53 protein-coding genes and 4 pseudogenes (1 of these 57 running past the window's edge) are annotated in these 56,788 nt (G+C 64.6%); 20 read left to right on the forward strand and 37 right to left on the reverse strand.

The annotated features are described in order from the left end of the window. Positions 1-185: 185 nt before the first annotated feature. The 4 genes and pseudogenes from Q7X29_RS13945 to Q7X29_RS13960 form a co-directional block, all read right to left on the reverse strand. A complete protein-coding gene (locus Q7X29_RS13945; protein ID WP_126405856.1) occupies positions 186-914 on the reverse strand; it encodes a hypothetical protein in 729 nt (242 codons plus the stop codon). 518 nt (positions 915-1,432) lie between these two features. Continuing rightward, positions 1,433-2,351: pseudogene (locus Q7X29_RS13950) on the reverse strand (IS5 family transposase). A gap of 381 nt (positions 2,352-2,732) precedes the next feature. Next, positions 2,733-4,028, reverse strand: coding sequence for a site-specific integrase (locus tag Q7X29_RS13955; RefSeq protein WP_232017248.1), 1,296 nt, complete (start codon positions 4,026-4,028; stop codon positions 2,733-2,735). An 834-nt stretch (positions 4,029-4,862) separates the two neighbouring features. Continuing rightward, on the reverse strand, positions 4,863-5,879 hold the full coding sequence (locus Q7X29_RS13960) for a hypothetical protein (RefSeq protein ID WP_280298183.1): 1,017 nt from the start codon (positions 5,877-5,879) through the stop codon (positions 4,863-4,865). A gap of 480 nt (positions 5,880-6,359) precedes the next feature. On the opposite strand from Q7X29_RS13960, the gene Q7X29_RS13965 reads away from it, so the two are divergent. After that, complete coding sequence (locus Q7X29_RS13965) at positions 6,360-7,328, forward strand: AAA family ATPase (protein WP_022566726.1); 969 nt, start codon at positions 6,360-6,362, stop codon at positions 7,326-7,328. After that, positions 7,321-9,873, forward strand: a complete 2,553-nt coding sequence (locus tag Q7X29_RS13970) for a S8 family peptidase (RefSeq protein WP_030203671.1) — start codon at positions 7,321-7,323, stop codon at positions 9,871-9,873. Before Q7X29_RS13965 ends, Q7X29_RS13970 begins: the two co-directional genes overlap by 8 nt. Before the next feature lie 310 nt (positions 9,874-10,183). Here Q7X29_RS13970 and Q7X29_RS13975 read toward each other — a convergent pair whose 3' ends face one another. After that, the gene (locus Q7X29_RS13975; RefSeq protein WP_019047704.1) at positions 10,184-10,690 is read right to left on the reverse strand and encodes a hypothetical protein; all 507 of its coding nucleotides are present in this window, start codon (positions 10,688-10,690) and stop codon (positions 10,184-10,186) included. Positions 10,691-11,791: 1,101 nt separating this feature from the next. Beyond that, a complete protein-coding gene (locus Q7X29_RS13980; protein WP_316574275.1) occupies positions 11,792-12,040 on the reverse strand; it encodes an Lsr2 family DNA-binding protein in 249 nt (82 codons plus the stop codon). Between the two features lie 96 nt (positions 12,041-12,136). Here Q7X29_RS13980 and Q7X29_RS13985 point away from each other — a divergent pair, with 96 nt between their 5' ends. Then, the gene (locus Q7X29_RS13985) at positions 12,137-12,766 is read left to right on the forward strand and encodes a hypothetical protein (RefSeq protein WP_316574276.1); all 630 of its coding nucleotides are present in this window, start codon (positions 12,137-12,139) and stop codon (positions 12,764-12,766) included. Positions 12,767-12,812: 46 nt separating this feature from the next. Here the strand turns inward: Q7X29_RS13985 and Q7X29_RS13990 are convergent, their stop codons facing one another. Genes Q7X29_RS13990 through Q7X29_RS14025 form a run of 8 tightly spaced genes read right to left on the reverse strand, consistent with a single transcriptional unit; the run spans position 12,813 to position 19,400 of the window. Continuing rightward, the gene (locus tag Q7X29_RS13990) at positions 12,813-13,370 is read right to left on the reverse strand and encodes a hypothetical protein (RefSeq protein ID WP_316574277.1); all 558 of its coding nucleotides are present in this window, start codon (positions 13,368-13,370) and stop codon (positions 12,813-12,815) included. Next, complete coding sequence (locus Q7X29_RS13995; protein ID WP_316574278.1) at positions 13,367-15,148, reverse strand: alpha/beta hydrolase; 1,782 nt, start codon at positions 15,146-15,148, stop codon at positions 13,367-13,369. Before Q7X29_RS13995 ends, Q7X29_RS13990 begins: the two co-directional genes overlap by 4 nt. Beyond that, positions 15,145-15,486, reverse strand: coding sequence for a hypothetical protein (locus Q7X29_RS14000; RefSeq protein WP_316574279.1), 342 nt, complete (start codon positions 15,484-15,486; stop codon positions 15,145-15,147). Before Q7X29_RS14000 ends, Q7X29_RS13995 begins: the two co-directional genes overlap by 4 nt. Positions 15,487-15,489: 3 nt before the next feature. Beyond that, complete coding sequence (locus tag Q7X29_RS14005; protein ID WP_316574280.1) at positions 15,490-15,930, reverse strand: YbaB/EbfC family nucleoid-associated protein; 441 nt, start codon at positions 15,928-15,930, stop codon at positions 15,490-15,492. Positions 15,931-15,951: 21 nt separating this feature from the next. Continuing rightward, positions 15,952-16,554: a DUF3558 family protein gene (locus Q7X29_RS14010; protein ID WP_316574281.1), complete on the reverse strand. Its 603-nt coding sequence runs from the start codon at positions 16,552-16,554 to the stop codon at positions 15,952-15,954. Further along, a complete protein-coding gene (locus Q7X29_RS14015; RefSeq protein ID WP_316574282.1) occupies positions 16,551-16,937 on the reverse strand; it encodes a hypothetical protein in 387 nt (128 codons plus the stop codon). Before Q7X29_RS14015 ends, Q7X29_RS14010 begins: the two co-directional genes overlap by 4 nt. Then, the gene (locus Q7X29_RS14020) at positions 16,930-17,721 is read right to left on the reverse strand and encodes a hypothetical protein (RefSeq protein ID WP_316574283.1); all 792 of its coding nucleotides are present in this window, start codon (positions 17,719-17,721) and stop codon (positions 16,930-16,932) included. The genes Q7X29_RS14015 and Q7X29_RS14020 overlap by 8 nt, the downstream gene beginning before the upstream one ends. Beyond that, entirely contained in the window at positions 17,718-19,400 is a 1,683-nt protein-coding gene (locus tag Q7X29_RS14025) for a hypothetical protein (RefSeq protein WP_316574284.1), read from the reverse strand. The genes Q7X29_RS14020 and Q7X29_RS14025 overlap by 4 nt, the downstream gene beginning before the upstream one ends. Before the next feature lie 738 nt (positions 19,401-20,138). Between Q7X29_RS14025 and Q7X29_RS14030 the strand changes: the two genes are divergently transcribed. The 6 genes and pseudogenes from Q7X29_RS14030 to Q7X29_RS14055 all read left to right on the forward strand — a co-directional run bounded on the left by Q7X29_RS14030 (position 20,139) and on the right by Q7X29_RS14055 (position 26,356). Further along, positions 20,139-20,735: a hypothetical protein gene (locus tag Q7X29_RS14030; RefSeq protein ID WP_316574285.1), complete on the forward strand. Its 597-nt coding sequence runs from the start codon at positions 20,139-20,141 to the stop codon at positions 20,733-20,735. Between the two features lie 454 nt (positions 20,736-21,189). Next, positions 21,190-21,729 (forward strand): NucA/NucB deoxyribonuclease domain-containing protein, encoded by a 540-nt coding sequence (locus Q7X29_RS14035; protein WP_316574286.1) that lies wholly within the window; start codon positions 21,190-21,192, stop codon positions 21,727-21,729. Between the two features lie 140 nt (positions 21,730-21,869). Continuing rightward, positions 21,870-23,034: pseudogene (locus tag Q7X29_RS14040) on the forward strand (IS3 family transposase). A 683-nt stretch (positions 23,035-23,717) separates the two neighbouring features. After that, on the forward strand, positions 23,718-24,071 hold the full coding sequence (locus Q7X29_RS14045) for a hypothetical protein (RefSeq protein WP_316574287.1): 354 nt from the start codon (positions 23,718-23,720) through the stop codon (positions 24,069-24,071). Between the two features lie 122 nt (positions 24,072-24,193). After that, positions 24,194-25,981, forward strand: a complete 1,788-nt coding sequence (locus Q7X29_RS14050; protein ID WP_316574288.1) for a hypothetical protein — start codon at positions 24,194-24,196, stop codon at positions 25,979-25,981. An 81-nt stretch (positions 25,982-26,062) separates the two neighbouring features. Then, positions 26,063-26,356 carry a hypothetical protein gene (locus Q7X29_RS14055; protein WP_316574289.1) on the forward strand — a complete coding sequence of 98 codons (294 nt, stop codon included), beginning with the start codon at positions 26,063-26,065 and terminating at the stop codon, positions 26,354-26,356. A gap of 452 nt (positions 26,357-26,808) precedes the next feature. Here the strand turns inward: Q7X29_RS14055 and Q7X29_RS14060 are convergent. Together Q7X29_RS14060 and Q7X29_RS14065 are read right to left on the reverse strand one after the other, a co-directional pair. Then, a pseudogene (locus Q7X29_RS14060) lies at positions 26,809-27,715 on the reverse strand (IS5 family transposase). Between the two features lie 106 nt (positions 27,716-27,821). Beyond that, a complete protein-coding gene (locus Q7X29_RS14065) occupies positions 27,822-28,742 on the reverse strand; it encodes a DAPG hydrolase family protein (RefSeq protein ID WP_316574291.1) in 921 nt (306 codons plus the stop codon). A 56-nt stretch (positions 28,743-28,798) separates the two neighbouring features. On the opposite strand from Q7X29_RS14065, the gene Q7X29_RS14070 reads away from it, so the two are divergent. Together Q7X29_RS14070 and Q7X29_RS14075 are read left to right on the forward strand one after the other, a co-directional pair. After that, positions 28,799-29,401, forward strand: a complete 603-nt coding sequence (locus Q7X29_RS14070) for a TetR/AcrR family transcriptional regulator (RefSeq protein WP_316574292.1) — start codon at positions 28,799-28,801, stop codon at positions 29,399-29,401. Between the two features lie 488 nt (positions 29,402-29,889). After that, positions 29,890-30,228 (forward strand): hypothetical protein, encoded by a 339-nt coding sequence (locus Q7X29_RS14075; protein WP_316574293.1) that lies wholly within the window; start codon positions 29,890-29,892, stop codon positions 30,226-30,228. Positions 30,229-30,661: 433 nt separating this feature from the next. On the opposite strand, the pseudogene Q7X29_RS33070 reads toward Q7X29_RS14075, so the two are convergent. Both Q7X29_RS33070 and Q7X29_RS14080 read right to left on the reverse strand, forming a co-directional pair. Next, positions 30,662-30,817: pseudogene (locus tag Q7X29_RS33070) on the reverse strand (transposase); the annotation flags it as partial. A gap of 171 nt (positions 30,818-30,988) precedes the next feature. Next, a complete protein-coding gene (locus Q7X29_RS14080) occupies positions 30,989-33,037 on the reverse strand; it encodes an alpha-amylase family protein (protein WP_316574294.1) in 2,049 nt (682 codons plus the stop codon). A 189-nt stretch (positions 33,038-33,226) separates the two neighbouring features. On the opposite strand from Q7X29_RS14080, the gene Q7X29_RS14085 reads away from it, so the two are divergent. The 4 genes from Q7X29_RS14085 to Q7X29_RS14100 all read left to right on the forward strand — a co-directional run bounded on the left by Q7X29_RS14085 (position 33,227) and on the right by Q7X29_RS14100 (position 37,157). Further along, a complete protein-coding gene (locus tag Q7X29_RS14085; RefSeq protein WP_316574295.1) occupies positions 33,227-34,243 on the forward strand; it encodes a D-2-hydroxyacid dehydrogenase in 1,017 nt (338 codons plus the stop codon). 63 nt (positions 34,244-34,306) lie between these two features. After that, on the forward strand, positions 34,307-35,140 hold the full coding sequence (locus Q7X29_RS14090; RefSeq protein ID WP_316574296.1) for an alpha/beta fold hydrolase: 834 nt from the start codon (positions 34,307-34,309) through the stop codon (positions 35,138-35,140). Continuing rightward, positions 35,137-36,000, forward strand: coding sequence for an NAD(P)-dependent oxidoreductase (locus Q7X29_RS14095; RefSeq protein WP_316574297.1), 864 nt, complete (start codon positions 35,137-35,139; stop codon positions 35,998-36,000). The genes Q7X29_RS14090 and Q7X29_RS14095 overlap by 4 nt, the downstream gene beginning before the upstream one ends. A 32-nt stretch (positions 36,001-36,032) precedes the next feature. Further along, positions 36,033-37,157, forward strand: a complete 1,125-nt coding sequence (locus Q7X29_RS14100; RefSeq protein ID WP_316575348.1) for a glycerate kinase — start codon at positions 36,033-36,035, stop codon at positions 37,155-37,157. A 36-nt stretch (positions 37,158-37,193) separates the two neighbouring features. Here Q7X29_RS14100 and Q7X29_RS14105 read toward each other — a convergent pair whose 3' ends face one another. The 15 genes from Q7X29_RS14105 to Q7X29_RS14175 form a co-directional block, all read right to left on the reverse strand. Beyond that, positions 37,194-38,234 (reverse strand): ferredoxin--NADP reductase, encoded by a 1,041-nt coding sequence (locus tag Q7X29_RS14105; protein WP_316574298.1) that lies wholly within the window; start codon positions 38,232-38,234, stop codon positions 37,194-37,196. A 39-nt stretch (positions 38,235-38,273) separates the two neighbouring features. Next, positions 38,274-38,564 (reverse strand): hypothetical protein, encoded by a 291-nt coding sequence (locus tag Q7X29_RS14110; RefSeq protein WP_316574299.1) that lies wholly within the window; start codon positions 38,562-38,564, stop codon positions 38,274-38,276. Between the two features lie 18 nt (positions 38,565-38,582). Further along, positions 38,583-39,383 (reverse strand): acyl-CoA dehydrogenase family protein, encoded by an 801-nt coding sequence (locus Q7X29_RS14115; protein ID WP_316574300.1) that lies wholly within the window; start codon positions 39,381-39,383, stop codon positions 38,583-38,585. A 4-nt stretch (positions 39,384-39,387) separates the two neighbouring features. Then, positions 39,388-40,476, reverse strand: a complete 1,089-nt coding sequence (locus Q7X29_RS14120; RefSeq protein ID WP_316574301.1) for an acyl-CoA dehydrogenase family protein — start codon at positions 40,474-40,476, stop codon at positions 39,388-39,390. A gap of 14 nt (positions 40,477-40,490) precedes the next feature. Then, positions 40,491-40,907, reverse strand: a complete 417-nt coding sequence (locus Q7X29_RS14125; protein ID WP_316574302.1) for a nuclear transport factor 2 family protein — start codon at positions 40,905-40,907, stop codon at positions 40,491-40,493. Then, positions 40,894-42,132 carry a metal-dependent hydrolase family protein gene (locus tag Q7X29_RS14130; protein ID WP_316574303.1) on the reverse strand — a complete coding sequence of 413 codons (1,239 nt, stop codon included), beginning with the start codon at positions 42,130-42,132 and terminating at the stop codon, positions 40,894-40,896. Before Q7X29_RS14130 ends, Q7X29_RS14125 begins: the two co-directional genes overlap by 14 nt. A gap of 106 nt (positions 42,133-42,238) precedes the next feature. Beyond that, positions 42,239-43,207, reverse strand: coding sequence for an LLM class flavin-dependent oxidoreductase (locus tag Q7X29_RS14135; RefSeq protein ID WP_316574304.1), 969 nt, complete (start codon positions 43,205-43,207; stop codon positions 42,239-42,241). Then, the gene (locus tag Q7X29_RS14140) at positions 43,204-43,527 is read right to left on the reverse strand and encodes a DUF1330 domain-containing protein (protein WP_316574305.1); all 324 of its coding nucleotides are present in this window, start codon (positions 43,525-43,527) and stop codon (positions 43,204-43,206) included. Before Q7X29_RS14140 ends, Q7X29_RS14135 begins: the two co-directional genes overlap by 4 nt. 30 nt (positions 43,528-43,557) lie before the next feature. Next, positions 43,558-43,902 (reverse strand): hypothetical protein, encoded by a 345-nt coding sequence (locus Q7X29_RS14145; RefSeq protein WP_316574306.1) that lies wholly within the window; start codon positions 43,900-43,902, stop codon positions 43,558-43,560. Next, positions 43,899-45,167: an aromatic ring-hydroxylating oxygenase subunit alpha gene (locus Q7X29_RS14150; protein ID WP_316574307.1), complete on the reverse strand. Its 1,269-nt coding sequence runs from the start codon at positions 45,165-45,167 to the stop codon at positions 43,899-43,901. The genes Q7X29_RS14145 and Q7X29_RS14150 overlap by 4 nt, the downstream gene beginning before the upstream one ends. 84 nt (positions 45,168-45,251) lie before the next feature. Beyond that, positions 45,252-45,581, reverse strand: a complete 330-nt coding sequence (locus Q7X29_RS14155; protein ID WP_316574308.1) for a hypothetical protein — start codon at positions 45,579-45,581, stop codon at positions 45,252-45,254. Next, entirely contained in the window at positions 45,562-46,833 is a 1,272-nt protein-coding gene (locus tag Q7X29_RS14160; protein ID WP_316574309.1) for an aromatic ring-hydroxylating oxygenase subunit alpha, read from the reverse strand. The genes Q7X29_RS14155 and Q7X29_RS14160 overlap by 20 nt, the downstream gene beginning before the upstream one ends. Before the next feature lie 4 nt (positions 46,834-46,837). Next, on the reverse strand, positions 46,838-47,368 hold the full coding sequence (locus tag Q7X29_RS14165; RefSeq protein ID WP_316574310.1) for a carboxymuconolactone decarboxylase family protein: 531 nt from the start codon (positions 47,366-47,368) through the stop codon (positions 46,838-46,840). Positions 47,369-47,530: 162 nt separating this feature from the next. After that, the gene (locus tag Q7X29_RS14170; RefSeq protein ID WP_316574311.1) at positions 47,531-48,337 is read right to left on the reverse strand and encodes a TauD/TfdA dioxygenase family protein; all 807 of its coding nucleotides are present in this window, start codon (positions 48,335-48,337) and stop codon (positions 47,531-47,533) included. A gap of 110 nt (positions 48,338-48,447) precedes the next feature. Continuing rightward, positions 48,448-49,410 (reverse strand): LysR family transcriptional regulator, encoded by a 963-nt coding sequence (locus Q7X29_RS14175; RefSeq protein ID WP_316574312.1) that lies wholly within the window; start codon positions 49,408-49,410, stop codon positions 48,448-48,450. Positions 49,411-49,536: 126 nt separating this feature from the next. On the opposite strand from Q7X29_RS14175, the gene Q7X29_RS14180 reads away from it, so the two are divergent. From Q7X29_RS14180 to Q7X29_RS14190, 3 genes are read left to right on the forward strand one after another with little or no spacing between them, the layout of a single operon-like run. Further along, entirely contained in the window at positions 49,537-50,694 is a 1,158-nt protein-coding gene (locus tag Q7X29_RS14180) for an acyl-CoA dehydrogenase family protein (RefSeq protein WP_316574313.1), read from the forward strand. Beyond that, a complete protein-coding gene (locus Q7X29_RS14185; protein WP_316574314.1) occupies positions 50,691-51,866 on the forward strand; it encodes a CaiB/BaiF CoA transferase family protein in 1,176 nt (391 codons plus the stop codon). The genes Q7X29_RS14180 and Q7X29_RS14185 overlap by 4 nt, the downstream gene beginning before the upstream one ends. After that, positions 51,863-52,693: an FAS1-like dehydratase domain-containing protein gene (locus tag Q7X29_RS14190; protein WP_316574315.1), complete on the forward strand. Its 831-nt coding sequence runs from the start codon at positions 51,863-51,865 to the stop codon at positions 52,691-52,693. The genes Q7X29_RS14185 and Q7X29_RS14190 overlap by 4 nt, the downstream gene beginning before the upstream one ends. Before the next feature lie 4 nt (positions 52,694-52,697). On the opposite strand, the gene Q7X29_RS14195 is transcribed toward Q7X29_RS14190, so the two are convergent. From Q7X29_RS14195 to Q7X29_RS14205, 3 genes are all read right to left on the reverse strand, one after another. Then, entirely contained in the window at positions 52,698-53,405 is a 708-nt protein-coding gene (locus Q7X29_RS14195) for a hypothetical protein (protein ID WP_316574316.1), read from the reverse strand. Between the two features lie 513 nt (positions 53,406-53,918). After that, on the reverse strand, positions 53,919-54,056 hold the full coding sequence (locus tag Q7X29_RS14200) for a hypothetical protein (protein ID WP_316574317.1): 138 nt from the start codon (positions 54,054-54,056) through the stop codon (positions 53,919-53,921). Beyond that, the gene (locus tag Q7X29_RS14205; protein WP_316574318.1) at positions 54,053-54,613 is read right to left on the reverse strand and encodes a nuclear transport factor 2 family protein; all 561 of its coding nucleotides are present in this window, start codon (positions 54,611-54,613) and stop codon (positions 54,053-54,055) included. Before Q7X29_RS14205 ends, Q7X29_RS14200 begins: the two co-directional genes overlap by 4 nt. A 103-nt stretch (positions 54,614-54,716) precedes the next feature. Here Q7X29_RS14205 and Q7X29_RS14210 point away from each other — a divergent pair, with 103 nt between their 5' ends. After that, the gene (locus Q7X29_RS14210; RefSeq protein WP_316575349.1) at positions 54,717-55,292 is read left to right on the forward strand and encodes a TetR/AcrR family transcriptional regulator; all 576 of its coding nucleotides are present in this window, start codon (positions 54,717-54,719) and stop codon (positions 55,290-55,292) included. Continuing rightward, complete coding sequence (locus Q7X29_RS14215; RefSeq protein ID WP_316574319.1) at positions 55,289-56,194, forward strand: NADP-dependent oxidoreductase; 906 nt, start codon at positions 55,289-55,291, stop codon at positions 56,192-56,194. Before Q7X29_RS14210 ends, Q7X29_RS14215 begins: the two co-directional genes overlap by 4 nt. Positions 56,195-56,204: 10 nt before the next feature. Here Q7X29_RS14215 and Q7X29_RS14220 read toward each other — a convergent pair whose 3' ends face one another. Next, positions 56,205-56,788: the 3' portion of an NAD(P)-dependent oxidoreductase gene (locus Q7X29_RS14220; RefSeq protein WP_316574320.1), read on the reverse strand. It continues 289 nt past the right edge of the window; the window shows 584 of its 873 coding nt (coding positions 290-873); the start codon falls outside the window, past its right edge; its stop codon occupies positions 56,205-56,207.

Below are 56,788 nucleotides of genomic sequence, written 5' to 3' on the forward strand. Positions count from 1 at the left end.
CTGGTTGTACGCCGCGCCCTGGGTGTCGTCGTCGCAAGAACGCGACGGATCGGACCGTACCGGGCACGATGTCCCGCGTAGGGACTGATGCTTCGCTCGCGAAGAGCAACCGAAGGCGCCCTCCAAGGGAGCCTTCGGCGTATTCAGGACTGTCCTTGACAGGCTCGGGAAGAGCACTGAGCTCGCTAGATGATCTGGGACCCGATGGCCAGCACCCTGTCCGCAAGTTCCTGGCCTGCCACGTCGGCAACCTGCACACCGAACGGGACCAGTGCTGCCTTCAACCAGTTGAGCCCGCGCTTGATCCCCTTCTCGGTCAACGTGTCGACATCTTCGAGAAGTTCCGCGCGGTCGACGTCATCGATGCCGGGGGCGTATTCGATGTCATTGCGCAGCTGGCTGATCGCCGTCAGGACGTCGTCGAGAGACGCCCCCTGTGTAATGGTGGCGTTCATGGTGTGCCCCTGCCCGCCGACAGCCTGGTTGCCGACGGTCATCGCCCCGTAGTTGTCGGCCGAGATGTTGGTGACCGGCGCGATGGGTGCAGAACCCCCATCGATCAGGTACGGATGGCGCGCGGCGGCCCGACCGTTGGGAGTGATTTCCACGTGGTAGAACTCTCCGTCTGCTCGTTCGGAGCCCTTACAAAGACCAATCTCAACCAGATAGTGTGTTGCTTCGCGGATCTCGCCGGCAGACAACGGCCCGCTGAAGTCGTCGGCAACATCTGAACCAGGGTTCGCAAGCCGTTCGAGAACGCGGCGCAGCGCGAGCTCGTGGCGGTACGTATCACGGGCGATGCGAGCCTGGACGCGTCCTTCGGTTGGCAGGTAGAAGTCGAAGCTGCCTTCGGGGTCGCCGCCAATGGACAGATTGTTGTGGATAGCGCCCTGCGAGACCAGTTCGTCGAACACAGCCCGCGAGTCCTCTGACGGTACGACCTCGATAGGCGCGGTCGATCTGGCTTGGCCCGCGAAGACCGAGGACACCGTGGATATCCGAATCGACTCCCCCACAATGAAGTTGCTAACCGTCGGCACCGCAGGCAAGGCCCGCTCGGGTCACTGCTGTGGGAAGTTTGGCAGGATTGCGCTCGCCTGCGTAGTCGAAGTCCTCACCACCCGAGACGGCGGTCGTTGCCGATGTCATGCCGAGAATATTCGCCGAGAACCCCGACATGTGACGAGGACTTTAGCGCATCTGGCCCCTTGCACACCTGGTCGCTGGACCATACGCCCAGCGCTGCCGACGGTGGCCATCAGGAAACGAGCGTTCCGTTCGTCCTCGGTGAGCGTTGCCAGGTCCCACGCGACCTCAGTGTTGCTGGCGGTAGGCGATCCATTCGCCGACGTGGGTTCCACGCAGCATCACCTCACGCTACTGGGTCGTCTGCGGGACCGGCTGGGGGGATGGTGATCCCACTATCTCACCACTAGGTCATGTCTCCCAGTAGCTTGAGCCATTCGACTGTCAAGGCCATGACGATCCCGGCCCGGTAGGTGCAGGCCAGCTTGTCGTAGCGGGTCGCGACCCCACGCCAGTGTTTGGCCTTGTTGAACGCCCGCTCGACCACGTTGCGGCCCTTGTAGGCATCGAAATCGAACTGGGGCGGGCGTCCGCCTGCGCGTCCGCGGCGTTTCCGGTTGGCGACCTGATCAGACCGTTGCGGGATAACCGCAGTGATCCGCCTGCCTCGCAACAGCTCTCGATTCGCCGCCGAGGAATACGCCTTGTCAGCGAGCACCCGATCGGGGTTGCGGCGCGGCGAGCCACCGGCCAGCCGCGGTACCCCGATCGCATCGAGAACTGCTGGCATCATCGGCGAATCTCCGGCTTGGCCTGCGGTGATCAACACCGCCAGACCACGACCCTTGCCGTCGGTGGCCAGATGGGCTTTGGTAGTCAACCCACCGCGAGACCGGCCTATCCCGTGATCAGCCGGCTCATAACTCACCGTCCGGGCCGGGCACCGCGCCGACACCTCGGCGGGTATTGGCACCGTGCTGATGCACCCGCACGATCGTCGAGTCGACCGAGACCACCCAGTCGAGATTCCCGGTCGCATCTGCCAACGCGGTCAACGCGACCAGCACCCGATCCCAGGTCCCGTCCTCGGCATAACGGCGGTGACGCTTCCATACCGTCTGCCACGGACCGAACACCTCGGGCAGGTCTCGCCACGGCAACCCGGTCCGCAACCGGTACAGCATCCCCTCCACGACCAGGCGATAGTTGGAGAAGTTGCGACCAACCCGACCATCCGACTTCGGTAGCAGCAGCTCGAGCAGTTCCCACTGGTTATCCGTCAGAACCTGATGCCGATCACCGACAGCCGCCGCCACATCGAACATGATGCCCGACCCGATCACCTACCAGGCGAAAACCGGGGAACACGATTGGGAGACATGACCTAATTCGGCTGGAGACGCCGTTGTGGAGAGTTGTCCAGCGTTTCCGATCGTTGTCGTGGCGAAGCGTGTTTGCCCAGGTGGGGGTGCTGTTCTGGTAGTCGACAGTTATCCAGCGTTGGCCATAGTTGCCTGTGCTGCGCGCTCGGAGAAGGTCAGGGGTTCGATTCCCTTAGCTCCACGTATGCGCAGGTCAGCCTATGTTTTTAGGCTGACCTGCGTTTGTTTTTGTCACCATTAACTCCCCACTAATTCTGTTGGCGGGCTTCCATGGGTTCGAGTTCGGGCGATCTTCTCGGGTTCCTGCTGCTGATGTACTGGCAACTATCGGGCAGTGTCGTTCGGTAGTTGTCCGGTGATCGCGTGGTTGAGTACATCGGCGGCGGCCTTGTGTGGGCGTCCGCGTGCCATGTAGTGGCGTTGGGTCATCGCGGGGTCGACGTGGCCGAGGACATCGGCAGTGACACGGGCCGACAGGCCGGCGTCGTCGAGGATGGTGGCCACGGCGTGGCGGAAACTGTGTGGGGTGATGTCCTCGGCGAACCCCAGGGCTTCACGGACACGCTGCCAGCCGTGTCCGACGTTTTGCGGGTCACGCAATGTCCCCACGGCCGAGGGGAACACCAGATCCAGGACCTCGATTCCGGGGTCCGGAGGAGAAGCCGGTCGCCGGTTCGCCACCGCGGCTTTGCGGCGTTTGAGCATTTCCACCGCGAACTCGGGCAGTGCGATGGTGCCGGTCCGGTTCTTCGGGTCATCTTTCCTGGTCACACGGACCAGTCCTTTGCCCGCGACGCGGACGAGTTTTCCGGTGGGACGCAGGGTCGCTGCGTCGAGGTCGATGTCGGTCCACAACAGTGCGAGCATCTGGGAGCGGCGCAGGCCGGTGGCGGCGTAGAGGGTGATTATGTCGGCGAGGTCGGCGCTTTCGCAGTAGGCGGCGACGGTGGGTGGGGTGTATGCCTTGACGGGTGTGCCGCGTTCTCGTTCGGCTTTGGCGAGTTGTCGCGGGCACAGGATCTGGGAGGTCCGGACGGCGGAGAGGATGTAGCGCAGTTCGTCGGTGGTGAGGTCGCCGGCGCCGCCGGTGCGGCCCTTGGCTTCGATGTTTTTCGGCATCTGGACTTCGCGGACGGGGTTGATCTCGAGGGGGCTGGTGCGGACTGCGTAGCGGAACATGCCCGAGAGCACGATGCGCCCGGTGCGCATGTTCGAAGGCCCCCTGGCTTTTCCGACGTCGGTGAGGAAGGTTTCGACCGCGGAAGTGGTGACTTCGAACAGGCGCCGGTCACCGAAGGCGGTGTTGAACATTTTGGCGACTTCGTCGTAGCGGGCGATGGTGGATTCGGTGCGGTCTTGTGCGATGAGGCTTGCCCGGTACCGGACCCACAGGTCGCGCACGGTCATGGATGTGGACAGTTCGCCGCTGAGGCCGACGGTGATGACGGCAGCAGCGGCCATGACGGCGTCGAGTGCTCGTTGGCCGGTGCGGTCGGGGATCGGGCGGTTGCGGGAGTCGAGTTTGGTAGGGGAGACACGGATGAGGTCGCGTCGTTTTCCGGAGGAGTCACGGACCCGGACACGCGCTTTCCAGTACCCGGGAGCGAGTTCGGTGAGCATCGGTTTGCCCGGGACACCAAGGGGCCGAGGTGGTCTCCCGCGTGTCATCGGTGCGCTGGCGTGGTTGGGGGTGGGGTCGGCTGTTTACGGTGGGGTGTGGCACGTGAATTCCTCTCCAAATCTGTGGATTTCGCGACGAGGCTGGCGGTGCTCGGCGCTCCGGTGCGGCGTTGATTCGCGAAGAGTCGATACGCGAATGTAGCCATCGATGGGGGCATTCGACGCTGGTAGCCGCGCCGGTGCGCGTGGTCGGCCTCCCCGGGAAGACATGGCGGGCCGAGGCGTTCAACGTGACTGATGTGGATGTGGCTTTGGAAACATGTGACGATGCCGGTCAGGCCATTAGCTGCCGGAGTTGTTCGACGACAAGAGATAACCATGTCCGCGACCGGATGGATGCCGACATGTGCCGCATCGAGGTCGCGGATCGTTATCCCGACAGCCACGACGGCACGGTTGCCCGCAACCGTGGCGAACAGGACGCCGACGGCGTCTGCAACAGCCAAGCTGCCCGGAGCAGGTCGACCATCGTCGACGACTCGATGCGTAAACTCCCCTGCCCGCGCAGCAGTAGCCGACTGTGCAGAAACCTCAGACACTTGCCGTGCGTGAATCCTCGGCGGTTCGGTCCCTCGTCGGGTCTTCACCCCCCCGACAACGTCGGTTCCCGCGGCGCCAGTAGCGGGATTGGTCTGGGCTGGTTCCTGATCTCTTCGGAAACGATCGTTCACCGAACACCGTGGCGGCGACCGACAGCCGACCTCGGACTCGCAGGATTGAGTGTTCGAGAACCCGTTCGGCGACATCGGCCCGAACGAACTCGGACTCCGGCCCCTACATGAGCACGGGATTGTCCGGGTCGATGCCGGCTTCCTCGAGGACCCTGCGGGTGGAGATGATCCGGTGGAGCTCGCCGGTGGGCAGCGGCTGCCAGATCTGGTCGACGTGGCCGCGGTCGACATCGTCGCACAGTTGTTGACACTCGGCTCCGAGACTGGTGTGGTCGCAGCGTGCGTGCTGGTCGACGTAGAGCCGACTAGTGCCGTTGGGTCCGTAGACGAGGATCGCACAGGCCAGACTGAACTCCCGGTAGGGCTCAGGGAGCAGATCTAGGAAGCTGACAGGAACTTCGGTCCAGGGCAACACTGTGCCGATTAAAGGTGGGAGTGGAGGCAAGGCGGCCCCGCGCTCCGGTGGGGCGAACTCGACCACGAGGCGCCCGCCGTCCTTGCCTGGTACGAGTTCCCAAGCGAATGGCTCGGTCGGAGCGAAACCCGGAATCTGGAGTGGGATCCGACTCGCCTCGCGCGCGTGTAGCGCGGGGACCAGCAGCGGGGGAATGTTGATCGGGAGATGGATGAGTGCGATCTTGCCGCCCGACGCCTGATCGAGCACGCCTGCCACCGTGAGACCGTCCAGCGAATCTGTAGCGGTGCCGAACGCGGCAATCACCGCAGTAGCCTGCCCCGGTGGAGCTGCGGGAATCTTGACGACCGAGGATGACAGCGAGCCGTCGGGTGTTTGCCGCAGTTCGGACTCTGGGAACCAAAGACATAGGGCCGCACGCCAATTGCCCACGATCGGAACCTGAGGGATCTCCCACCGGTCCGTGGTGTACTGGTCGCCCGGCCTCATCGCGGCACGGGCCTTCTCGATGTGGCCGAGCTGAGCGTAGTTGCTGCTGTGGAGGCTGAACTTGAACTCTCCGGCGCGCGCTCGAGGCGTCATATACAGCTCGTCGGTGACCTTTTTGCCGCTGCCGGTCCACACCCGCCACTCCGCCGATCGGCGACCGTCCGGCGCGACGACCACGAACCGCACGGTGTTCTGCGGCCGCTCAAGTTTAGTCATGCCGACACCAACGAACCTCGAGCCGGAGTCGTTCCGCAGCCAATCTGTGGCCGCCGCACTGGGGCACACGCAGAGTCGATTGCGCGCCGAGACGTAGGTGGAGCCTTGGCTGTACCTCTGTGTGCGTCAGGCCGACACGTGGTCATTAGGGTTCGGGCCGCTTGAGCACTTCGAACACCCGCATTACACCCTGGCCGCATGAGCGAACCGGTATTGCGCGAGCCTCCGCTGTTTGTAGTCGAGCACGCCCAGCAGCTGCTGATGCACCTGGACACGCTGCGGTATGGATCCACCGCGACTCGTTGCTCAAGCTGACGTCGTCGTCGCGGCCGAACACGTGTGATCAGCGCCTCTGGTGGTGGGGGCGTGCGAATACGTCCGACTCAACGTGGGAAGTTCCCTATCCGGCGAGGTATCGCCATCGCTCGCTGCGGAGGACCGTAGGATCGATGCCAACGGGTTCCGGCAGAAGGGAGGGCTATGGCTGGCCTAGGAGAACACATCACCGCGATGGTCCGCAACCACGCTGCCGGCGACGATGCTGCGTTTTATTCCGTCGCATTGCAGATCGCTGCGCGCGAGGCACGGCAGGGACACCACGTCCTTGCCACCAACATCAAGCAAGCTGTCGACGCGTCGCGTGAACGAGCGCCGCTGGCGAACGTCACAGCGCTTCCTCGAGCTCGTGGCGAGTTGGCGGAACTAGTCGAGGTATCGCATCCTCAAGTACACCTACGTGAGCTGGTGGCACCATCGGAACGAACTGCTCAGATCAAGCAGTTGCTTGCTGAGCAGCGTCAGCGAAAGAACCTACTTGAGCATGGGTTCGCACCATCGCATCGCTTGCTTCTAGTGGGCCCGCCGGGAACAGGAAAGACGATGACCGCATCGGTGATCGCCACCGAGCTGTCTCTTCCGATGTACACCGTTCGTCTCGACGGCTTGCTCAGCAAGTTCATGGGCGAGACCGCTGCGAAGCTACGCACCGTGTTCGACGCCGTCGCTGTAGAACGCGGCGTCTACCTCTTCGACGAGTTCGATGCGCTCGGCGCGGACCGCTCAGGGAACGACGTCGGTGAAGCCCGCCGGATACTAAACTCCTTCCTTGTATTCCTCGAGAAATCTAGCCCTGAGTCGATCGTGATCGCGGCAACGAACCACCGATCCATCCTCGACAAAGCACTGTTTCGACGTTTCGACGCGGTCCTGGACTACACACTGCCGGACTCTCGGCAGGCTATTGCGGTGATGCGCGCCCGCCTCGGCTCACTGGTCGAGAGGGCAAGCCTGAACAAACTTGGCGAGTACACAGATGGTCTCAGTCATGCAGATCTGGTAAAGGCTGCAGAATCGGCGGCCAAAGCGGTTCTCATGCGAGGCGAGGCGATGGTGGAGCGCGACGATCTCATCGCAGCACTCAATGCGCGGCGATCGGCCACCATTGGCTGACCGGGACCAGCCACTCGAGCATCTCTACGTCCAAGGACACGCGACAGCTGAGCGCTTCGACCGCTACTCCGGACACGGCGGTGGTGGCGGATTCAAGCGCCGACCGGTCGATCGCGGTGCTCACGGAGCTGCGCGAAAACAGGAACTAACCGATGCGTTCGATGAACTCGATGGCGAACGTGAGGACTTCGAGCTTTCCTACGATGAACTCGCGTCACAAGGAACGATCATCGTCCTCGAGGGTGAAGGCGCGTCCTACCCGCTGAAGCTCGAGTCTTTGAACCGAATGACTGGTCACCAGAAGACTCCCAAACAGCCTCGCTGGCTATTGCTTTCGGTAAGACCAGCAACACTGGATGCTCCCGAGCGGGCGACGGTTTGGGTGTCGGACGCGCATCGCGCCGCGTTTATGAAACTGTTCGAGGACTACCTCAACGGCGAACCTACCAGGACTGGGCAACCACCGAACCAAGACCTCGTCGCCAACATCTCGCGAATCCGCAAAGCGATTCTCGCCGATCTGTGGACCTCTGAGGGCGAACCACCGTTGAAAGGCCAGCATTGGTGGGAGCTTTGGCTCGACACCTCGAGTGGCGACATCGAAACTATCAACGGGTTCGTGAACGCTTACAACCTTCGGATGCTGCCTCGGTCGATCCAGTTACGCGACCGCTTCGTGGTGTGGGTAGAGGCTAGCTGGAGCCAACTCGAACCGCTGCCGTTTACGCTCGTTCCACTAGCGGAAATTCGCAAGCCCGAGTTCATCGAAGCAATCGAGGACCTACCCGTAGATGAGCAGGACGAATACGTTCATGACCTGGTCGAACGCCTAAGTACGGCCGACGGAAGCGCTCCGGCGGTGTGTCACCTGGACACCGGTGTGTTGCGTAGCCATGTGCTGATCGAAGCGTCGCTCGCATCGGAGGACCTGCACACCATCATCGGCCTGTCGGGAGCGGACATGGATCCGCGGGGGCATGGCACCTCGATGGCCGGCCTCGCGCTTTTCGGTGATCGGTTGGACGCGGCACTGCAGAGCAGCGACCCTGTTCAGCTTCGGCACCGCCTGGAGTCTGTGCGAATGAAACCGGGCCCAGACGAGGCGCAAATCGATCCGTTGGACTACGGAAGCGCCACGGTCCAAGCAGTCGCTCTCCCGGAAGTCACCGCTGGGAGGAGGCGTGTGTTCGCCCTCACACTGAGTACCAAGCCCGACAACCCCGGAGACCCGACGCTCTGGTCCGCGGCCGTCGATGCTCTCGCGGTCGGCACTGACACTGCACGAGACGGTGATCGTTTCCGCCTCATCTCGGAGCCGGATCCCGACCTTGCGCGTCTCATAGTCGTCGCTGCTGGCAACGTCGACTCCTATGCCAAGGAACATGATGTCAACTCCGACCTTGCTGCGATCGAGGATCCCGCGCAGGCATGGAACGCGTTGACGGTTGGTGCGTTCACCAACCTGACCGAAGCACCGCAACATCCTCAGTACGCAGGTTGGACGCCACTGGCGGAGGCTGGGGGGCTGTCACCCCATAGTCGAACGTCGATGTTGTTTCGACACCGTAGCGCACCCATCAAGCCTGACATCTGTATGGAGGGCGGCAACGTCCTGACCGACGGCGCCCAGATGTTCGAACCCAAACTCCCGGTTCTGTCCCTACCGTCCACCGGGACCACCAGCAACGTCGCTCTGGCCTCGGCGAACGCCACCAGCGCCGCAACGGCCCAAGCGGCGCGTCTCGCTGCTCTCGCGATGGAGCGCTACCCCGACTACTGGCCGGAGTCCATCAGAGGCCTCCTTACTCATGAGGCCGACTGGACGCCGACGATGGTTCGTAGGGTACAGGCCGATAGGCTCAAAAACACCCGCCTCGAACAACTACGGCGCTACGGCTGGGGGGTCCCGACAGAGGACTCGGTTCTCAACTCATCGCGGCGGGCGGTCACGCTGGTCACCCAGGACCAGTTCGTGCCATTCGATGGCACCAGCTACGCGATGCGGCGTTTTCGGCTACACACACTCCCGTGGCCGACTGAGGCCCTCGAAGAACTCGGGTCTGCGCCGGTCCGGCTCCGGATCACGCTGTCGTACTTCATCGAGCCGTCAGCATCGCGACGCGGATGGCGGCAGCGATACGCCTACCCGTCCCACACGCTTCGGTTCGACATGCAAGGAGAGCTGGAGACTCGTCAGCAGTTCGTCGATCGGATCAACCGCGATGCCCAATCCCAGGAAGATGGTAGGGCCGGCGCAGGAACAACCTCCGATAGGTGGTTCCTCGGGGAACGTCAGCGCCATCTCGGGTCGCTGCACCAAGATGAGTGGCACGGCACAGGAAGTCAGCTCGCGCGATGCAATTCAGTGGCCGTCTACCCTGCCGGCGGATGGTGGAAGAACAACAAGCGGAGCGACCGTATTGACATGCCAGTCCGCTACTCGCTGATCCTGTCCCTCAGGACGCCCGAACAAAGAATCGACTTGTACACGCCAATTGCGACCCAACTGCATGTTCCCATCGAGACCGAGATCGTCGTGGAGTGAGATCCCGTCCAGAACCCATCGAGAGGCATCGTTGCGGGCGTGATCTTGGCCCTCTCCGGCCTAGAGACCTTTCGCCCGTTGACTGCTTATGTCGTGCGGCATGGGGCTGAGGTGATTTCGCGGCAGGCCTGAGTCGAGGATCTCGATGTCGAAGCAGGCGCGGGGCAGTGCGTCCTGGCGCGCATCCGGGCGCCGGTATCCCGGACGATGCCAGTGTCGGGAACGGTTCAGCACCCCGGATATCGGCCCGTGTCAGTCTCGCCTCGGAGGTGTTCGCAGCTTTCCTGCCCGTCAACAACGAAATTGGTACCTACTCGGGCCAGATGACCTGCCCGAGCAGGTGGTCCGGGGCGATCACGACGACGGCCTTTTCTGCGAGATGCTTCGCAGTGTTTGTGCGGCGGCCGCGGAGGTATGAGCGCACCGCTTCAACTGGATCGGTATCGATTGGGCAGTCGAGGTCCTTGCCGAGGAAGTCGACGCGGCGTCCGGACTTCCCGATGTCTTCAGGGTGGCGTCCGAGCTCGGACAGCCCGAAATCTCCGGTCTTTCTCCGTCGTGGCGGGTACTTCTGCTCAGGATGCTTGGCGTAGAAGGTGAACACGTCGAGGTCCTTCACGCCGTTCTCGCCGTCGATCCAGTGCAGTGCGCCACCTTGGCACAGTGCGGTCAGGAGTACTCGATCTCGGAATACGCGCAGGTGGGGATAATGCCGCATCAGTTCGACGTGGTCCTCGTGCGCCAGCTCGGCCAGGCGGCGGAGGTGAGCTTCGGTCAGTGGTTCGTAGGAGCGCTCACTGACATCGTCGTAGGTCATGCCGCGACTGTAGGACGATCGCCGCAGGATGAATGGGTTCTCCGGCGCGGCGGGTGGAGGGCGGGGATCCCACTAAGTCACCACTAATTCGGCTGGACACGCCGTTGTCGATAGTTGTACAGAGTTGTCGATGGTTGTCGTAGAGGAGCCTGTTTACCCAGGTAGAGATGCTGATCTGGTAGTCGAGAGTTGTCCAGCGTTGCTCATAGTTGCCGGTTCTGCACGCTCCGAGAAGGTCGAGGGTTCGGGTCCGGCTCGCGTTGATCGCTGAGTGGGCCCCTGATGCCCAAGCCGCGAGTGTCTTTTTCGGGTGAACTTCGGGCGGGCTGCCAGTTCGGCTTGGTCCGGCGCTGGGACGGTGATTCGGCACACTGGTTCCGGTCGGCCCGCACCCTCGGGAGTTGTCGTGTCTCGATCACCACGCCTTGCATCGAGTATCGGCCGGGTGCGAGGTAGCTTCCGCGGGCACACAAGGGTTGGTGGCTGAGCAGCTCTCCGTCTAGGTGATGTGGAGTCCTTGTGCGCGAGCGCAGTCGAACCCTCGGAGGTGCGAATCTGACACGGAGGCCACAAATCTGGGCGCAGGAGGGGACTCGCATACAGATTCCGGATCAAAGCCTCGGAAATGTGTGATCGATTGCGATCGAATACATATCGCGAAGCTGGTGCGCACCAATCATATACGAGCTGCTGCTTCCGTACTGCGGCATCCAGCCGCGGCTTCCTGGCATCGCTGGTCGCAGGTTCGCGCCCTCGGCGGGACACGCAGAACATGGGCAACCAGAAAAGCCTGGTCATTGCTAGTTCGCATCCGATCTGACCCTAGTGGTTCTGCGGTATGGACCATTTCCTGGTACCTGCTTCGACGTGCCCACGACGGGGCGCGTCGGACATGGGACCCGGACAAGCAGCGACGTCATGCTGGCCGTCAAGTGATCGACGCCGACTACTTGTCGCAGGTGAGTGTCGACGGTGGTGTGTACCCAGGGGGTACTGACCAAAAGGCCAACCTGCTCCAACGCCGAAAACTGCTGGTCCTTGGCTGATCATGGTTCAGTGAACACTGATGGCCGGAGCTGAGAGTGACCCGTCTCGGCTGGACTACAGACGTAACCCGCCGAACATCGGGGGTCTGGCAGGGCTGATAGCCGGTTTCGTCAGGTCTCGGCGGCTGCGGCGGAAGGCGTCGGCGACTTCGGTCGGGATGCGGCCGCGAGTGGAGATTGCATGTCCGTTGTCCTTCACCCAGGACCGGATGGCTGCGACATCGGCGCGTCGGCTGCCAGCGTTCCGGGGCTGGGCGTTCCGGCTACGGGCGCCTTCCCGGCTCGCCGTGCGTGGGGTGTCCACTGTTCGAGGAAGCCGCGCAGTGCGCGGGCGTCGCCTCGGACAGATCGATCTCGTAGGCGATGCTGCCGAGCGAAGGCGACAGTTTCGGCGGGCGAGGTGCCATCGAAGTCGTCCGCGTTCGCCAGAGGGCAGATCATGTTGTCGCGGCCCGGTGCGCTGCCCGCCGCACTAGCCACCACGGCTGAGACCGCCGAGAAGATAGCCGCCGATGTGCGCACTGTGGGTGAGGTCGAAACGTTCGGGATGCTTCACCTGCAAGGTTCGATCGTCGCCGCGACATTGGGCGACGACCCCGAACCCCACCTGAGCGAAGCGGCCGAGCAAGCATCGCGGCTCGCGGGTGCTCGGTCCAGCACGTCGGTGGCGCGAAACGAGTCATTCGGCCCGGCGAATAATGTGACGCTGTGGCGGATGTCCGCGGCGATAGAGCGACGGGAGCCGGGCCAGGTGCTGGCTCTTGCGCCTACGTTGTCGCCAGCCGATCTGCCCAATGACGGCCGACGTGCTCAGTACTTCGTGGAGACTGGCCGCGCGTATGCGATGAAGAAGGACTACCGGGCCTCGTTGTATGCGTTGCTACGCGCCGAACACGCCGCTCCACAGCATGTGCGAACCATGGCCCCCGTTCGGGAGTTGGTCGGGCACATGATGCGGTCGGCACGGCGAGATCTCACCACCGGCGATCTCGGTAGCTTGGCACAGCGAGTCGGAGTTGTCCCGGGCTGACCGCCGCCTACTGTTCTGTGTGGCGGGCCAGCCCGGTTGCCTTTCGTTAGGGGTGCGGGATCGTGAACGGGTCGTCCTCCATGGCATCGATCGTCGATTCCGGCAGGCACGGGGAGAATCCGGTGAGGCTGAGCGAGCCGTCACCCTTGCCGGCGTCTTGGAGTTGGAGACCGAAACCGTCCGGGATCTTCGCTTTCGCCACATCCGAGACGTCGTTGGTCTCTGTCGCCCAGCCCTTGTTCTGCCAGATGGCGGGGATCCGCTCGAAATACTCGGCTGTCGAGCCAGCCGGGAGACCGGTGATCCAGTACCCGATGCTGAGGTAGCGAGGGCCGCTCGACTGAACGTTGCCCTCCCAACACGGGTTGGGAAGAGGCCGACGGTGCTTCGTGGTCGCGAGATCTGGGTTGTCGGGCTTCTTCGACAATGCTGCGCCAGCCGGGAGTTCGGCGAGTACTTCCGACATGTACGCGCGGATCTTGAACTGTGCATCTACCGCAGTAAGTGACTCGTGCACGTGTGGCCCTTCTGATGGCGATCCGCAACCTGCTGCAGCGAGCAGCAGGACAAACGCGATCGGGATCAATCGCTGGTATTTGCTCACTCGTAAGTCACCTTGCCTGGGTTGCCCGCAATGATGTGGCCCATGTTGACAAGAGATGTGCTTCCCGGCTCCCAGTATTCGCTGTGAGAATCGCCGCTGTACTCCACGACCGGCGTTCTTGTGCCGGGATCGGAGGTGAACACCTGCCCGCCGAATTCGATCTCGGTCGGGTCTTCGCCATGTCGGTCGACTCCGGGAATCCACCCGGGCAGGTTCTCGTAGAGCGGAGTCGGGTCGTTCTCCGCTCGGGTGGAGAATACATGCTGGTACTGCTGCCCGTCGGGGACACCAGTCAGGCTGAGATCGCGCGCAGAATCCACACCTGCGCCAGGACTGGCTACCAACACGACGGTATCGGCATCGAGCGTGCGTCCCTCGGCTGCCGACAATCCGACGACGGTCGTGCCGTAGCTGTGTCCGAGCACAGTGTTGCGGGATGGTTCACCTTCATGGGTTACCCGCAAGCCATCCTGGAACGCGTTCAACGCCGGAGCACCCGCCTGCGCGTAGTCACGCTGCGTCGCATCGCTGACCACCGCAGGCGGCGCGTCATAACCCATCCATGCGACAGTGACCGGCTTTGAAGCGCCAGCGTATTCAGCTTGCGCGGTCATTTGATCTACCCGAACCATGTCGCCTTCGAGCTTCGAGGGTTGCGAACCGGTACCTGGGACGTAGGTCGTCACATGAGATGCCGTATCGGGATTGCCGTCCGCGACGATCGCTTGGACCCGCTGACCTGACTTGTCATCCATTCCCAGCAGCATCCTCGGCTCACCGGAAGGAGACGCGGAGTCGGCAACCTTAGCCGTGGTGGTCAGATCGTCGAGATGGCGCGACTCCTCCATCTTCGCCAGCCACGTCTGATAGTCCGCGACGCTGTCCTCGGGCAGGGTCTGCGCATCGCCCATCCCGGTCGGTGCGACCGACAGGTCCCACTCGGGATGCTCAGCCTTCAGCCGGTCGGCTTCGGCGCGTGCGGTTTGGGCGGCGGTGAGTTGTTCATCGAGGGTGAGCCGGTTGTAGTGGTCGCGGTCGGTGGCCGGCATCCCGTCTCGGTTGCCCAGGTAGCGGTCCTGGTTCCAGAGGGCGTCTTTGTCCTCGTCGGACAGTGTGGTCCACAGATCGTGGAACTCCTGTGTGTCCTCGGGAAGTTTCGACTTGCCGTCGAGAATGTCTTGCACCTGTTGGCTACGTTCGCCGAGACTCACTTCAATCGTCTGGGCGACAGGTTTGATGGCGCCGACGTTCTCGAACGCTTTCTCGATGGCGACCGTCGTGTCCTCGATCGCCTGCCCCAGACTGAGCAGGGCAGCTTTGATCGGTGGCTCGTACACGTTCTTCGCGGTCGCGTCAAGCGCGGCTTGTGCGGCGGTGATGTCCTCGGCGTTCGCGTCGGGTAGTGACAGCCGAGCGTCGGGAGCGGTGACGGTGCCGTCCTGGGCGACGGTGAATTTTTCCTTCTCGGCCAGATCAATCGCCGCGGTCGCGGTGTTCTTGGCGGTGGTGATGGTTGTCTGGCCGTCGGTCCCCGCAGTGACTGCGCTGTTGAGCGCGGTAGTGATCTTACGTCCCTCGGTGACCGTGGTAGTTGTCGTTTCACGGGCACGATCACCCGCGTTCCCGACCCAATAGCTGGTCGATCCCGCGTAATCACGTTGTGCCAGATCAAGATTCGCGACGATCCGGTCGTGCAGGGAACGCCACTCGGCGACCTGAGCAGACAGGGCCCCCGGCTGGATTGCGTATGCCTGGTTTTTCGTCGCTGGAGCGGTCACGAGCCGGTCTTCCAAGTGGTCACGTTGTCGATCTGTAGCTTGGTGGCGTGGTCGGTGTGATGGAAGGCATCGACACACTTGACCGTGTTGTCACCGATTGCCTGCAGCGCATCACTCAAAGCGCTATTCGCCGAGGCAGTTTCGGAGGACTTGGTCGCACAGACGTCCGCCAGCCGGAAGTCGGCGAACCCGAATCGGACCGCGTTGGCCGCTGATCCAAAGGTACTCGGTGCCACAGTGCCGTAAGCGACGTCGGCCGCGTAGCCACGCATTCCTTGTGCGAGAACAAGCGCGTCGTCAGCGTTGATATTGAGCGAATCTGCAAGGCCGCTGCCCATGATCTATCTCCCCCAGCTGTTCCGGTGCGTGAACTCGCCTTCAGCCCGCGCTGGCCATCCTGGTTCCGACTGCGGTGGGTGCTCATCGCCGGATCGGTGGGAAGTGTTGTGCGGCAGTGGCTGCACTTGAAATGGTGTGTTCATTGCATCGACCGTATGCGCGACGGCCCCTGCAACCCGGGGGTCGGACCTGAACTCCGCCAGCGCGGCGTGTGCGTTCGTCCGTGCGGTGCGCAACGCGTGGGCGGCGAGCTCAGTGATCAGTTTGCTGAGTCCCGCACCACCGAGCACCAGGAGTTTGTCGTCGATATTGACGCTGATCTCACCATCGGCGCTGGCGTGGACCTGAATGAGTCCGTCGGCGGCAGTCGCTGTTGAGCGTACCGAGGTCAGTGCCGACACCAAAGTTGCTGTCTTCTGCGGAAGTGGATCCAGGGAGTTCATTATGTTCCTTGTCTGCTTCCGCTATTTCGGGATGAGAGGTTCGATCGCGCCGACAACCTCGTCGACATGGTCGCAGGCGTCCCAATCGGTGAATTCGGGAAAGCTTGATGCCTTGATCTGAACGACACCATCAGGACCCGGCAGTACAACCGTGCACGAGAATGCTGCGCGATCGCGAAAGAGTATGCCAGCGCGTCCGTTAGCGGTGAATTCCTCTTCCTTTTCGCGTTCGCGTATCTGTTGCATGCTCACATTGGCCGAGTCGATGAACAGGTTCCCCGTCGATCGAATCTGGCCGCGAACATCTTCCCTGCGGTCGAATTGGCACCCTATGAACGCGTAGTCGTAGTTGATGGCATCGGATCGCTTGCGAGTTGTCGGCTCGAAGCCAATTCCCGACAATGTCGAGTCGGGTACTTCCACGCAGGGGTCCCAGCCAACAGGGCTCTTCGTCCCTGCGCCTTGTCGGGGCGGGTCGCCGACCGGTGCGGCGATCGCGCGGGTTGTCGTAGGGGGGGTGTTCGATTGACTGCTGGGCGCATCTGTGGCTTGCGGTGTGCATGAGACCGGCACCAGGGCCACTGTCATTGCAGCAAGAACCAGGTATCGGCGTCGTGCGGTCACTGCTGCTCCTCAGCTGCTTGTGCTGCAAACCTGATGCGGCGAGCACTCAGGTCATCGGCATCTTCGATCAGGCCTGCAGCTCGCAGGAACCCTTCCTGGATTTGCATCGCCCCTTGGATCAGTTGAGTGATCGCGTCCCGGGCGGAGTGCGCTTTGTTTCGGAACCCCTGCTGAAGTTCGATGCCAGACGGAAGTGTGCCGAATCCGCTCACCTCCTCACCGCGCGACATCTGGGTGAGGGATTGTCGCAGCCCCTCGACATAGTCGCTGATCTGGTTGACCGCTGTTCGGGCCGCATCGGGTTCGAAACTGAATTCACCGGCACTTGCGCGTTGCGTGAAAGCAGTGATGTCCGCCTGCCCGTAGTTGATCTCCTCAGCCACCGAGACTCCTTTCGTTGGACGAGGCGGGTTCTCGGACGTGTGCGAGCAGTTCGCGAGGAAGCGTCGTCGGCGACACCGGAACAACCCGAGTGTCATGGTCGTCAACGGTGATCAAGTATCGTCCGCTCATCGGTCGGCCCGCGGCGACATCGATGAAGCTCGCATAGCGAGGGGGATGGGGGTGGGCAGTGTCGAGGCCGCGGAGAATGGCGAAGTGCCCTTCACCGGAACGGCGTTGGCGGACCAGGTTTCTGATCTGTTCCTCGACCGGTGCTTGCCCATCCGGCATCAACCCCCACCGGGACGGTGGTTCTTCGCCACGGACCCTGGGAGTAAAACCGAGCATTGCTTCTGCGGCACCCGCCGGAGTCGGTGGGAGAACGGTACACAGCTGCGAAGGAACGTTGGCTCGCCGAATCAGCGTGATCATGATCGGCGTCGATGGCTCGGACGCCGTTGCGTACTGGTGTGCCACGACACCGATAGCTCCTAACGCGGCACCGTGGGCACGGATTTCAAGTCCACCGGCGAGCTGTCCTGTGCAACGCAGCTGGGTGTCAGCGCCCGCCAGAACCGCAAACGCGGCGGACAGGCTTTGGTCGTGGCCGTGCGGGTATCGCGCGGGCATCGTGTCGGTGATGAAGCGCTGTTGTTCGCTGCGTGTCGAGAACGTCTCTCGGATCACGATCGGGCTGGGGTAGTCGAACGCGTCAAGGCTGGTTTCCCGCTGCCACAGCGCTGCGAACTCGTCCGGAGTCAGCGTCCACGTCACGGGTGCGGTCACCGGGGATCACCCGCTGGTGTACTCGTCTGTGCAGTCCCGGAAAGGCCATGCTGGGCGAGGAGGCTGGCGATTTCGGCGGACAGCGCCGGTGGCTCGGGTTGTGGTGCTTCGGCTTCGCTAGGCGGGGGAGCTGTGGGCCGAGCCGGGACATCCGGTTGAACGTAGGAGTCGGCAGCATTTGCAGGGACGGCCGGAGCGGACGGCACCGGGGCGGGGGCGAACTCGGGTTCGTGCCGTACCGCAGGAGTCGAGAACACGCGTGGAGGAACTGGGCTCGGGGCAGGCTGCGACGGTCCGGCAACCGGACGTGCGGATTCCGCGTCGGCGCCGAACACCGCAGGTGGAGCTTCTGTCCCGGCCAGCCAGTCGGGATGAACACCCCGCAGGTAGTCGGGTGCTCGATGTTCCGCCTCGTCGTCACCAGCCTTACCGCGGCCGCCGGCACCGCCGGAGCCCATCGGCCCCATTCCGGTCGGCGAACCAGCGACGCGAGCCGATCCTGACTGTCCGCCCAGGGCAGAGCGGGGCGCGACCGGCGTGGTGTTCGGAGCCGGAACGGCCTTGCCCGGCACAGCGGGTGCCTGCCTGCCCAGGACTGGTGAGCCCGAGCCGCCCAGCGAACCTGCGGAGTTGGGCGCACCCGGACTCGGGCTGGCGGACGACTGACCGCCAGGTTGCGCGAGCTGCGTACTCGGCGCGGCGGCGGTACTCGCTGCCGTCGTCGACCCGGCGTCATCTGTTGACGATGTTCCGTCGTCGGCCGTATTTCCTGTAGCGCCGGACGAGTCATCGGCGTCGGTGTACTCCGGGGTCGTACTTGCTGGTTCCTCGGATGTCGGCGCTACCGATTCCGGCACGCCCGACTCCGCCGGGCTGCCTTGATCGGGGGTGTTCGATCCGGGATCGCCTGGAGATGCCTGATCTGTGACCGGGCCGCCGTTCTCGCCGAATCGAGGCGCCTCACCAAAGGCCGGTACGGTGTCTCCCGTGGTAGGAAACGACGGGGCATACAGCGTGTTCATTGTCGCTCGTGCGGCATTTTCCGCTGCGGTCTGCGCGTCCTGATCCGCAGTCACCGTCGCAGGATTGAGTAGGCCGGGGATGATCATCGACGTCGGATCATCCGGGTTCGGCGCCGCAACCGCCGAGGATGTTGTCGGCGGCGGCACTGCGAGCCGAGTGGCCTCGGCCGCCCACGCGGCTGCGTCGAGCCGATCCGACACCGTGGAGAAGACATCCGCCGCTTGTCTTGTCGCCCCGCCCAGCGCGCCAACGGCGGTACGTGCGGCATCGCCGCTCTGACCTTTCCACGCCCCGTCATTCATCAACCCGAGAAGCGAGGTCTGCAATGACATCGACAGATCCGACAATCGCGTACATTCCGCCGACCACAGGGTATGGGCCGTATGCAGACCTTCGACGTTCATCGCCTGGGCGTGCTGGTAGATCTCGGCGTGAGAAAAGGAGCCGAAGTTCTCCTCGCTGGTGACAAAGTTGGCGTCGGTACCAGCGTTCTTGGCCAGCAACGCCTGGTCGGTGGCACTCGCACGAGATTGCGCTGCCGAGACCTTCTGTTGAGCGGCGACAGCGGCTACAGCCGCCGCATTGCCGCCGAGCTGTATTAGAGGAGCCGGAACTCCACCGAGCGAGGATGGAGTTCCTAGACCGTCCACCGTCATCGAGTCCCCCTCTGAACGTCAACAAACCATCGCGGCGCCTCCCCGCAATCCGCCGACGCATGCTATCACCTACCACAGACCGCGTGGCACCGACGTAGCTGGGTCAGTTCCAGGTCGCACACAACGCACGGTTGGGGCTGGAGCGCTCACGACTGCGCCGATCGCTAGCCTAGGAATCAGCAAGGATGACATACGAGCTGCCGCAACCCTAGGGGGCTCGCCACCCAATGCCGCGGTCTCGCGCCCCGCAATGTGCCGTGAACCGCTCACCCCGCCGAGTCGTGTCCCGTCTACACTCCCCTTGCTCGGAACTGCGAAAATCCGCGAAATGCGCTGGCCGCGAACCCGAATGTCGGAGTGGTCTGGCCATCAGCCACCGAGCCAATGTCGAGCACCGCCACTCCTTGAGCCGGTTGAGCTCGGTTCGATCACTCCCTTCCCTGGAAGCGCTGTCCGGTGCGCTTTCGCAGCACGACGAAGTTGCCGACCTTGGCGGAGTTCGGGCTCGCCCACGAGCTCCGAAGTCGACGTCACGATCGCTCACTGCTCGGCCACCGGCAGTGCCCGCACTGCCGACGATCGCCGCCGACACTGCAGAAGGTGAAGCTAGTCAACGCCGTAACTGACTGTCTACTAACATCTTTCGAAATCCCACTACTGCCGTACAACCCTCGCGATTCACCTGGTTGACTGCCCGAATCACGCATACAGTTCGTGTAGAGCCGGGGAGGGTATCCAGTGATCAGTGTTCTCATCGCAGCCGTGGGCATCTTCGGCACGGCAATCGGAGCCGCGCTGACTGCGGCCATAGCAGCGAAGTCGGACGGACGACGTCAAGCAGCGTTGGAACGCCAGCACGCTCGCGAGCAACAGGCGCACGCAGACGGGCAACTACGCGAGTTGCGGTCCGAGCATTTGCGATGGCGTCGCGAACGACGCCAAACCGCATACCTTGATCTACTTGAGGCTCTGAGCAGCGCAGATCGGGCCAACCAGCGATACTTCCGGGTTCTACGATCCGAGCCAGAACCAGTCGCCGTTGACGAAGCACGATTGGCTGAGATCCGCGAACTGTTCAAGGGCGCAGAACAGGCACACTACAAGGTCATCCTGGAAGGGCCTCACAGCGTCGCCCAGGCCACCCATGCACTCCTCAACGAACTCGGGGACCTGGTCTGTGCCGTGGAAGATTTCGTACAAGCGCATGCAACTACGGGTGATGTCACCGAATTCCGCCGCAAAGTCGACACAGCCGGTACGAACTTCATGTCCTCTCATCGCGCCTTCCTCGATGTTGCCCGCAATGCACTCGACGAGATCCTGGACGTGCCCTGAGCCCTGACAGCCTGCTGGCCAGACGAACAAATCCGAGGGGATGACATGTGAGGAACAGGTAGACGGGCTCGTTGGGGCGCGGCGTGTGCACTGTGTTCAGTCCAGGTTATGGATGAGAAGGGGTTGTTGGTAGGCAGTCCCGGCGAGTGGGCGGTGTTATGTGGGCGATGCGAGGACATGTGCCGCCGTTCCGGGCACAACTACCACCAGATCGATATACCGCCGCCGGCGGTCCGGATTGACAAACCGCCAAGCAACGCACACCACCGGATTTGGTTGCGCCTCTATGGCATCCGCGACCACTGCCATTCATGTAACGACGAGATCACCTTCGCAGCTGCCGTCTTCCCGGTCACCCCAGCTCGCAGCTTCAATCTCCTCGTCTTGTCCACGACCGACCCTGCATGCAGATTGGTCAAGCATCTCCTCGAACGTGCGCGAGTAGCAACAGAGCTTGTCGACGCTCTGCATCTTTCCCGAGATCCGGCCGGTCCTGACCTATTTCGAACCAGGACGCAACGGTGAGCTCGCCGGGCATATCGCGGCAGCCCAGAACTCCGGTGTCCCGGGCGGTCTCGGCGGCCAACCCCTGCACAAGGGCACCAAGGAGCTCGAAACCGAGAACCGCGACATCACCTGCAAGGACAATCCGCGGGTGCCCAGCCCGCGTCCCCAAGGCCGTGACTGTGACGAGTACCCGTTCGCGTCCAGCCGCGAAGGCGGCACCGAGCCCGCCGGGTCAGCCAGTGAGCTGTTCTTACCGGAGTTCATTCCTATCGCCGATCGTGACGGGGCCACCCTGTTCGTCGACACGCGCGGCGGAGATCTGTCGGGCTGCGTGAGCCCTTTCAGTGCCGAGGGCGCTGGTGAGGGCTGGATGTGGACATCGGTCACCGCGATGTTCGCAGCCCTGGCCGACAGCCTGGAAGAGGGCACGATCCTGCTGGGCGTACACCCTGTCGTCCGCGACAACTCATTGGTGTGGGAGAGGTAGCCTCCGCGCCACCCACAGCTGGGTAGAGGGGCAGGCTACTGCGCTCAACGCAGCCCGAGTCAGTTCTCATCGGGGGCTGCTGCAGGGGTAGGTGACAACCGAGATGGCTTGCCGAGGGGCAGGTCTGAGAGGATGTCGCAGTGCCCAAGCCGTATCCGAAAGTGTTCCGCGACGACGTCGTGCGGGTCGCCCGGAACCGAGACGACGGAGTGACGTTGGATCAGATCGCGGCCGATTTCGGGGTCCATCCGATGACGTTGTCGAAATGGATGCGCCAAGCCGAGATCGATGACGGGAACAAGCCCGGGACCACTCGCAGTGAGTCGGCCGAGCTGCGGGATGCTCGCCGCCGGATCCGGTTGCTCGAGCAGGAGAACGAGGTCCTGCGGCGCGCCGCGGCGTATCTGTCGCAGGCTCAGATCCCGGGAAAAGGCTCTACTCGCTCGTGAAAGAGGTTGCCGCCGAGGGGATCCCTGTGGCGGTGACGTGCCGGGTGCTGCAGCTCGCTCGCCAGCCCTACTACCGATGGCTGGCCGATCCGGTGACCACCGGCGAACTCACCGAAGCCCTCCGGGCCAACGCGTTGTTCGACGCGCACCACGACGACCCGGAATTCGGCTACCGGTTTCTCGCCGACGAAGCCCACGAAGCAGGTGAATCGATGAGCGAGCGGACCGCCTGGAGAATCTGTTCGAACAATCGGTGGTGGAGCGCGTTCGGCAAGCCGCGGCGCGGCAAGAACGGCAAACCGGGGCCGCCCGTCCATGACGATCTGGTACAGCACAACTTCCGCAGCGACGCACCAAATCAGCTGTGGCTCAGTGACATCACCGAACACCGGACCAGTGAAGGCAAGCTGTATTTGTGCGCGGTCAAAGACGTCTTCTCCAACCGGATCATCGGGTACTCGATCGATTCGCGGATGAAGTCTCGACTGGCGGTGACCGCGGTGAACAGTGCTGTTGCCCGGCGCGGTGACGTGTCCGGTTGCGTGATCCACACCGACCGCGGATCTCAATTTCCTCGCGCAGATTCGTCCACGCGCTCAACCGTCATCGCATGGTCGGATCGATGGGCCGTGTCGGCGCGGCCGGCGACGACGCCGCCATGGAAAGTCTCTTCAGCCTGCTTCAACGCAACGTCTTGGACCGACAGCGATGGGAGACCCGCGAGCAGCTCCGGATCGCGATCGTCACCTGGATCGAACGCACCTACCACCGGCGGCGGCGACAGGCCAGGCTCGGCCGGTTGACCCCAATCGAATTCGAAACCATCATGTCCCCAGCAGCCCGACAGGCTGCTTAACCGCTGTCACCCGATCCTGCAGCAGCCCCATCAGAACCTGTCTGCGCTTGTGAATCCTCAGGCTCCGCACTCTGTGACATCTACAAGGGGCGGTAGCGATGGCTAAAGAAGATCTCACCTTCTGCAGGATAGATGAACCGCCCCAAGAACGGCGGTCGAAGACCCCCCTCGGCCCGTTCGAGTCTGATGGAATCTCTGCCAACATAGAAGGGTGGGAGGGAAATCGGGAACCCGGGTGTTGGGCGCTGTGTGCGAAAAATGTGGCGCTCAGAATGTAGTCGGAGTCGCGATGGTGTGCGAAGAATCCAGGGTCAGCAGGCTTGCTTTTGGGAACCATGGTCCCGATTTGAGAGGACCTAATGCTCTATGTGCCTGATGGGGTTCGTGGTGGGATCGGGGCCCGCGAAACGCTGCATGCATATTCTGAAAAGGGGCCCTCAGATGACTTCTTCCATATCATTTGGTCCACCTCGTTGTGAAAGCGAGGTCGCCATCGATTCCCTGTTGCCGACGGTGCGGCGACTGCGGCACATCGCCAGAGCCCGATACCGCTGCGGTGTCGCCCGCCGGGCCTCTCGAGGTGTTGGTGACGCTATCTGCTGCGGGGCAACCTCGGACACCCGAGATGCCTCGGGTAGCGCCGAGACATTGTGGTTCATCGATGTGAGTTTCGGGCGTGAGCGATGACGGCACAAGTCGATCTCTACGTCATCGCCCGGCTGGACGTCGGAGATGTTGCTGTCGATGTCTACTTCTGCGAGGTCTTCGTTCACTCTGCCAACGGCTCCTTCGGCGGCCGAACCAGCGCAAGCTGGTCGAGGACCCTGCAACCGGCGCAAGATGTGTCGGCCGACCTGGACGGACTCGACCGGACGATGTCGGCTGCCGGGTACCGGCGTACTACCGGTTGGCGCGAGCGTGTCACCGCCAGTGGGGCGATGCGCTACTTCGCCGACGCGACAACCCGACTCGGGGCCACCGTCACCGGCCCCGTCGCTGCGGGCGGCCACATTCAAGCCCTCGAAATCAATCTGTAGCAATTCCTCGAATCCAGGGTGCGAGGGGGACTGTACGGACAGTTGACAGCGCTCATCGTGTCGGAGGCTCGTGGTTTGCTGGTGGTCGCTGACCGGAATGGCGAGAGGAACCGGATACACCTATGGCGCGCGTCGAGTGGACCCTGTTGTCTGGTGAACAGGTCGAAACGGTTGCTTCGATGCTGCTTTGCAGCGAGGTTCCCACAGCGCAGAGGCTTCGCCCTGGGCAAGGCGACGGCGGCATCGACATGTTCGTTCCAGGCCCTGAGGGAGTCCTGCGGTCTCGCACCGTCTACCAGGTGAAGAACTTCGCGACGAATCTGACGAACGGACAGAAGCGGCAGATCAAGCGATCGTTTACCCGAGTTCTTCGGACCAGCGAAGCCGAGGGGTGGTCGATCGACGAGTGGCATCTGGTTTGCCCGCTGCTGCCTACGCCCGCCAACCTGGCATGGTTCGCAGAGTTCACCGCGGATGCCGGCTTCCCGTGCCGCTGGATGGATCTGGACCGACTCAATCTGCTTGCCAGCTCGTATCCGAACGTAGTCGATTGGTATCTGCATGACGGCAGGCAGCGGCTGTCAGACGCCGTCGATTCGCTCGCGGCGATCTTGGCTGGTCGGCAGAATCGCCAGCCCGGTGCACCGCTGACGCCTTTCGATGTGCGATCGGATCTGGTGGGGATCTATCAAGCGATCAACGCGCACGATCCGCACTACCGGTATGCCGTTGAGGTCAGCCACCGGGCGCCATCGCACGAGTCTGCTGGCGATCGCGGGCTGACGGCGGTGTCGGCGGTGATGGTCGACGGTGATGTCTGGGTGATCACCAAGATCTACGCGCGAACGTGGGCCGCTCTCGAAGAGCGCCCGATCCCGATAAACCTCCGGCTGACAGCTCCAGCGGACCAGCCCGGATTGTGCGAGGACCTACAGCGGTTCATCGACTACGGGGCACCGTTGACGATGCCGCGCGGAGCCGCGAGCGGATCTTTCGATCTCCCCGCCGGGCTTGGCGGAGAGTTCCGAAATGGTGCCGTACGCATCGTGCCGATCACGATCGATGAGGCCGCTGTCACCACCGACCGAGGTCTCATGCTCTCGCTGCTGGATGCCGACACCGACAGCGTGCTGGCCGAGTTGAAGGTTCAGCGCACTGAACGCTCAGAAGGAGTCGTTGGCGTCCGCACGGTGTGGCGCGACTCCTCTGGGCTTGTTTTGGTGGAGACCGCGGGGCGGCGGGCCGACGACGGTGACGGTCTCAGCGTTGGAGTCGACATCGCGATGGCCAGCGAGATAGCTGGCCGACCTCCCGAAGACATCGTCGATGCGCTGCGATTCATCTCCGCCCTGCACCACCCCAATCGCGTCGCACTCTCGAATGTCTATGGGCCGCGCGCCTTCGACACCACAACCACGATGACCGGCGACCCCGATCCCGAACTGCAAGCGATGGCCAGATCCGCGGCGGCCCTGGTCACCGTCCAAGAGCACGTACATCGACGCCTATTGATGCCTGCCCAGCTCACCCGCGAGCAAGCGAGAGACCTTATCCAGGCTGCCAACCTGCTGAGCGGGCAACTCGTTCATTGCACTTGGGACCAACTCCCGATCGCCCTCGACGAGCCGTCCACCTTCGCCGTCGACGACGAGTTCGACTTCTGCCTGATCCGCGGTGTCGAGATCGAACTCGACACCGAGACCATCACCGTCGGCCGATCCGCATGCTTCATGCGCGGCCGGATCGTCGAAGCCGACGACGACCACATCAAGGTCACACCGACCCATCCACGCGCGGTTCTCGCACGGTACGTGGGGGAAGATTCCGACGGACACGTCCGCTACCGGAGTATCCAGACCGATCAACCGATAGAGGCAGCCGCTCTTGGGCAGCCTGCGATGATCCGCTAGTTCAGGTCGCGTATCGACTGCGGCCTGACCGGTTTCGAACCGAAGCCGGGACCAGACACACGACAATCGGAAGGAACTTTCATGGCCTGGAATTCCGCAGGCGACACCGTGTTCGGGCCGATCGCCGAGATTCTGCTCGACAGCGAACCATCGCCCGAATTCATCACCCCTATCCTGACCGCCGTCATTCGCGAACTCTTCCGAAACGACTGGGGCTATGACGGTGCGCTCAGCTCCCTCGCCGAGTTCGCGAAGTACCCCGCGGTCGTCGCTGCCTTCAGAGCCAATGACGTCCCCGATCCAGAAGACCCTGAGTACGCGGTCATCGTCGCCGACCTCGAACGTGCTGCAACACCGACAGAAGTAGAGGGCTGAGGGTTGTCGGCTTCCGATCGATCTCGAAGTGGAAGTCCCTCTTCGGGAATTCGACCACTCCAGGGGCCTACCGTTCGCGAGCTGTCGGACGATCCACGCCCGCATCCGTTTCCTGAATTCGGCATGCGTCGATGTGTACATGCTGCACGCATGGTGCGCCCTCCATCAGGCATAGCCGGGGTGGGCGTCGTCGGTTCGCCAGCACTCGTAAACCCGTTGCCGTTCAACACGATTCCTGCTGCGATAGGGGTGACTCTGAGGATAGGCATATTGCGCGGTGGGGTTTAGGCTACGCCATGCATAACCGTTTAGTGCCCGGGGTGAGCTCAGTCGACCCAGTACGTACGTCCGTTCCTGCATCGCGACAGCGCAGGCGGCAAGGGGATACACGCGACGACGAACGCATCTAGGCAGTGTTTTGAAAGTAGTTGAGGGCGACCGATCGACTGTCCTCAACCTTCTGCCAGCCACTGATTGATCGCGGCGATGTGGACCGAGGCCAGGTATCGAACAGACAGCTTGTCATACCTAGTGGCGACTGCTCGGTGCTGTTTTAGCTGGTTGATACCGCGTTCGACCGCGTTGCGGTCGCGGTAGACCTCATGGTCGAAACCAGGCGGGCGGCCACCGGCCGCACCGAGGCGACGCCGGTTCGCGACCTGGTCGGCGGGCATGGCAATGGTGGCCTTGATGCCACGGCTGCGCAGGTGTTCCCGGTTCGCGCGCGAGAAATCGGCTTTGTCGCCGAGCACCCTGTCAGGCCGTGTCCGAGGCCGTCCGGGACCGATCCGTGGCACCGAGATCGCCGCGAGCACGGCCGCGAACTGGGGATTGTCACCGGCCTGGCCTGGTGTGATCAGCATCGACAGCACCCGGCAGCCCTGTTCGCGGGCCAGGTGCAGCTTCGTCGACCACCCGCCTCGGGAACGGCCCAGCCCGTGGTCGGCCGCGTCGATTTCGCCGGGACCGGCCGGCGGCTGCCGTTGGGTGTGGCTGTCGCGGCGGGCGCCGGCGGCGTGGTGATGTGCCCGCAGGATCGTGGAGTCGACGCTGACCTGCCAAATAATCCGGCCCGCAGCGTCAGCGAAGGCTTGCAGCAGTTTCAGGATCACCTGCCAGCGTCCAGCGCGCTGCCAACGCCGGAACACGCCGTACACGGTCTGCCAGGGCCCATACTCGGCTGGCACGTCGCGCCACGGGCATCCGACCCTGGTCCGCCAGCGGATCCCGTCGATCAGCTGGGCGTCGGGTCCGTTTCGGTGGTCGTCCTGGCTTGATGCCGCGGGGCAGCAACGGTTCCAGCCGAGCCCACTGTGCATCGGTCAGGTCCTTGCGCCGCGCTGCCGCTACGCTGGCCACGAGGTCTCCGGTGGTTCAGTTGTATCTTGGTCGATACAACCAATTGCCGGAGACCTCGCGTATTTGCCAACGTGGACAACGTCTTTGATCACTTTAGAAACACTGCCTAGGTGCCGAACTCGTGATGCAGCTGCGGCAGGAACTGCGACAGGTGATGCATCTCCTGGCCGCAATGCAGCAGCAACTCACGTGCGAGGTCAGTGCCGACCCTCAGGTCCGCCGGATCGACGACCGCTCCTCGTCGGATCGCGCGGCCCGCCTGGGCGGAGTCGAGAGTGTGCAGGTCGTAGATGTTGAGGTAGAAGCGGCTGCGCATCTCGCACCCACCGTCGATCGGGCGAACCTGGTGGGCAAGCCACCCCAGATCGACCGGCGCCACCGCACTGCCGACCTGTCCCAGGATCACCGTCTGCCCGGCCGGGACCGCGAACCCGTGGATGAGTGGATCTTTGAAAGCGATGGCGAGCTGCTGCAGTTTCGGGCCGACATACTCATCGACATACGAGATGTTGCCAATGTACTTGTCCCGGTCCGAGATCGGCTGGGCCGAGCGGTCCGAGGCCAGGCTCGCAAACAGGTGCGCATCGGGATGCCACAGCTTGTAGCGCGCTGACTCGATCGAATGCCACCCGAACCACCAATCCCACATCGCCGCGGTGGCTCCCGGCATCGGCGTATGTACCGCAACCCATACAACTCCAGTTGTGGACTGCCCGTATCCCGTTTCCACTGCAGAGTAGCCATCGGCAGCCAGATCGTTTGTCAGCACAGAGAACTCCGGAATCCGATCCGGCGCTGTCGGCGGCCCGGCGTAGGCCGCCGACACCGACTCCAGAGGCGGATCAGTGCGTGCTGCCATGAATCGCGCATACGGTTGCGCGGCGTCCTCGGCGGAATACCCGTGATAGCGCACGTTGGACCCGTCATCGGAGGGAGCTGCCGCGGCCGGTGGCACGGCCAGCGCCGCTCCCGCTGCGGCAGCGAGCGAGAAGAAGCTGCGTCGCCTGATTTTCCTATCTCTCAACATCTGTTGAGAGTAGCCGGTGTTCCGGTGGAATCGGGCGGTTGGCTACATTCTGTGATGTGGCACCACAGCGCACGCCGCGGCGTGACTCCGAGCAACGGCGCAGGCAGATTGCCCAGGCTGCCTTGCAGGTACTGGGCGATGCTGGAGTTCGCGGGCTCACCCATCGCGCTGTCGACAGCGCAGCCGGCCTCACATCAGGGTCGGTCAACTACCATGCGCCGACCCGCCAGCGACTGCTCGAACTCGCCCTCGACGAACTCTTCGCCCAAGACATGGCGGTCGCACAGCAATACTTCCTCACAGGACAGACCTGGTCGGCCACCGACCTGACCGCGGCGTTCGTGGACTTCATCGCCGCAATGACCGCACCTACAGCTCGATTCCGCGTCATCGCACGCCATTACCTGCTCAGTGAGAGCCATTTCAACCGGGAATTGCGTGACCGATTCGAGCAGCAACGGGGAGCGTTCATCGAGTTGGTCCGATCCCGATTCGCCGCAGCGGGTCGCCCTGCCACCGTGGCGGCCGCCGAACACTACGTCATCCTCGTCGACGGTCTCATCCACCGGCAAGTCCACTTCGCGCGATCAGCCCTGGACCAGGCCGCCATCCGCTCCGTCATCGACATGGCCACCACAACCGCCCGCCAACATCGCTGACCAGGCCTCGGCTGAGTCTCCGCGGCGCGCCTCCGTGCAGTGGCGCGCCGAGCGCCGGGCGAGCTGGCGATTTCGATGCCCGCCACGCGGCATCGCCACATCTCGGGTGTTGGCTGCAATATCCCCGCACGGGACACGACTTCGAGTATCACTGAAGCCGACTTCGGAAACCGACACTTACGCCTCTCGGCGCGCGGCGCCTAGCGACGCGGCGCGGTCTCAGCGACTGGTGTTCGGAAAACGACCGTTTACCGGATACCCGCCGCTGGCCGGTCGCGGCGCGCGTCGTCGATGGCGCAGCGAGTCGCCGAGATGAGTCGCTGCGCCATACCGACTAAGCTCGCTCTCTTCGCTCTCGGGCGGAGTCCCAGGAGCGGTGAGCTATGAGCGACCACATCCAGATGTAACCCCCTGGCTACCACCGGTGTATCGACACCGTGTTCGCCTCGCCACTTGCCTGCCGGGAGCTGCTGCAACGTCTGTCGGAGATGACCGAGCACGACATCAACGCGCGATGGTCGGCGTGGAAAGGGCAGGAGCCCCCGCCCCACGGCCCTCGAGTCGGCGAACAGATTCCGATCGAGGTGCAGCTGGCGATGCTGCAAGCCGATTGCGACTCCTACCGCCAAATCGTCAATATTCAAGTTCGCGAGCTCGCCGCGGTAGTAGAGGTGCACCCGATGCAGCTGAGCTACGTCGAACTCATCGCCAGCGTGCGCAGGTCATTGAAGATCAGCGAAACCGGATCCTCGACCTGGAGGCTGACCGGCCGGGCAGCCGTTAGAGCTTTTGTCAGTCGTGCGGCTGCGCGGACTCGCGTTCGGTGAGGAAGGCGTCAAGCAGTTCGATCAGAACGGAGAGGACGCGTTCCTGCTGATCCGCACTGAGTGGCGTCGTGGCGTCCCAAGTCGCGCAGCGCGATCTGCTTGATCTGCGCCGACCAGACCAAGTTCGAGCCGACCCCGCGGTGGTGCTCCATCAGCCATTCGCGCCACCCGTCCAGGCACCGTCGGCCATTTCGGTGCGACGCCTTGTCGTAGCTGGCTCTGCTCGCCAATTCCGGTGTCACCCTGGTCGCGAATTCGGAAACCAGGCCGGCCGGTCGCGACCGATCTCTGATCGCGAATTTGAGCATCGCTCTGTCGGGGCGTTCGAGTGGTTCCTTTCCCGATGAGCATCGAGCCGCCGGACTACCATGTACGAAGTGACCTCCGTTTTGCTGCAGCGTGCCCTGACCGACCCCGGGTATGCGGGGCTCAGGTCGCTGCCAGAGCGCCAGTTGGCCAGGCAGCCTTCCGAGATCCTGAAATCCTTCGCGATCTGTGTCAACGGCGCCTGGCCCTTGCGGGCGACGGCGACGACGTCACGACGGAACTCTTCGGGGTAAGCCTTCGGCGCGGTGGTGCATCCTCTCATAGGGAAGACCGGACAGTCCCCTCAGGTCAAGAGTCAACCGAAGCCGGGGCAGTCCCCGTGATCCTGAAAGACGGGTTAGAATACCCATGCGGCGAGGCTATGAAAACCGGAACGTGGAGTCGTATGCTTCGGCTGTCGCTCAATAGATACTGTGCGCACACCAGTCTGCTTTCAGCACGGAGAGATTCGCACAACTTCGAACATGCCGAGGACCGGAAGTTCGATGATCTGTGTCGTTCCTTCGTTCCGGATATCCAGGTCATGGCCCGCGACAAGCGCAGTGGCCCGGCGGGACTCGTCGATGCCGTGGAGCACGAGTCGGCCGCCGGCGACCAGGACGTGCGGTCCGAAAGAGCGGCGTTGTGCTCCGGTTTGGTTGACCAGATGGATCACGTAGCCCTGTTCATCGCGGCCGAGGATCAGCTCGACACGGTCGGTGATTTCCGCGCTTAGCGTCACCTCGGCGAGTGGTTCGAGGACTCTCAGCAGGTGATCGCGTACCTCTGTTTTGCCGAATTCGCGATAGGTGCGGCCGATGGTCCAGGTGATCATGGTGGACACGCCTGCGCCGTACCGTAACGAGGCGACCGCCGGGTCACCGCTCGCGATGTGCCCGTAACTCACTTCCGGTGGACCCCATGGAGCTTGGGTGAGCAGAGTACCTGCTCGCTCGGCGGACGGTTTCCAGACGTAATGGGCATTGTTGCCGAATATCGGAACGACCGAGCCGTCGTAGCGGAATTCGTCAAGGTGATGCTGATTGTCGAGCGTGGCATAGGTGGACCACACGTCGTTGTCCGATAGTTCGGGACCGGAGCGCCGTAATGCCGGGCTGGATGCGAGCTCCACGGTTCCGTCCTCGGTGACCGCGCTGTCTCCGGTGGTGAGCAGGTGACCGCCGCGTGCGACGAACTCGTCGAGTGCATTGGCCGTGGCCCAGCCGACGGCTCCAACTGCGGGCAGGATGACGAGTCGGTAGCGATCCAGGCTGCCTGCAGTAGCCATGTCGGTCAGCTCGTCGTGGGGCAGAACGTCGAAGGGGAGATGGCGCTGCTGCAGCGCCACGTACACGCCACGGAATTCCTCGAGACTCTGCAGATAGGCGGCGTAACCGGACCGGCCGAGCCCCGGGCGTACCAGGCCGATCGTCGCGGCCGGCCGCAGCCGCGCGTAGAGGTCGTGATTGTCGCGGTGGAACCGGGTGACGTGTTGCGCGAGTGAGGAACTCGTCATGGGCAAGCGTCCTGGTGCGCCGAGGATGTAGGTGGAAGGATTTCCGCCGCGAGCGATCGCCTGGATGAGGTATTGCGCCAGATGTTCGGGCTGTTCGGCTCCCATCCGGTACTTCGAGTCGATATGGGCGGCCGCGTTCAGGACCAATGGCACCTCTGGCCGGGCGGAGACGTGGGCGCTCACGGCCTCCGCCGTCGCGTGCGGCCAGAAGTCCTTGCCCGGCATGTGCAGAAAAGCGTTGTTGCCCTCGTGGTAGACGATCGGGGCGCCCTTCCGTAGCACGAGGCCGAGGTCGCGGTCGCGGGGTGCGACATGGTCGGAGTACTTCTTTGCGAGTGCCGCGATCGTGGAGTTCGCGTAGTGGCGCCAGAGAGAGAAGTCGGCCGACCGCTGGTCCTCGGGGAGGGGACGGCCGCCACTGAATTGGGCGAATCGCGCTGTGCACGCTCTGCAGTGGCAGATTCCATGCACCACTTCGCTGTAGTCGCGCTCGTTGAAGTTGAACCAGTTGAAGAAGAACCCGTCGACGGGGTAGCGGTCAAGGATCTCGTCGAGGATCTCGACAGCGTGTTCCTGATAAAACGCACCTGACAGACACGTGCTGTACAGCCCGTTGTAGATCTGGGACGCACCGGTGCGAGAAACGAACAGCCAGTCGGGATGCTCGGCGGCGACCCGAGCCGGGACCTTCGACAGGTCCAGACGAGCGATCACCCGCAGTCCGCGTCGCTTCGCCGCCGTCACCGCGTCGTCGAGGAAGTCACCCGACGGACGATCGGCGAGAAAAGGATTGCGGGTGTGATATGGCAGGTCGGTCGGGTAGAACGCGGAAATCCCACCCGCGTTGACCAGCCAGGTGTCGGCACCGTGCCGCTCGATCACATCCAGAGCTGCCTCCACGTCCATCGTGGCATCGACTTCCTGAAGATTCGTCTGGAAGACGGTGAACGGCTCCTGCCATCGGCTGTGGGCGGTGTCAACGGACATGCGGTCAGTCAAGCATCGATCGGCCGTGGTGCGACAGCACGGCGGCAACCCCTGGCAACCGATTGACCGTGGGAAATCGACTGTGCGACGGTGAGCGTTGTGCCGGGCCGAGTGCCGCGCAACCCTGGAGCGAACTCGCGCCGCCGGGTCGTGCCGGTGTCCCCTGAATACTCGCGAGGAGCTGGAACCATGTCCTACGACCAACGACCGCGGGAAATCCGCCAGGTGCTGGCAACGGTTCTCTTCGAGCCGCACGAGATCGATCAATTGCGCGAGGCGTTCGCTCCGGCGGAGTTTTTGCACGTCCACCCTGCCGATGCGGCAGGGATCGCGCACGCCTTGGAGCACGCCGACGTCGCTGTGACCGCGGGCGACCTGGACGAACGGTTCATCGCCGCACCCGAGCTGGCATGGGTGCACTGTGGTCACGCCGGACTCACCCGATCGGCGGTGCCCGAGGTCTTCGAGCGCGGTCTGCTCGTCACCGGGTCCGCGGGCCGCTCCGCACCCGCGCTTGCCCAGCACGGCTTCTACTTCGCGCTCGCACTGACCTTCGACGCGCGGCGGATGTTCGAGCAACAGGACGCCCATATCTGGAACGGCATCGAGGGCTATGGGAACCGTTTCGCGCTGTGGGGCAAGACATTGGGGATAGTCGGGTTCGGTCATACTGCGAAGGAGATGGCCCGCCTAGGCAAAGCCTTCGGGATGCGTGTGCTCGTCTACCGGCGCGGTGCTGTGGAGCCGTCATCGGACGTAGACCTCATGCTATCGGCCGACGAAGGCGACTCTGTCGACCACCTGCTCGACGAAGCCGACGTCGTCATGCTGGCGGCCCCGCTCACCGATGCCACCCACCATATGATCTCCGCGGCGCAGTTCGCGAAGATGAAGAACACCGCGTATCTGATAAATATGGCGCGCGGTGCGCTGATCGATCAGGATGCGCTCATCGATGCACTGCAAAGCGGAAAGATCGCGGGCGCGGGGCTCGATGTCACCGATCCTGAACCGCTGCCCAGGGATTCGGCACTCTGGGACGCGCCGAATGTCGTCATTACTCCTCACACGACGCCGCGGCTGCCGGATCGAACCCAACGCACGATCGACATCATTGTCGAGAACATCCGCCGCTATCGCACCGGTGAACCCCTGCTGAACACGTTGACCGAACGCGACGTCTACACGCGCGATCAGCGGGTCTGAGCTCGTGTTAAGGAGCCCTCGGGTTGTGAAGCCGTACCGCAGTCGAAAGGTGTGCGGAAGCCGATGCCAGGTCATTCTGTTGCCGACAGCGCCGTGATCGAACGCGCGAACACGCCGGGAGGCGCGGTCGGAACCGTCGCGCTGGTGAACTCGCTCGGGACCACCCTGTCGATGTGGGACGAGGTCACCGCGGAACTGGTGCGCGAGTCGTTCGATGTCGTCCGTTTCGATCAGCGCGGGCACGGGAGTGCCGCCCGGACGGGAGGAGCCGCGACAATCGACGACTTGGTCGACGACTTCATAGCGGTCCTGGACCGGCTCGGCCTCGAGCGGGTGCACGTCGTAGGCGTGTCGATCGGGGGAATGGTCGCCATACGTGCCGCGAGTCGCAAGTCTGCCCGGATCCGCTCACTCGCCGTACTGTGCAGCGCGGCCGTATACGACGCGCACGGCTGGAACGAGCGCGCCGCAGCGGTCCGGAAGCACGGTCTGGAGCGGATGGTTCCGCTGGTCATGGATCGCTGGTTCACCCGCGAGTTCCAGCACCGTCGACCCGGGATTGTCCGGGAGTACGCGCGGATGCTCCGGGCTGTCCCTGCGGAAGGATATGCGGCCGGATGCGATGTCCTTGCCACTGCGGACGTCCGCGATGATCTCCCGATGGTTACCGTGCCGACCCTGGTCGTCGGTGGCGCAGAGGATCCGGCGACGCCGCCGCGCGAACAGCTTCGTATTGCCCGGTCCATCCCGCACGCCCGCTTCGAGATCCTGCCCGGCGTCGCACATCTCGCACCCGTCGCAGCGCCCGGCGAGATCGCGAAGCTGGTGGCGGAGAACGCCATGGACCAGCGGCAGTGGCGATCGGGTTCGCGAGCAACAGAGAGGTCGGGACATTGACGAAGATCGGTTTCCTCGGGTTGGGGATCATGGGCGGGCCGATGGCGGCGAACCTGGTCGAGGCCGGGTTCGAGGTCACTGGCTACAATCGCACACCCGCCAAGGTCGATAGGCTGGTCGCAATGGGCGGCAAGGGCGCCGACAGTGTCGCCGAGGCGGTCCGCGACGCCGACGTCGTGGTGACCATGCTGCCGGACTCGCCGGACGTGCGAGAGATCGTTCTCGGGGTCGACGGTGTGCTCGCCCATGCCGCCCCCGATATTCTGCTCATCGATTGCAGCACCATCCGGCCCGATGTCTCCCGTGAGATCGCTACGCGGACGAGAGCCTTGGACGCACCGGTGTCCGGCGGGGAGCAGGGTGCGATCGACGGCACGCTGTCGATCATGGTCGGTGGCGTGGCCGAGGACTTCGCCGCCGCCGAACCGATCCTGTACGCGATGGGCGGCACTGTCGTCCACGTCGGTGGGGCGGGCGCCGGGCAGACGGTGAAGGCGGCTAATCAGTTGATCGTCGCGGGCACCATCGAGCTGGTTGCCGAAGCCCTGGTCTTCCTCGAGGCCCACGAGGTCGACACGGCGGCCGCGATCCAGGTGTTGGCGGGGGGACTCGCGGGCAACAAGATTCTGGACCGTAAGGCCCAGGCGATGGTCGATCGCGCCTTCACTCCCGGATTCCGGGTCGAGTTGCACCATAAAGACCTCGGCATTGTGCAAGCCGCGGCGCGCGAGGCGGGGGTGACGATTCCGCTCGGCGCGGTTGTCGCTCAGCTCATGGGCGCACTCGTTGCCCAAGGAGATGGCGGGCTCGACCACGGTGCGCTGATCAAGCTGGTCGCGCGTCTGTCCGGACGCGAGTGACAGACGCATCGAGGGCGCGCGATCTCCGCCGGATCGTCCTCGCTCCGGACAAGTTCAAAGGCTCGCTCACAGCGGCGCAGGTCGCGGCGGCGCTTGCTCGTGGCATCGAACGCACCGCGCCGGACTCCGACATTCGGCAACTGCCGGTGGCCGACGGCGGTGAGGGTACGGTGGAGGCCTTCCTCGCTGCCGGGTGGCGCCGGGTGCCGTTGCGGGCGCCTGGCCCGACCGGGGTCCCGGTCGACACCGCGTACGCGGTATCGGGCAACGCGGCCGTCATCGAGCTCGCCGATGTCGTCGGATTGGCGAAAATTCCTGGAGCACAACGTGACCCTTTGCATGCTGGGACCGAAGGGCTGGGTGTGGTCATTGCGCACGCCCTCGATCGCGGTGCCCGCGACCTCGTAGTCGGTCTCGGCGGCAGCGCGGCCACCGACGGTGGCGCCGGAATGCTCCGTGGGCTCGGGCTCCGTATCCTCGACGCGATGGGTAACGAATTGCCTCGCGGGGGAGCGGCACTCGTCGACGCCAGGAGCATCGACCGCGCAAACATGCACCCGGGGCTCGCCCATGCCCGCATGACGCTCGCCAGTGACGTGGACAATCCGCTTCTCGGGCCGTCCGGCGCCGTGGAGACCTATGGACCGCAGAAGGGCGCAGGGCCATGCGAACGGTCTGTTCTCACAGCTGCGTTGGAGAATTGGGCCGGCCTGCTCCAACCTCGGCATTCCCCCGTCTACGCGGACCAGCCCGGTGCCGGTGCCGCCGGAGGCGCGGGATTCGGCGCGATCGCGGTGCTCGGCGCGACGTCCCGACCTGGCATCGACCTGGTGCTCGAGGTGATCGAATTCCCCACACGAATCGCCGACGCAGACATGGTGGTCACGGGGGAAGGGTCCCTCGATGCCCAGAGCCTGCACGGCAAGGCCCCGCTCGGGGTCCGTTCCGCCGCCGCGGCGGCGGAGGTGCCGGTCACAGTGGTCGCCGGGCGCATCCTGCTCGACGACTACCAACTGCGCGCTGCGGGTTTCGGCGCCGCGTACGCCTTGTCCGATCTCGAGCCCGATACCACCCGCTCTATGACCCATGCCGCCGACCTGCTGGAATCGATCGGTGCACGCATCGGCACCGTCGCGTCGGCAGAGCTCGGACGATAAGAGCCCCGCCGCCGCACCTGATGCGGGTGGACTCGGCTAGTCGTATCGCACGGTGACCGACGGGGTATCGGGGACCGCCTGGCACGTCAGGACGTAGCCCTCGGTGACCTCCTCCTCGGTCAGAGCTTCGTTGACGGCCATGGTCGCCGTGCCCTCGGTCAGCCGGGCCATGCAGGTCGCGCAGCTGCCCTGCTCGCAGGAGTACGGCGGGTTGAGCTTCGCCCGGCGAGCCGCCTGCAAAAGCGTCTCGCCCGCCCGATGAGGAACGGTGGCCTTCTTCCTCCCGACGAAAATAGTCACGATTCCCGGTGTTCCGGGCGAGGCCATCGAAGCCAGCGCCTCGACAGACGCGGCGGGCTCAGCGGACGCGGGCGGCGCGGTGACGAGAGGAGACGGTGCGCCGAAACGCTCACTGAACACCGAACTCGTCGAGGGAAGCGCGCGTTCGACCATTTCCATGAAGGCTTCCGGTCCACACACGTAGGAATCAGCGTGCGCGTCGCCGCCCACGAACGTGGTGATCGCGGCGGGAGTGAGCAGTCCACCCTCGTTGTCGAGGTGACGTACCACCTCGAGCCGCCCCGGATGCCGCGCCGAAAGTTCGGACAGCGTCGCTTCGAAGATCATCGACGAGTGATCTCGGTCGGCGCAGAGCAGTCGGACGCGCCGCTCTGTGGTCGCCAGCGCGGTCTTGGTCAGCGACAGAATTGGGGTAATGCCGCTGCCACCGCTGAAACCGAGCAATGGCGCGTCGGTCTCGCGGAGGCAGAACTTTCCCGACGCCCGCGAGATCTCGACCACGTCGCCTTCAGTGACGTTGTCGTGCAGCCAGTTCGAGACGACACCGCCGGAGACCCGCTTGACCGTGGTCATCAGCTCGTTGTCGACCTCCGGCGCGCTCGACATCGAATAGGAACGGTATATGTCCTTTCCGCCCACCCGGACCCGGAAAGCGCAGAATTGGCCCGCCCGGTAGGCGACAGGTTCGTCGTGCGGCGACAGCACGAAGGTGCGAGCGTCCGCGCTCTCCTTGATGATCCGGGTCACGGTCGCCGGCTGAAACATGGGTCGCGCCATGGTGCCCTCTCCTCCGCTGTCTGTGGTCTGCAATAGAGCTCAGTGCACCGTCGGCACGGTGATGACCGTGGCGATCCGGTGCAGCTGCTCGGGGTTCGAGTCGCCGAGATGGTCGATGGCCGGGATGAGGACCGCTTCGGCGTGTGCGCGTTCCGTCTGGGCAATGAGCCGTTCCATCGGGTTGTCGGTTCGTGCGCTGAAGGTGATGATCTTGGCGAGGTTGTAGCCGAGGCGTCCTGCCATGCTGCGCATCTGGATCTCGTCCCAGGCCTGCCGGACGCCGGAGACATCTGTGCGGATGTACCCGATCGCGGTCGGACGCAACGTCATCATCGGCTCCTGGCCGGGCTAGTGGAGTTGCGCCAGTCGCGGCGCGTGGCCGACGGTCCGGATATGGGTGCCGGCCGCGCGGGTGAGTTCGGTGGTGCTGCCGAGCAACCCGTCCAGCACTAGAGTGCGCCGGATGTGTCGATGCAGATCGTGTTCCGCGGTGAAGCCGACGCCGCCGAGCACCTGCTGACAGTTCCTGGCGGCGGTTCGCGCCGCCTGTCCGGCGCTCGCCTTGGCCAACAGCGCGCCGAGTTCGTCGTCGGCGACGCCGAGAGTTGCCTCGGCGCCCTCGATGGCCACCAGGGTTTCGGCGAGGCGATGGCGGACCGCTTGGAACGCGGCGATCGGCCGACCGAACTGCGTGCGGTCAAGGGCGTGTCGACGCGCCAGCGCGAGCATGGCACGACTGGACCCCACCAGCCACCACGCCAGTGCGCGTCGAGCGGCGGCCAGCGGGATCTCGGCTCCAGCCGGGCCGCCGTGCAGCGGGAGTTCGTCGTCTACCGTTGAGCCTGGGCGATCATCGCGTTCCCAGACCACCCACGCTCCGCCCGTGAACGGCAGCGCGATCGTGCCGCCCAGTGGCAGGCCCACGGACTGGGCGATGACGTCGTTGAGCAGCGGGGCGTGACTTCCCGTTTCGCCGAGTAGCCGGAACACCAGCGGTATCGCGATATCCGGCATGTCGGTGAGCATCTCGTGCCAGCCGAGATCGGTGAGCGCCCGGTCGAGCTCGCCGCCGGTAGCGGCTGCCATGGTCTTGCGCAGGCTCTGCTCGAGCAGTTCGAGCTCATCGCCCGCGGTGTCGATATCGGCCATGGCGTCAGTCCTTTCCGAGGTCGAGCAGGCGGCGCGCGATGATGTTGCGCTGGATCTCGGCGGTGCCGCCGTAGATCGTCGCGGCGCGCGAATACAGGTACTCGGTGCGCCATTCGTGATCGGTCAGTTCCAGAACGCCGGGTAGCAGATCGCGTGCGGTGTCGAACAGTCGCTGTTCGGCGGTCGCGAGCAGCACCTTGTCGATGGAGGTCTCCGCGCCCAGTGCCGCGCCGTCGGCCAGGCGTTGCTGGGTGGTGTGGGATCGGCAGCGCGCCGCGTGCAGCGCCAGATACGCCTCGCCGAGCGCGGTGTCGTCGCCGATCGTTGTCCGCGCCAGCACCCGGTCCAAACGGGTGAACAGGTAGGCGATCCGGTGCCAAAAGCAGGTGGACCGTTCGTGTGGCAGCAGATCCATGGCCACGCGCCAGCCGTCGCCCGGCCTGCCGAGCATGCGCTCGCCGGGGACCACCACGTCGTCGAAATAGACCTCGGCGAACTCGTCGACACCGTGCATGGTGCGCAGCGGCCGGACGGTTATGCCCGGGGTGTCCATGTCGACGAAGAAGGCGGTGATGCCGTCATGGCCGGGAGCGGTGCGGGTGAGCAGGACACATCGGGAGGCGAACTGCGCCAAGCTCGTCCACACCTTCTGGCCTTTGACCACCCAGTCGTCGCCACGGGCGACGGCCTTGGTGCTCAACGAAGCGAGGTCGCTGCCGGAGCCGGGCTCGGAGAAGCCCTGGCACCATTGCTCGCGTCCGGACAGCAGCAGCGGCACCATCCGCGCGGCCAGCTCGGGGCGCGCGTAGGAGATCATCGTCGGAGCCAGCACCTCGATCATCGAATAGATGCCGGGCTCGGCGAGATCGCGGGTCGCGACCTCCTCACCGAGGATGGCGCGCAGGACGGCAGGCCCGCCGAGGCCGCCCGTCTCGGCGGGCCAGCCATAGCGCATCCAGCCCGCGTCGTAGAGTGCGCGACGGACTCGGGCCAGTTGCGATACCTGCCCCTCCAGGCCGAGGCCGGGTTCAGGGGACAGGTCGTTCGTGTCGAGCCACTCGCGCAGGCCCGTTCGAAACTCGGTGACGTTCATCGGTGTCGCACCACTCAGGCCCGCGACTGCTCGAACGCGTGCGGGATGCCGGAGTCGTGCGCGCCACTGCGGCGGATGAAGGTCATCCGGCGGGTCTTGATCCGCCACCCGTCCTCGGTGCGCACCAGGGTGTCGGTGTAGTACCCGATGCGCATGTCATGAGTGCTGTGGTCGATGAAGCACAGCGGCTGGGTGCCCTCGGCGGTGTCGCCGTCGATCTCGAGAACCGGTGTGCCGGTGAGGAACAGGCCCTTCGGCGCGGCCGCGACGAGTTCGGGAAAGAGATCGAGAGTGTAGGTGTCGCCGAACGCGCTGTAGGAGCCGTCGGGGGTGAACACCGACAGCATGCCCTCGGTGTCGCCCTTGGTGATGGTGACCGCGTAGCGGGCGAGCACCTGCTGGATCTCCAGGAGATCCTCAATTCTGGACATAGACCTTTCCGCCTTTCATGACGAAGCGCACATTCTGGGTAACGGTGATGTCGCGCAACGGATCTCCTGGTACGCCGATGATGTCGGCGAGCAGTCCTTCCGCCAGCCGGCCGCGGTCGTCGGCGTCGATGAGTTCGGCCGCGTTGACGGTCGCCGCGCGCAGGGCGTCCAGCGGGGTTATCCCGCGCTGGACCAGCGCGACGATCTCGTCGGCATTGCGGCCGTGCGGAATGGCCGGTGCGTCGGTTCCGACGGCGATGCGAACGCCTGCCTCGTAGGCCGCGAGGACCGAGGTGCGCGCCTTCGGGAACATCTCGGCGGCTTTGGCCTGCAACGCGGGCGCGGCCTTGGAGACGTCCATGGCATCGGCGAGCCGGGTGGTCGGCACCAGCCAGGTGCCCGCCGCGACCATGAGCTTGATGGTCTCGTCGTCGATCAGGAAACCGTGTTCGATGCAATCGATCCCGGCATCGACAGCGTGCCTGACCGCCTCGGCGCCGTGGGTGTGCGCGGCCACCTTCAGGCCGCGCCGATGCGCCTCGTCGACGATGGCGCGCAACTCCTCGTCCGAATAGTGCTGTGCGCCAGGGGAACCCGTGAGCGACATGACCCCGCCGGACACGCAGATCTTGATCACCTGAGCGCCGTGCTTGATCTGGTAGCGCACCGCCTTGCGGACCTCGTCCACGCCGTTGGCGATGCCTTCCTCGAGGGTCAGCTTCAGCACGTCGGGCGCGAAGGCGGAGAACATCGTCGGGTCGAGATGCCCGCCCGTGGGGGTGATGGCGTGGCCTGCGGGAACGATCCGCGGCCCGTCGATCCAGCCCGCGTCGATCGCCTTGCCCAGCGCGACATCGAGCAGGTAGCCACCGGTTTTCACGAACAGGCCGAGATTGCGCACGGTGGTGAAGCCGGCACGCAGTGTGCGGCGGGAGTTGCCCACCGCCCGCAGCACGCGCAGCGGCGGATCGTCGGTGACGCTCGAGCTCAGGCCGGTCTCGCCGCGCCCGCCCATGAGGAGGTTGACCTCCATGTCCATCAGGCCGGGCAGCAGGATCAGATCGCCGAGGTCGAGCACCTCGCCAACGGGTTCGCCCCCGATACCGACGATTCTGTCGTTCTCGATCCGCACGATGCCGGGCCGGATGATTTCACCGGTGACGACATCGAGCAGGCCTGCGGCGCGCAAGGTGCGCGCGGGCGGGGTTCCCTTCGGTGGTGTCATTGCGACTCCGATTTCTCGACGATGCGAGGAGAATCATATTCTCCCAGGTAGGATATGAGGTTTCCATATGGGCGCGGCGACGTCAACGAGCTGCGCGCTCGGGCGGCTATCCGGGTCGGGCGGCGGCAAAACTGCGCAGCTCGCGCGCGATATCCGGCCCGGTCGGGGTGTACACGATTTCCCGGAACCCGGCCGCCGCCATGCGCCCCAATTGCCGTTGCACTCGTGCCGCGTCGCCGACCATCGTCTTGACGTCGATGTGGTCGAGCAGCGGCCGGTCCCGATCGGTCAGGTGGGTGACGTGACCCTCGAAGACCGAGAGGTGGCGTTCGTTCGCCGGGCCGAGTGCCGCGAGTTCGGTGCGCCACCGCCTGCCGCCCGGCAACGCGTCGACGGCGGCAGTGCCGCCGGTGGCGAAGGCATTGTGCCAGTCGACGACTCGCCACGGGCCGATTGCCTCGAGCACCCGCGCCGAGTTCGGCTCCTCGCCGGAGTCGAGCACGGTGCCGGACACGATCATCGCGCTGGGCAGCGTGGGATGAACCGGTCCGATGATGCCGTCGGCGATCTGGTCGGCCAGCTCGGCTCCGCGCGGGCCGAAGGCGCTGAGCCAGAGCGGAACGTCGATCGGCCGGTTCAGGGCGAGCCCGTCCGCGTGCAGCATGCGGACCGGTGCGTCGCCGATCGTGACCGGCTCACCGGCCAGCAGTGCGCGCACGGCCCGCACCTGGTCGCCGAGTGCGCGCAGGGTCAGCGGTCGCTGCCCGACGGACACGCGGGCGGTGAACCCGGTGCCGAAGCAGGCGCGGAACCGGCCGGGAGCGAGCCTGGCGATGGTGGCGATCGCGGTGGCCATCGCCATCACTGATCGCTGCTCCGGCACGAGAACCGCTGTGCTCAAACCGATTCGGGTAGTGCGCTGAGCGGCCAGCGCCAGGTGAACGAACGGGTCCTCCCACAGCGGCGCCGAATCGAAGATCCAGACCCGGTCGTAGCCGAGTTCCTCGGCAAGAACGGTCAGGTCGGCGAAATCGGGCCCGGGCGGCAGCCCACAGGACAGTTCGAGCTCGGTCATGAACCGGGCTTCGACCGCTGTCCCGGCATCTCGAAGCCGGCGAGCAGCACGGCCTGGCAGTCGGCCGCCGCCTGGCGCAGCGGTTTGGCCTGTGCGTACTCCTCGGAGTCGTACCATGCGTGGGCCGCCTCGACGGATTCGAATTCGACGAGCACGGTACGAGTTCCGTGCCAATCGCCTTCGAGGGTGGTCGGCGCGGTGTCGACGGCCAGGATTCGCGCACCTGCCGCGATCATGGTCGGTGCGGCTCTGCGCTCGTAGGCGGCGATGCCGGCTTCATCTTTGATCGCCTCGGTGACGATGACGTAACCCTTGGGCACTGTGGCTCCTCGAGGTCGAAGTGATATCGGTCAGTACTCTGGATCGCTGACACGGGTGATCACCGCGTCCGCGCCGTCCACTACTTCGGGCTGATGCCAGATCTCCACGCACATCGCCACCAAGATCAGCGAATGCACCAGATGCAGCAGCTGTCGCGCATCCTCTGGCAGATCGTCGAGTGGGAACTTGTCGCAGTAGGCGAGCGCGTCCACGATGAGTGGGAAACCGGCGTCATAGAACTCCTGCATGGCGGTCATGTCGCTGGCCATGCGCTGGTCCCACCGCTGCGATTCGGTTTCCAGGCACCAGGTTCGGGCGAAGGGTTCCAGAGTGCTGAACGGCTCGGGCAACTGGGCCTGCGTGGTCCGGGTCATCTGACTACGCCCCCGTCTTCGTTCCGCTCGTAGTCGCCGACCCGGTCGGCCACCACCTTGTGGAAGTGCCGGACCAGTAGTTCCTGGTCGTTGAGCGGGAAATTGTGGCCGACGGCCCTGGTTTCGAGCCCCTGCTGGGTTCCGGTCAGGGTGCCCGCGTCCTGGAGCGCGAATTCCTTGAACATCACCACGGCGCATTCCTGCGCGGCACGGTCGCTCGCGGTGCGAGCCGGGGGGAAGTACAACCTGCCCTCGAACCGATGGGTGTTGTGCGAGGTCGGCCAGTAGGTATAGGTGAGATACCAGCCGCTGGCCCACACCAAGATCTCCATATTCGGAAAGATCTGGTAGTTGTCCATGCCCCACTTATCGACCTCGCCCGGGTTTACCGGAAGGTCCTGCCCCAGGTCTGGCTCGTTCCACGGGCCGAAGAGTCCACTGCGCGTGGCGATTTCGATCGGGTACTGGAACTCCGCCGGCCAGGTCCGGCGGGGTGCGCCATTGGTGGTCACCATGCGGTGCGGCCCGGCGACCTGATAGTACGGCGCCTCGAAACCCTTGATCTTGGGTCGGGCAGCGGGGGTCGCCTCCTGCGAGTGCAGCACCGGGACGTGGTAGTACTCCTGAAAAGCGTCCAGGAAGACCTTCCAATTGCAGTCGACGTCCGCACGGAAGTCGTAGTGGTCGGTCATCCGCTCGAAGGGATAGCCCTCCAGTGGAGTGATCATCGGGCCTAGATAATCCCGCAATGATTGCTCTGGTTCGTCGGCCAGGTTGACGAAGACGAACCCGGCCCACACCTCACAGTGCACGGGCATCAGGCCGTAGTCGCCCTTGTCGAAGCCGAAGAATTCGTCCTCCTGCTGGACGAAGGCGAGCGAACCGTCGAGGTCGTAGCGCCACGCATGATATTTGCAGGTGAACTGGCGGCAGGTGCCGGCGGTCTCGTCCCGTGGGAAGTCGTTCCACACCAGTTTGTTGCCGCGGTGGCGGCACACATTGTGGAAAGCGCGCACGCGGCCTTCCCGGTCACGGACGACGATGATCGAGGTGCGCGCGACCTCGAGTTCCCTGGTGAAGTAGCTGCCGGTACGGGCGAGATCTTCGACACGGCCCACATTCAGCCACGTGCGCCGGAAGATCGCCTCCTGTTCGGCGCTGTAGAACTCGGGGGAGACGCAGTCGTCGTAGGAGATCCCCGTCGTGCCGAGTTCTGGATAGTGCTCGGTCCAGCTGCCGGCCGCGGGTTTGGGAAAGTGTGGCATCGCTCGGTGCTCCGTTGGTTCGCTGAGGGACGAGATCGACGAAGACGGGGGAGCGGCGTGTGGGCAGCTCCCCCGTAGCAGCTGTCAGACGACAGGCTCCCGGATCAGCTCGGCCCAGGCCGCGCCGCTGTCGGGTACTCGCGGCTGGCTCCAGACCTCGACCGGGAACGACACCATGACCAGCGACTGCATCAGGTGGAACAGTGCGCGGGCGTCGTCGGGCAGATCGTTCCAGTCGAACTTGTCGCAGTAGGTGATCGCGTCCTCGATGCGGACGAACGCGGTGTCGTAGAGCGCCTGCATCTCGTCCATCGAGGAGGCGAGCCGCTTGGCGTAGCGCTCTGGCTCGGTGGCCAGGCACCAGTCCGCCGCGAACGGCTCGAGATCGGCGAATTCAGCTGGCAGCATTGGCATCTCGATACTCCTTGACCTTCTTCTGGGCGTGCACGTGCAGGTGCCGGATGAGGACTTCCTGGTCCATGATCGGGAAGTGGGTGACCACGCCGGACTCGAGCATGGTCTGGGTTGCCTCGAGGGTGTTCGCGTCCTGCAGCGCGTACTCCTTGAACGTGACGGCGGCCAGTTCCTGTGCGAGGCGTTCGCGCGCGTTCTTCGCGGGAGCGAAGTAGAGGTTCGCCTCGAACAGATGCTTGTTCACCGCGACCGGCCAGTAGTGGTAAGTGATGTACCAGCCCGGTTCCCAGCACAGCAGGGAGAAGTTCGGGAATATCTCGAATTCGTCGATGCCCCAGGCCTTGTGGCGTGCCGGGTTGAGCGCGGGTGGCAGGTCGTCGAGACCCTCGATATCGGGCTTGTCCCAGGGGCCGAACAAGCCGGAGCGCAGCACCCGCTCGATCGGCTTGACCATATTGATGTCCTTGGGCGGGGCCATCCCGCCCCACGAGGAGATCATCGAGTGGGGTGCGTCGATCTCGTAGTGCAACGCCTCGTAGCCATAGCCGGCCAGCTTGTCGGCCTCGTCCTTGACCGCCTGCTTCATGTGCAGGATCGGTGCGTGGTAGAACTCGGCGAAGGCATCGACGAACAGCTTCCAGTTACTGCCGATCTCGGCCCGGTAGCTGTAGACCTCGGTCATCTCGTCGAAGGGGTAGCCCTCGACACCCTTGAGCATGGTGCCCAGATAGTCGGCCAGCGGCTGCGCATCCGGATCGAGGTTGACGAAGATGAAGCCTTGCCATACCTCGCAGCGGACCCCCGCGAGACCGTAGTCGGCCTTCTCGAGGTCGAAGAATTCCCCCTCCTGCTGGACGAAGGTGAGCTCGCCCTCGAGGCTGTAGCGCCAGGCGTGGTACTTGCAGGTGAACTGGCGGCAGGTGCCTTCGGTTTCGTCACCCGGAAAGTCATTCCACACGAGTTTGTTGCCGCGATGGCGGCACACATTGTGGAAGGCGCGCACCTCGTCGTCGGTGCCGCGCGCGAGGATCAGCGAGGTACCGAGGCCGGTCAATTCCTTGGTGAAATAGCTTCCCTTGCGGGGAAGCCGTTCCACACGCCCGACATTGAGCCAGGTCTTCTTGAAGATCGCATTGATCTCGTCGGCGTAGAAGGCCGGATCGGTCGAGTCGGTGAAATCGACGGGACCGGTGCCGAGCTCAGGATAATGCTCGGTCCAGCTGCCGGCCGCGGGCTTGTTGAAGTGAGCCACCGGGTTACCTTTCGTGTTCTGGCGTGACGCCGAAGGTGTTGAATGCCATGGCGAGCAGGCTGTACCCGCCGATGGTGAAGACCAGGTCCATGCGCTGGTGTTCGGTGAGGTGTTCGCTCAAGATCGCCCAGGTCGGATCGGACAGGTCCGATTTCTCGAGCAGTTCGTCGACCGCGTCGATGATGGTGCGGTCGAATTCGTCTGCTGTGGTGCCGTTCTGGATCGCAACGATGTCGCCCTCGGTGAGCCCCTGTGCCGCCGCGAAGCCGACGTGATGGGTCCACTCGTAGGCGCAGTTCGTACGGTGCGCGACCCGCAGAATCGCCAGCTCGCGTACGCGGGGCGGCAGGCTCGAGCGGAACAGCAGGTAGACGCTGAAGCCGAGGAACGCCTCGGTGAGATCCGGATGGCGGACCAGTGTCGACATCGCCGGACCCGCACCCTCCGGATTGCGCCGCGCCGTGGGCAGCAGCGGCCGGAGCGCGGCTCGTGTCCGGTCATCCCATTGGGTGGCCGGCAGCGGGGGCAGGCGCATTCGTCTCCTCCTTTCGCGAGAATGAGATTCTCATATTGGTACTACTAGGTTTCCATGAGTGGGCCCGTTAGTCAACGCCGGAAGTGGCCTATCCCCGCAAACGCTCGGCGGCGGCCCGGCTGAAGCCGGTGCCGCCGCCTGTCGTGATCGAGTGATCGCCTACTACGCCCAGGCCTCCTCGCCTGCGATGGTGGTGCGATGCATGGTCCGCCTCGACTCCGGGTCGTAGGGCAGCGCGCGGTGCAGCATGCCGGTGTTGTCCCAGATCACGACGTCACCGACCGCCCATTCGTGGGTGTAGCGGAAGCGTTCCTGAGTGCTCCAGTCGCGCAGTTCGTCGAGGAGCGCACGGCTCTCGTCCGGTGCCATACCGACTATGTGGTCGGCGGTTGCTCCGATGACCAGTGACCGGCGGCCGTCGTGGCGCTGCCAGACCAGTGAGGTCTCGTGCGTCGGCAGGCTGCGCCAGGCCTGGACCTGCTCTTCGGTGGGCTCCGGGTGGGTGAGCCGCTGTGCGGCTTCGAAGCTGTGGACGACCCGCAGCGGCTCGTATCGCTTCTGGTCCTCGTCCGGCAACGCTTCGAAAGCCGCATAGGTGTTGGCGAATTCGGTGCCGCCCCCGACCATGGCGACATGGCGCGCGGTCAGCATCGTGGCCTTGGCTGGGACATCGCTGGTGGTGTCGTCGATGTGCCAGTGGAATGTCGCCCTGAGGTAGTCGGCAGACGGGTTCACCGACGGGTCCAGCGATACTTTGAAGATTTCCTTTCCGCCCGGCGCGAGCACCGTGCCCAACTGTCGGCTGAACGCGAGCTGTGCCTCGTCGTCGAGGTCCAGGCCGCGGATGAGTAGCACCCCGCGCCACTTGAGTGCCTCCAGGCACCGGCTGACCACCTGTCCATCCAGTAGGTCGGCGATGCCGGATACTTCGACGCCCAGTGCAGGGCTGAGCGCCCTTGTCTCGATCATAAGAATCTCCCTTCCGATTGAGGAGAACAATACTCTCGAGCTGACGCCCCGCTCAAGGCCCTGCCGATGGCAGGCAGAGAGTGGGTTCTTGCGCGTGCCGACGATCGGCTTTAGTGATTGGGTGAGACGGCGGCTTCACCGGGGCGGACGTCCAGCCGAGCCGAGGGCCATCGATCGGCTGCCACGGCCGAACGGACCTGCCGAACCAGTTCGGTCGCCACCATCGCGGCGGCGGCCGACATCCTCGGGCCACGTGGCACGCCCAACACGACTTGCCGCCAGACCTCCGGATCGCACAGCGGAGCCGCGGTCAGTTCGCCGCCGGCCACGTCGTCGGCGATCCCGACGCCCGGCAGAATGGTCCAGCCGTGTCCGCTCTGAACCAGAAGTTTCTGCAGGCGCATCGAATTGGTCTGCGCCGCGATCTCGAAGCTCACCCCCGCCCGTGCCGCCGCGGCGTCGATCAGGGCGCGCAGCCCGTGTCCTGGCGCGGGCATCACCAGCGGGCGCGCCGCGACGTCCGCCAGCGCGACAGGCCGGTCGGCATGGAGGGCATCACTGGGCGGACCTACGGCCCACAGTCTTTCGCGCGCTAGTGGTTCGACATTGAGTGAAGGGGTGCTGGTGAGGTTGTAGAGCAGGCTCAGATCGAGGTCGCCGTCATCGAGCCAGCGTTGCAGGTAGCCGGAATACCCACTGATGACGCGCAATTCGATGCGGGGGTGGCTTCGGGCGAGTGCGCTCACCAGTGGTTCGGCGAGCAAATCTGCGGCGCTGTCGAGCAGGCCGACGGTGACAGCACCAGTGAGTATGCCCGGCGTCGGCCGAACCTCGGCGCGCGCGCGCTCCAGTTCGTGCAGCGCCCGCCGAGCGCGCGCTACCAGCAGCGCACCCGCTTCGGTCGGCCGCATGCCCTGGCGAGTGCGTTCGAACAGGCGCACGCCGAGTTCTTGTTCCAGCATCCGGATCTGCCGGGTGACGGCGGGCTGGACCAGATGCAGCAATTGCGCGGCCTTGGTCACGCTGCCCACCTCGGCGACTGTCACGACCGCCGTGAGCTGCTTGATATCCATCGCACCCGCCTGACATCTCGAATCGGCATGTAGATATCAGAAATCGGCATTTCCCCTATCAGGATATTCCTTCACATGATGGTAGTGCCGGGCCGTTCCGGTGCACGTGTATCGGGAGGAGAAGCTGTGGTGGACGAGCTCGCCGAGGAGGAGGCCGCACTGGTCACGGTGGTGCGTGATTTCGTCGATCGCGACGTCAGGCCGGTGGTGCGCGAGCTCGAGCACGCGAACACCTATCCCGAGAAGCTGATCGAGCAGATGAAGCGGATCGGCATTTACGGACTCGCCGTGCCGGAACCCTGGGGCGGTGGCAGCGTGTCGACGTCCTGCTACGCGGCGGTCACCGAGGAGTTGTCGCGCGGGTGGATGAGTTTGGCGGGCGCGATGGGCGGACACACCGTGGTCGCGAAACTGCTGGTGGACTACGGCACCGACGAACAGCGCGACCGTTATCTGCCGCGGCTGTCCACTGGTGAATTGCGGGCGACTATGGCCTTGACCGAGCCGGGCGGCGGATCGGATCTGCAGGCGATGCGGACCACCGCCCGCCGCGACAGCGACCACTATGTGGTCGACGGCTCGAAGACCTGGATCAGCAATGCGCGGCGGTCGGGACTGGTCGCGCTGCTGTGCAAGACCGATCCGGGCGCCGTGCCCGCACATCGAGGCATCAGCATTCTGCTGGTGGAGCCGGGGCCTGGTTTCGCCGTCTCGCGTGACCTGCCCAAACTCGGCTACAAAGGCGTGGAGAGCTGCGAGCTCGTCTTCGACAGCATGCGCGTGCCGACGTCTTCGGTCCTGGGTGGGGTCGAAGGGCAGGGGTTCACCCAGATGATGCGCGGCCTGGAGATCGGGCGCATCCAGGTGGCGTCGCGAGCGCTCGGGGTCGGACGCGCCGCGCTCGAGGATTCGATCCGGTACGCACAGCTTCGGGAGAGTTTCGGCAAGCCGATCTGGGAACATCAAGCCGTCGGCCACTACCTGGCCGATATGGCGACCACGCTGACCGCCGCCCGCCAGCTCGTGCACTATGCCGCGCGGCGCTACGACTCCGGGGTGCGCGCCGACATGGAAGCCGGGATGGCGAAGTTGTTCGCGTCCGAGACCGCGATGGAGATCGCGCTGAACGCGATGCGCATCCACGGCGGCCACGGGTACTCCACCGAATTCGACGTGGAGCGCTACTTTCGCGATGCCCCCCTGATGATCGTCGGCGAGGGCACGAACGAGATTCAGCGCAACGTCATCGCCCGCCAGCTCATCGGCCGGAATCCGATCGCATGACCGCCGTGAACCGCCCACTGGCCGGCATCACTGTCGTCGCGGTGGAACAGGCCGTGGCCGCGCCGTTCGCGACCAGGCAACTCGCGGATCTGGGTGCCCGGGTGATCAAGATCGAGCGTCCCGATGGCGGCGACTTCGCCCGTGGGTACGACGACACGGTGTACGGACAGTCGAGCTATTTCGTCTGGCTCAATCGCGGAAAGGAAAGTGTCGCACTAGATATCAAACAGCCCGGCGATCGACGGCTGCTCGACGCCATGATCGAACACTGCGACATCTTCGTCCAGAATCTCGCACCAGGTGCGGCAGAACGGCTCGGCCTCGACGGCGTCACCCTGCGCGCGGGCCGGCCGGAGCTGATCCACTGCTCCATTTCCGGCTACGGGGCAGAGGGGCCGTACCGGTCGAAGAAGGCCTATGATCTGCTGCTCCAGTGCGAGACCGGGCTCGTGATGTCCACCGGCACCACGGAAGTCCCCGCGAAAGCCGGATTCTCGATCGCCGATATCGCCACGGGTATGTACGCCTTCAGTGGCCTCCTCACCGCGCTCTATCAGCGCGCGCACACCGGTGTCGGTGCGGGTCTGCACGTCGCCATGATCGATGCGCTGGGCGAGTGGATGAGTCAACCCGCCTACTTCTGCCTCTACGGTGACGAACCGCCGCGCCGGACAGCGGCCAGGCATCCGTCCATCTCGCCCTACGGCCCCTACCGTACGGCCGACGGTACGATCTTCCTCGCTGTTCAGCATGACCGTGAGTGGGTGGCGTTGTGCGACAATGTATTACAGCGTCCGGAGTTGAAGACCGATAGCCGCTTCGTCACCAATAGCGCCCGGGTGCACCACGACACCGAGCTGACCGCTGTGCTGGAAGCGGTCTTCGTGCGAGCCGACTGCGGCCAGGTCATGGAACAGCTGGACGCGGCGGGTGTCGCCGGTGCCCGGATTCGCACCCCGGCGGAGTTCACCCGGCATCCGCAGTTGGCCGCCCGTGATCGGTGGCGACCGGTGAGCACTCCGGGCGGGGAGATCTCGGCGCTGCTGCCGCCGGTCGAATCGACCGCTGGAGAACCGGTGATGGGCGCGATACCGGAGCTCGGTCAGCACACGGGCGCTATCAGAACCGAATTCGGCACGCCGCGGTCGAGCACGGGGGAGCCCGCACGATGACAACGATCGTCGAACGGAGTGAACGGCTCGTGGCGGGACCGGCAGAGGCACTCGCGGGGCTGCTCGGTGTCCCGTTGCCCGATCTCGATCGGGGATTGCCCATACTGTGGCACTGGGTATATCTGCTCGATCGCCCCGACCAGGCCGATCTCGGTCCGGACGGTCACCCCGTCCGCAATGCGGTCCCGGAGCCTCCCGGACCAGGTCTGCGGCGCATGTGGGCCGGGGGACAGGTGCGGGTCCGTGGCGCGCTGCGCTGCGGTGAACGCGTCACCAGGCAGACGGCGGTTCTCGCGACACAGCGGAAACGGGGCCGCACCGGCTTGTTGACTTTCGTCACCGTCGGGCACCGGATCTTGCAGCGTGATCGGCTCCTCGTCGAGGAACGACAAGACCTCGTATATCGCGCGGCCCCCGCGGACAACACGCCTACCCACGCGCAGACGGAGCAGCCTTCGGTCGCCCCGCAGCCGGGTGAATGGGCCATCGACACATCCGCGGCGCTGTTGTTCCGGTTCTCGGCGCTCACCTATAACGCCCACCGCATCCACTACGACCGTGACTACGCCCGCGACGTCGAAGGATATCCAGGCTTGCTCGTGCACGGGCCGCTGCAGGCGCTCGCCATGGCCGAAGCCGCACGTGCCAAGGGCGGCACCGGTGCGCAGGTCTTCGACTATCGGCTGCTGTCTCCGCTGTTCGACCATCAGGGGCTGGTGGTGAGCGCCGCCGTCGACGCGGGTGCGCTTACCACCGTGGCTCGTGACCGGTACGGACGCCGGACCGCGACCGGCAGTCTGCGTTTCGCGACTGGGTGGGCGGGGTAGGCGATCAGCGGACCACCACGCGCACGCGGGCGAGGTTGCGCACCTTCTCGAACGCCGAGTCCGGATCGCGCTGCGAGGTCACCCGAAGCGCCGCGAAATAGGTACCAGGCCGGTCGTAGGTGAACGTCTGGGCGATATGGACCGTGCCGTGCTCCTTGCGATCGAACGGCCGGTCGACAAAGTCGCCCGCGCCGATGCGATCGTCGCCGCCGACTTCCCACTCGGCCACGGGTTGGATGCCCTTGCGCGCTTGGGCCTTGTCCAGCACGGTGATCTGGCCGTCGCGCACATCGTAGGCAGTGGACTTCGGCGGCTGTTCGCCCGTCTCGGCCCAGGCGGCCACATCGCGCAGCGCCTGCAGAATGCCGAAGTAGTTGACGAGCCGGCTGGTTCGGGCTCCGATGTGGTCGGCGTTGTCGTTGTAGAGCAACCGGAAGGAATCAGCGTTGCCCGCGGCTCGGACCTGCTCGGCGTACCAGTCACAGTCCCACGGGAAGGCATCGGCGTCGAGAAGATTGCACACCGCGATGACTTTGCCGTTGATCTTGCCGTTCGAGGTGTCGCCGCCGGTGACGCTCCGGGAGATCGCCGGACCGATCTCCATGGGTCGTTGCGGGTAGCGCGGGGTGCCGTCAGCGTGGCGGTACTGGTCGAAGGCGTAGGAGCCTGCCCTGGCGGGCACCTGGTGGCGGGGGTAGGAGGGCAGAGCCAACCACCATCGGTTGTCGATCCGGATCTTCGCGCCGACCTCGAGTGCGGCGAGAACTTCGGCGAATTGCCGTCGGTGAGGGTGATGGATGTGCCTGCCGCGTCTACTGTGCCGTTCAGCGGGCCGTCGGCGCCATCGACGGTGAAGTCCAGTGCCGTGCCTGCCGGATTGTGGGTAACGTCGTCGACTGTCAGGCTGGTCGGCGTTCCTCCGCCATCGCGGCGGACCTGTGTGATGGCGACCTCCTGGTCGACCTTCTTCGAGCGGAGGAGATCGCCGAGCGGTGATTGCTCGGTGCCGAGATAGCCCGGCTGACTCCAGAAGTCGTCGGCGTAGTTCTGACCATGAGTCTGACCTGCGTGCCGAAGCCGAGCAGGCCGGCGGGACCCGCCGGGGTCCCACTTCCGTTGAGACCGAGCAGATATTCATAGTCTTTCCAAGAGCACAGCGGCACAACGAGTTTCGTCAATTCGGGTCAGCACGGTTCGCTGCGCGGCGTCGAGTCTCGCGTAAGGGTCACCGCTGCCGCCGGGCGTCGCCGGCGCGCACTCGGGCGGGGTTGCGCCGATGCGGTCGCGGGACAACGGCGAGCACGACGGAGGCGGCGGTGATGACCGCGGGCAGCGCGGATTTCGCGGGGCGTCTGCCGATCATCGATGGTCGTCCTCGGTGGCGGTGCGGAGCAGCGGGCGCTGGTAGGACAGGTCGGAGGTGTCTCGCGCGCCGGCCGGATAGCCCTGGCTCGCGAAGAACGGGGAACCCAGAATTGAGGCGTCGGCGGTGAACATGATCTCGACCGTGGAGCGGCGCAGCGCGATTCGCCACTGTCCGTCGCGGCGTTCGAGCCGATCCACGTAGCGGCCACTGACGAACTGCGCGGTCCTCGCGTCGTTGCCGAGGAGGACGACGATCGAATAGCTCTCCGCATGGGCGGTGTCGCCATCGATCTCGCAGGTGTGGGTGGTGATGTTGTGCGTGTGCACGCGCGCGGTCGCGGCGTGAGTGGCGTTGGCCCACTGCGCGTAGTCGGCGCCGGTATTGGTCGCCTTGCCGTGCTCGTCGATCGCGTCGGGGTGGTAGGCGCCGGTGATCAGGTCGGCGTCGTGCCGGTCGCAGCCACGGGCATGGTTGGCGACGCAGTCCAGGATCGCGGTGCGGTCGAGGAGATATCGCAGGTCCCGTTGCAGGGCTTCCAGGTCGGGTGTCGTCATCGCTGCCTCAGTTGGTGATGTGTACAAGAATGTGGTTACCTTACTCGTAAATGCCATTTTCAGGCGGCGAAAGAAGCGTGCTGTGGGGATCGAGCCACCGCTGGTGCGGTCGCGAAGCGTCGGTATCAGGGGCTCGCGCACTCGCACGGAAATCGTCCGCGCGACAGGGGAATTGACGCTGGAGCGTGGGTACGCGGCCGTCACCTATCGCAGCGTGGCGACCAGGGCTGGAGTCACCGCGGGTCTGGTTCAGTACTACTTCCCGGACATGGACGACCTGTTCATCGCTGTCCTCACCGACAGCACCGACGAGCTAGTGGTCCGGCTGTCGCGAGTGGGGGGTCCGCATCCGCTGCGCGAGGTGTGGGCTTATGCCAACGACCCGGCCGGAGCGCGGCTGCTGCTGGAGTTCATGGCCCTGGCCAATCACCGCAAGCGCGTCGGACAGGTCATCGGCGCGGGCGGGGAGCGCGTCCGGATGGCGCTGCTCGGCGCGGTGACGCCCACCCTGCGGGCCTACGGCCTGCCGGAAGAGGAATTCCCGCCCGCCGCAGTGGTCTTCCTGATGTCCGCCGTTCCCCGGATGATCCATTTCGAGAAGATGTTCGGTGTTTCCACCGGACACGCCGAGATGGTCGAACGGATAGAGACCTTCCTGGATCGAGTGGAGCCCAGATGAAATCGGTGAGCCAAGACGCATTCGGTGGTCCCGAGGTCTTGCGGACCATGGAGACGCCGCGACCGGTTCCCCTGGTAGGCGAGGTGCTGATCCGGATGGCCGCGACCTCTGTGAACCCCGTCGACACGAAGATCAGGTCAGGTGCGGTGCGCCATCTGGGCGAGCCGCCGTTCACCCTCGGATTCGACGTGGCAGGCACGATCGTCGAAGTCGGCGCCGAGGTGGTCGCGTTCGAACCCGGCGATGCGGTTTTCGGCATGGTCGCCGGTCGCACCGGGACCTACAGCGAGTATGTCGTTGCCCGCGCCGATTCCGTGGCGCCCCGGCCGCGGCGGGTGAGCGAACTGCAGGCCGCGGCGTTGCCCACCGCCGGTTCGACAGCCTGGCAAGCGTTGCGGCTGGCCGGGCTGAGCGACGGCGAGCGCATCCTGATCCATGCCGGGGCCGGCGGGGTGGGTCATCTCGCCGTGCAACTGGCCACACTTCGTGGCGCCCGGGTATCGGCGACCGCGCGCGCCGCCAATCACGACTTCTTGCGCGAGCTCGGCGCCGAGGAGGTAATCGACTACCAGAGCGTCGATTTCGAGTCGATCGTCACCGACGTCGATGTCGTGTTGGACTTGGTCGGCGGTGGCTACGGCAGCCGGTCGCTGCGAGTCCTTCGCCCCGATGGCCGCTACGTCACCGCGCAGGGTTCCGACGTCGGCGACGATCCACGCTGCCGCCGTGTCACCGGCCGCCCGTCCACCGACGACCTGCGCGTCCTCGCCGATCTGGTCGGCGAGGGCCTGCTGCGGGTCCATATCGATCGGGTCATGTCACTGACCGAGATCGCCGAGGCCCATCGCCTCAGCGAATCCGGCCGTACCAGAGGCAAACTCGTGCTCGTGCCGTGGCGCTAGGACACCGGCCTCAGCCGTCCGATACCCAGCGGGCGATATCGGTCTGGTCGGCATCCGGGCCGAGATCGGCTGCTGCCCTGGTCCAGACATCTACTCCGTGTTCGGCGAGAGTCGCCGGTACCTCGAGGGTCGCCGCCAGTTCGGTGGCGATGCGCATGTCCTTGATCATCAGGCGCATCGCGAAACCGGAGTCGTAGGTCTCGGGCAGGACGAAGCGGGGGAGTTTGGTTTCGGTGGCCTCGCTGCGGCCGCTGGCGCGGTTGATCACCGACAGCATGAGTTCGGGATCGAGCCCGAATCTTTTGCCGATGGCCAGGCCTTCCGCCGCCGCCAGCAGGTGCACGGCGGCAAGCAGATTGTTGATCGCCTTGAGGGCGTGACCCGCGCCGATCGGTCCGACCCTGGTCGGCGTACCGAGCCTGCGTAGCAGCGGTTCGATCGCGGCAACCGTGTCGGCCTCGCCACCGCACATGATGGTGAGCGTGCCCGCTTCGGCGCCGCGCACCCCGCCGGAGACCGGGGCGTCGACGAAAGCGATGCCGTGCGTAGCCAATTCGGCGGCCATGTGCCGGGTGGACAAGGGTTCGGAGGAAC

Origin of the sequence: Nocardia canadensis, assembly GCF_032656385.1 — a bacterium.
Classification (GTDB): Bacteria; Actinomycetota; Actinomycetes; order Mycobacteriales; family Mycobacteriaceae; genus Nocardia; species Nocardia canadensis.

Bases quoted from the DNA above. Each gene is read 5' to 3' on its own strand.
- Q7X29_RS13955 (WP_232017248.1), bottom strand. From the start codon at position 4,028: ATGCTCACCGAACTCGCTCCCGGGTACTGGAAAGCGCGTGTCCGGGTC.
- Q7X29_RS13960 (WP_280298183.1), bottom strand. From the start codon at position 5,879: ATGACTAAACTTGAGCGGCCGCAGAACACCGTGCGGTTCGTGGTCGTC.
- Q7X29_RS13965 (WP_022566726.1), top strand. From the start codon at position 6,360: ATGGCTGGCCTAGGAGAACACATCACCGCGATGGTCCGCAACCACGCT.
- Q7X29_RS13975 (WP_019047704.1), bottom strand. From the start codon at position 10,690: ATGACCTACGACGATGTCAGTGAGCGCTCCTACGAACCACTGACCGAA.
- Q7X29_RS14000 (WP_316574279.1), bottom strand. From the start codon at position 15,486: ATGGGCAGCGGCCTTGCAGATTCGCTCAATATCAACGCTGACGACGCG.
- Q7X29_RS14005 (WP_316574280.1), bottom strand. From the start codon at position 15,930: ATGAACTCCCTGGATCCACTTCCGCAGAAGACAGCAACTTTGGTGTCG.
- Q7X29_RS14025 (WP_316574284.1), bottom strand. From the start codon at position 19,400: ATGACGGTGGACGGTCTAGGAACTCCATCCTCGCTCGGTGGAGTTCCG.
- Q7X29_RS14045 (WP_316574287.1), top strand. From the start codon at position 23,718: ATGACGGCACAAGTCGATCTCTACGTCATCGCCCGGCTGGACGTCGGA.
- Q7X29_RS14050 (WP_316574288.1), top strand. From the start codon at position 24,194: ATGGCGCGCGTCGAGTGGACCCTGTTGTCTGGTGAACAGGTCGAAACG.
- Q7X29_RS14055 (WP_316574289.1), top strand. From the start codon at position 26,063: ATGGCCTGGAATTCCGCAGGCGACACCGTGTTCGGGCCGATCGCCGAG.
- Q7X29_RS14065 (WP_316574291.1), bottom strand. From the start codon at position 28,742: ATGTTGAGAGATAGGAAAATCAGGCGACGCAGCTTCTTCTCGCTCGCT.
- Q7X29_RS14075 (WP_316574293.1), top strand. From the start codon at position 29,890: ATGACCGAGCACGACATCAACGCGCGATGGTCGGCGTGGAAAGGGCAG.
- Q7X29_RS14080 (WP_316574294.1), bottom strand. From the start codon at position 33,037: ATGTCCGTTGACACCGCCCACAGCCGATGGCAGGAGCCGTTCACCGTC.
- Q7X29_RS14085 (WP_316574295.1), top strand. From the start codon at position 33,227: ATGTCCTACGACCAACGACCGCGGGAAATCCGCCAGGTGCTGGCAACG.
- Q7X29_RS14090 (WP_316574296.1), top strand. From the start codon at position 34,307: ATGCCAGGTCATTCTGTTGCCGACAGCGCCGTGATCGAACGCGCGAAC.
- Q7X29_RS14105 (WP_316574298.1), bottom strand. From the start codon at position 38,234: ATGGCGCGACCCATGTTTCAGCCGGCGACCGTGACCCGGATCATCAAG.
- Q7X29_RS14110 (WP_316574299.1), bottom strand. From the start codon at position 38,564: ATGACGTTGCGTCCGACCGCGATCGGGTACATCCGCACAGATGTCTCC.
- Q7X29_RS14115 (WP_316574300.1), bottom strand. From the start codon at position 39,383: ATGGCCGATATCGACACCGCGGGCGATGAGCTCGAACTGCTCGAGCAG.
- Q7X29_RS14120 (WP_316574301.1), bottom strand. From the start codon at position 40,476: ATGAACGTCACCGAGTTTCGAACGGGCCTGCGCGAGTGGCTCGACACG.
- Q7X29_RS14125 (WP_316574302.1), bottom strand. From the start codon at position 40,907: ATGTCCAGAATTGAGGATCTCCTGGAGATCCAGCAGGTGCTCGCCCGC.
- Q7X29_RS14130 (WP_316574303.1), bottom strand. From the start codon at position 42,132: ATGACACCACCGAAGGGAACCCCGCCCGCGCGCACCTTGCGCGCCGCA.
- Q7X29_RS14135 (WP_316574304.1), bottom strand. From the start codon at position 43,207: ATGACCGAGCTCGAACTGTCCTGTGGGCTGCCGCCCGGGCCCGATTTC.
- Q7X29_RS14145 (WP_316574306.1), bottom strand. From the start codon at position 43,902: ATGACCCGGACCACGCAGGCCCAGTTGCCCGAGCCGTTCAGCACTCTG.
- Q7X29_RS14150 (WP_316574307.1), bottom strand. From the start codon at position 45,167: ATGCCACACTTTCCCAAACCCGCGGCCGGCAGCTGGACCGAGCACTAT.
- Q7X29_RS14155 (WP_316574308.1), bottom strand. From the start codon at position 45,581: ATGCCAATGCTGCCAGCTGAATTCGCCGATCTCGAGCCGTTCGCGGCG.
- Q7X29_RS14165 (WP_316574310.1), bottom strand. From the start codon at position 47,368: ATGCGCCTGCCCCCGCTGCCGGCCACCCAATGGGATGACCGGACACGA.
- Q7X29_RS14170 (WP_316574311.1), bottom strand. From the start codon at position 48,337: ATGATCGAGACAAGGGCGCTCAGCCCTGCACTGGGCGTCGAAGTATCC.
- Q7X29_RS14175 (WP_316574312.1), bottom strand. From the start codon at position 49,410: ATGGATATCAAGCAGCTCACGGCGGTCGTGACAGTCGCCGAGGTGGGC.
- Q7X29_RS14185 (WP_316574314.1), top strand. From the start codon at position 50,691: ATGACCGCCGTGAACCGCCCACTGGCCGGCATCACTGTCGTCGCGGTG.
- Q7X29_RS14190 (WP_316574315.1), top strand. From the start codon at position 51,863: ATGACAACGATCGTCGAACGGAGTGAACGGCTCGTGGCGGGACCGGCA.
- Q7X29_RS14200 (WP_316574317.1), bottom strand. From the start codon at position 54,056: ATGATCGGCAGACGCCCCGCGAAATCCGCGCTGCCCGCGGTCATCACC.
- Q7X29_RS14205 (WP_316574318.1), bottom strand. From the start codon at position 54,613: ATGACGACACCCGACCTGGAAGCCCTGCAACGGGACCTGCGATATCTC.
- Q7X29_RS14215 (WP_316574319.1), top strand. From the start codon at position 55,289: ATGAAATCGGTGAGCCAAGACGCATTCGGTGGTCCCGAGGTCTTGCGG.